The organism is Magnetospirillum sp. 15-1 (assembly GCF_900184795.1).
Taxonomy (GTDB): domain Bacteria; phylum Pseudomonadota; class Alphaproteobacteria; order Rhodospirillales; family Magnetospirillaceae; genus Phaeospirillum.
In genome coordinates this window covers 115,344-172,619 of record NZ_FXXN01000025.1, presented here as the reverse complement: position 1 = coordinate 172,619, position 57,276 = coordinate 115,344, and the positions used below count along the sequence as shown (strand labels likewise).

Here is a 57,276-nt window from a genome sequence, read left to right as displayed (position 1 = left end):
TTGCGTTGGGCCATTGAGCGCCACACGCCCTACTGGCTGACCACTCGCGACCGCTCGGGAATGCATGTCGGTATCATCAGGGCGTTCCGTGAATGCCGGAATTGGGATAATGCCCTGGATTCGCGGTTACTCCCGGTAACGCCGCTGCAGTGGGACGCTTCCAAGGCAGCGGCCATCGACATGGAAGCGGACTTCTACTGGATCGATGACAACCCCGATTCGTTCGACCTCATGCTGCTGGAACAGCATGGCCGTCGTGACCGCTGGATCGAGGCGAACACGGATGTGTTTCCCAATGCCCTGCCAGCGGTCATGACCATCATCGATACGCTCGCTGATATCTAGTCAGCACAAATTGACCATTGGATTGCTGCGTATGCGGCAACTTCTGACGAGCGCCATCATAAGTAGCAGCATACGCAGCGATTTGGAGACAGGCGTGATTTTCATCGAAGTTTATGACGCCCTTAAACACGCAAAAGGAGCGTCATGAGCGACCAACACAGTCTTGCAGTACTTCTTATGCAGGCGAATCACTATGACCGGCAGGCCGCCCTGCTGGCACGGGAGGGGCGCATGAACGAAGCTGAAGAAGCCCACCGGGAAGCTATTACCGCATGGCGGGATATCGCCAAAGTACCCCAAGCAGCGCAGCATTAAGCTTACTTGCCATAAGGCAGCCAATATCCCAGCACTGACACGCCACTCACCTTGGCGGCAAATCTCAGGCGGGGGCAATGCGGATACGGCAGAGCTATCAGCACGCTCACTCCAATATGCTGAATGATTTTAGCAAGAAGATGGGGGCGAATTGCTGGGACACTATGGCAGTAGTAATGCCGTTGTTTCGCCCTTAGCAAATGGGCCGTTGCTCGGAAATTTAGCCTCCAGTACGCTCGAGAGGCACCCAACTCTTAGGGGCAATATCTGAGCAGCTTGGGGGGGGATGCGTTATGCTGGACAGAGCGACGGAAGCGATTGTCATGGGCTTGACCACGGCAATTCGTAGAATGCCCAAAGGGTTCTACGACAGCTTCGACTTTACACGCACAGGCAATAACCTTTGCCACTCGGTGACGTTGGGCGCGCTGGCTAGTGTGGTCTCCTCCATCAAGGGGGTAGCCTATGTTGGCATAGATGTTCGTCTCAACCGTGATGGCTTGAAGTTCCAACCGGATATCGTTGGCTTCGGAGAAGACGGCGACCACGCCGTCTATGTAGATTTCGAGAGCCCCAACAGCAGCGATGCCCGTGTGCCGTGGAAGGACGTGGACGCTTATCTGAGTTGGTCGGGACCAAAGCTGGAAACCCCTTACATCGTGGTCACGTCACTCCCTGACCGGGAAACTTCCACGTGGGAACTCCGCTGGACGGCGGACGGATACTACAACGCGGATCACAAAGAACGACGATCCGAGATCAGAGCCAACCCATTCCGTTATTGGTCTGAGGCCTGGCGTACCGCAATGGCCGGTTGGGATCTGTCTACGGTCGCAATCATCAATATCAATGGCAAGAAGGTCGCACAGGCCAGCCTATAAGGTTGGCATGCCACCTACGGAGGTCGCCGTGTTCGTATTGTCAGGCGTTATTGGGATTGGGTTCTTGGTGCTCGGCACCGTATGGATGGTGCTGGATTTCATTGATAAAGAATTTTGGGGAGGAGCATCGTATTTTTTGGCCGGCCTGTCGGGTTTTGTATTGGTTGCGTTCTGGCGGGAGGTAGCCAAAGGCGAATTTATCGGCAGGTATGTCGTATCAAGGCTCTGCGCCCTTCTTGGTATTCTGGCCGTCTTTCGCGAACATCCTGGGTTCAATATGTGCCTCGTTGAGGCAAACGCCGAATTAGCTGGCGTTGCCACGTCGATGATGAGGATGCCTGTCCGCCACGCGGCAAGACCTGATGGAGATGAGCTTCGGATGCTCATCCGGTGTTCTACCCAACCGCAATTCAACCTCTCTGATGCTGCGTCGTCTCTGTTCAAGGCGCTTTACCTTGAACCTGAGTACTCCATCATCGAGAGGCTCGGTGGTAAGCCACAGCCACCACATGATGATTGCGCGGATGCATACAAGGAGTTGCGTGACAACATCCTCTCGATCCGCCCAGGCATAGAAGAGAAGTTTCCTTGCCTTAAGCGCATAACGGCTGAGCCGAGCCTGCCCCAAGAGCAATAGCACTCTACTTGCGGCTCACGAAACTGTCGTGCATAGGGCCATACATGGTCGATAAACCTGGATCAATGCCCTGCGCCAACCTCTCCAGTGTCCTCAGGAGGAGCAAAGGAAAACGGCAATGGCTGGATATCGGCAAGCTTCGTGGTCGACTCCGCACCATCAGCATACGTATGGATCAGCGCATTCGCTTCGGTATCGTATTCCGTGGTTTCAGGCAGGAAATCGCTCAGCTTATAGGGGTTCTCCGCCGCAAGTTTGCTCAACCGCTGTAGCTCGTAGTAAACCGCATCAACCAGTATCACGTAAGCACTGCGGTTCTTGATATTTCTAAAATTTCCGTATGGACCGATCCCGGCCAGCATGACACGCGACATGGCAGGAAACCAACCTTCCATGTTCTCCTTCAGCTTTGCCACAATCTTGAGTGCAACCCGCTGCTGAAGCGGGTCCATTCCTGCTGGCTCGTCCTCATAAAATGGAAACAGGGTGTGAAGTGTGCCGCTGACGTGCGACCAGAAGGGATCGTTTACGCCTTCGAATGAGTTCGCAATGGTCTCCAGCGATTTGGACGTCAGTTCCGCGACGGCTTCGATAATATTGCCACGACCGTAGCAGTCTGCGCCCCGCCTGTAGAGGTCGTAAATTCGATCAGCCGTGAGCGTTGCGAGATGGTTCCGCGTGATTTTAATGAGCGCATCAACCCCGGAATCGGCTTCAATACTGAGGCCGACCTCAAGGTTATTCGCACGCTTCATCTTGCTCAGTTCCCGAAAAACGTGTTCGTAAACATCCTGAAGGTGGGAAAAATTACGACCAGACCAGTAGCTACTTTCTTCCAATGCGGCCTTCAAGCTCAGTTCGGCGGCGGCGTTCAACCGCATCATCATGGCTCTTGTTGGAGTGCCGAGACTACCGAAGCGAATGCCTGCAAACGGCTCGTAGGTCTGCGCAATGAAATGGTCGCCAAACAGGCTTTCCGATAGGACGGGAGCTACGCTGAAGCCGCCATAGCCAACCTCACGGGACATCATACTCTGATCGAGCAGAATCGTTTGGAGCGCCAATTCCTGCACGAAGCGTTCAGCATGGCGAGAATTTAGACGCTCTCTGGCAAGAGAGTTCATAATATCCGCTGCCAGCCAAGGGGAAAATGTAACGAGTGAGGCGCAAAATTTATGGTCAGATATTATGCCGAGAAACGATGCTGCATATCGGCCATCTTTGATTTTCGCTCGGCAACGAAATTCCATAAAGGCACTGAACTCACGGCCATCCCCGATAAAATTCGCCACGCGAATGAGAGTGGGCAGGTTACGCGCAAGATCTCCCGCGAAATCCACGCAATCTCGTTCATTGCCTTCCGCCAGCAGCGCAGCACCAGCACGGACAAACCGTTCGACGGCCCCTTCTCGGATTGTGATCGGCGCCAAAGACCCAAATGCCAGGAAGGCATAGGCCGTGACAAACAATAGGGTGCCGAGAAATTCCCAGAAGAGCGGATGACCTATGATCGCAACGCGGGGGATTGGGAACTGAGGAAGAAGTGCGGCCATCGCGATTGGCAAGGTTCCGGCAAAAACCAAAGCGTAAATCGTGATCAAAGAGATACGGCGCACCTTTAATCGGAGCAGATAGATAGGCTTGAGAAATTGGGGGACGATCAACGTTACGCCAAGCGCAGCGACGACATCGCCGAGCGTGAAGTAGACATTAGCCGCGTTTGCGGGGTCGTAAGCGCAGCCTTCCAGCGACAACCCCAGACAGCTCAACATGGTGGCCCTATTCTCTATATCTCACCGCCGCAACTACGGAGGGTCGCAGAGCACGCAGAAAGGGTCTACCCAAATCTGATTTGTCATGGACCTGCCGTGCATGAGACACGCACGGCAGCGAAAGCCTACTTGTTGGCCTTCTTCCGTGAAGCCAGTGCCGCGTTCATCGCAGCATCCAGTTCACCTGCCTTCACGGCTTCGACCACCGTCTGGATCGTCGGAACGAGCTTGTCCTTGGTGCCGACCTCGATCGCGTTCTGATCCTTGGCGAGGCTCAGCACGGTGTTGGCGTAGCGAAGCTCAAGAAACCACTTGCCGCTAAGGTCGTGCCAGTACCAGGGGCGCAGGCGCTTGTCGCGCTCGACGGTCACGGCGCTGCCGTCGTCATTCTTCTTGGTCACGGTGCGAGTAGCCGTATAGGAGCGACATTCGATGAGGGCGGTGGCCATCGCCAACTGCTCGGTTAGGTGCGCAACCATGCGGTTGCGCATACGCTCCTCCGGGGTCTCCTCGACTGGCTTGCGGGAGGCATTGGCGAGCTTCAGCTTGGTCAGGGCAGACATCGGTCGTTCTCCGTGTGTTTCCACTGAACACACGCTAACAACCGATTCTCAGAAATTCTGCCGATTTATCTTTGAAAATCATCACCGTAGATTGTTGCGAAAACATACTGTAGGCTGCATATGCCTAGCCATGGGTGGGTTGTTGAGGGTGCTGCAATACAGACTTGGATGCTTAAGATTATCAGCGGAGAGCATGCGTGGCGCGAAGACCTGGGAATACATTGGAGAAGTGGGAAGTTGCCATCGTTAAGGCGATGCTGGCGAAGAAGTACGTACCACAGGATATTCAGGCCTATTTTTCAAGGCCCACGCGCTCTATCAATCATGCTCGCATCTCTGAAATACGCGACGAGGCAAAGCACAAGGGCGTTAAAGCCGCCTCTGAAGCTGAACTTGATAGTTTCTTAGATGCTTGGCCAAATATCGATCCGGTAACAGGCCTGCACCTCCAGGGGGATGAGCTCCTCGTCAAAGCACGAGAGGCGATGATCGCAGCGGTTCACACATTTAATAGTGCAGGACTATATTTTAGGGCAGAGTTATTCATCGTCACCAGCATTATCGCCTGGACATATTTGTTGCACGCACACTACAAACGAGAAGGCGTAGACTATCGGCACAAGAAGGGCGGTATTGTCGAAAAAACGCCAGCCGGTGCAGATAAATACTGGGAACTCGGCCAGTGCCTAGCCCATGGGAAGTGCCCCTTGGACAAGGGTGTCGTCAATAACCTGAAGTTCCTGACCGAGATTCGCCACGAAATCGAGCATCGGTCCACAAATAGGATCGATGACGCCCTGAGCGCCAAGCTCCAGGCCTGCTGCATCAATTTCAACGATACGATCAAGGCGCTATTCGGGAATGAATTCGCACTTGAGAAGAGACTGCCGATTGCATTGCAGTTTGTGACATTTAATGGTTCGCAGAGAGCCAGCCTGATAGGAGCAAATCTTCCTCAACACATTGCCACCGCGATGGACAATTTCCATAACGGGCTAACCGAGGACGAGCAGAAAGATACGCAATTCAGATACCGAGTAGCTTTCATTCCGAAGGTCTCAGGCAAAGCCTCGAAAGCCGACCTCGCCGTCGAATTTATCAAACCGGGGTCGCCAGAAGCTGAAGCCGTCGAGCGAGTCCTGCTTAAGGAAGTTGAGCGACCGAAGTATCTGCCCTCTGAGATTGTTAAGAAGGCAAATGCGGCTGGCTATCCAGCGTTCAGCATGTACGACCACACCCTGCTTGCGAGACAACTCGATGCGCGCGCGCCCGGCAAGGGCTTTGGCGTTATGGTTGCTAAGGCTTGGTATTGGTATGAGAATTGGTTCGAGAAGGTGATGGAGAAGCTAGCGGAGGGATGGGCGCGCCCCTAGCCGGCTGCTCTGTATTACCGGAGGTAACGCCTATCTACTCTTCGCCCTCTCCATCAGCCACACATCGGCGAACTCCGACGCCCGGCTCTTGGTGTTGTCGTGGCCGTAATGGCGGCAAACCATCTCGGGGCTGGTGCCGAGATTGAGCACCACCAGCCGCACATCCTGCGGGGCAGTTTGCTGGCGAGCTTAAATGATGTAAGTTCGCAGGAAGAAGCAGCGCCAATGCGCACAGCACACTTTGCAGCACATTGGCAGAAATTCATAATTTTATCGTTTTAAATCAATGCTATGCCCACACGCTGTTTACTCAAAATGCGGCGACCTCTGGTCATGCTGGTTCGACTCCGGCACGGGGCACCACTACTCGGGGTGTAGATTTGCCCAAACGTATCGAAGATCCTTGGCGCAAGATGCGCGACGGCAACGTCGTGCTCAAGATGCGTAAAGGCTCTTCGTATTGGCAAGCGTATCTGAAGATGCGCGGCGAATGGCTGCGCCTTTCCACCGGCAAAAGCGATATCCGCGAGGCCGCGCAATGGGCCTGCGAGCAATACGACGACATGATGTACCGGGTGCGGCATAACCAGGTGCCGCGCACGAAGCTGGTACGGGATGCGACGGCGCAATACATCAAGGATCTCGAAACCAGCTCCCTTGCCAGCGCAGCCGAATACCGTCGCACCATCAAAAAATGGATCGATCCCTTCCTCGGCGGGAAGAAGCTCGATGAGTTGAGCCCGCATGATATTACGGCCTGGAATGCCTGGAAGCGCGAGCAGCACGGCAAACCATTCACCAAATCCACCGTCACCAGCCATAATTTGTGCCTCAGCAACGTCTTTAAGAGCGCCGTCCGCTATGGCTGGATGAGTGACTGGCAAATTCCCAAACTGCCGAATGAGGGCGAGCTTGGCTGTCGCCGACCGCATTTCGACGAGGACGAAATCTCCGCCCTGCTGATCAGGATGTGGCAGTTGATTCCCGAAGGGCGCAAAGAGCGAACCCGTGAGATTCGGCAACTCATCTACTACTATGTCACCGTCCTTCTGCTAACCGGCGCACGTCCAGGCAAGGAATTGAACAACCTGCGTTGGCGGCAGGTGGATTTAGATTGGGAACATGGCGGTCAGAAGTTCGTCAAACTGACGATCACCGCCGGCAAGACCATCAAGTACAGCCGAGTCCGCCAACGGGTGATCACCGCCCCCGCCAGCGTGGCCGCTACGCCTTTCAAGGCGTTGATGGCATGGCAAGGCCCGGACAAGACGCTCGACGACTTCGTGTTCCGCCTGCCCGATGGCTCGACGCCAGGGAACATGGCGAACAGCTTTCAGGTCATTTTGACCAAGATCGGAATGCTGTGGGACCGGGGCGACCCGCCCGCACGCAGGAGCCTCTATTCCCTGCGCCACAGCTACGCCACGACACAGATCGTCCACGGCACGATGTCTCTCATTGAGTTGGCAACCCACATGGGCACCAGCGTCGCCATGCTGGAGCAGCACTACGCGCATCTGGGGCCGTTGGCGATTGCCCCAAAGGTGGCGGCCAACGCCATGCTGATCAGCCCGCATGTGACGGCTGGCGTCTTCAATGACGGCAAGCCCCACGATACGAGCAAGAAGCGGCAGAAACCCGACAGGCACAAGCCCTCACCCACGATTCCGAGAAGCTTGGCCGACGCCCTGGCCGAAACGGAAGACGAATAACCGGCGCCTCTACGCAGCCCTGCCGTGCTCGCACAGCGTCCGGAACGATGGCCTCAGCTGCCTGGACGTGGATGCGCCCGTGCTTGGGGAAATACGGGCGGGGGCATTTCTAGCCGTCTGTAGACGCTCCACGCGCTCCACTGCTATAGCAGCAGCACCGGGCGCATTGCCCAATCCCGGAAACGTGCCCGCGCAACAGCGAGGGCCGTATGGACCGGACGGAACGTATCGCCGCACTTAACGATCAGCTTCGTCGCGACCACAGCTACGGCAAGGTGGTCATGCACAGAAACATACACAGTTCTGTCAATCAGCGTAAAATTCCAGCAGAAACAATATTTTATATAGACGCAGTTTCCTTAAAATCGCTCGCCTTCGGGCGTGCCGGTTCGATTCCGGCAGGGGCCACCATCGCTTGGGATGACGTGCCAATTCGTCGCCGCGCCGCGACTGTAACGTGATCACATGAAGAACAAAAAGAGTTTTGTTGTGCGGCGTGCTATGGTATAAGCACTCCATCAACACCCGAATTGTGTCTTGCGGCTATCGGTCAGTTCCCGATTTGAGAGAGTTTGTCCTTGCCGCTTCACCGACAGGCGGGGCGGGTGGGCAGGTTTGTGGCGATATGGATTCGTCTCGCAATACCCGCCCCGTGGTAAGCCCACGGCAATACGCATCAGCAGCATGCTTGTCGCCCTGGCGTGATGCTGCCAGCAGCCACTGAGCGGCAAGGGCCGGATCGGCGGTAATTCCCTCACCATTCGCGAACATGGTGCCGAGATAGAACTGCGCCAGGACGTTTCCTTGGGTGGCGGCACGCTCGAACCAGCGGGCCGCTCTGGCGTTTTCCCCGCGTTGATTGCCGATAGAGTAGAACAACTCGCCGATGGAAAAGAAGGCAGTTGCCTCTGATTCGCCGACCTTGACCTGTATGTCCTGGTAGCGCCGCTCCGCCTGTTCGAAAAGCGCAGCCGCGAGTTCCGGGTCACGCGCAACGCCGTCTCCATTCCGGTACAGGGTGCCCAGATCGCGAAGAGCGCGATAGTCGCCCGCAGACGCCTTGGCTTTCAGGTCATTCAGCGTATCCGGGGTCGGTTTGTCTCGGGGAGCCGCCAATGAGGTCCCCGCAATCCCGAAGCAGGCAATAAGAACCGTCAGGAATGTGGCAATCCGCATGCGCCCCTCGCGTGCAACTTCAACCTATGACAGCAATGGAGACATGAAATGGATAATAAGCTCAACCCCGATTTTGGGTGGTTTGATCGTGGGATACTTGGCCCGCTGCCATCACCGGGTGACCGGGGCATCATTCCAAAGATCAATCGCGACCGAGAGGCGGTTGATGAGATTTACGCGCAAATCCGGCACCTGAGCGAAGTTCGGGATGAACTCCAGCAGCAGCTCCAGGACATGAAGGCCCAGGTTGACAAAATGTCTAACGGCGAAGACAGGCAGCAGATGATTGAAGATTATAATGCCCTGTCACAGCATCTGGAGGCACTTAAGGGCGAGATATTGGACCTAAAAATGGCAGCCCCGGACGAGCGCGCAGGCGACGACCAAAATGACGATACACATGATATTGCCGAACTGCCGGGAGGCAGCGGAGGAGATGAAAGTGATGACGGTGGCGGCGATGACGGCGGTGGTGAAGGTGGCTGGGACAACGGACTAGACGTTGAACACAAGGTCTTCCAATTCAGCCATAAGAATGTCGATCAAGTCGAACCTTTTGCGCCTGAAAGCGATCCTTACATTGCGGACATGATGCAGATGGCAGCCTCTCCGACAACCGACCCGGCCCGCTCGGCGCTGTTGAAGCCGGTGGATAAGTGGACCGAGGGCGAAATGAAGGACGTGCTGAACTCGGCGCAGGGCGACTTCAACGGCTGGACGTCGGGCGACCCGCTGAAGGACCATATGTATGAGCGCGTCCAGGACTGGCACAGCCACGTCTATGGCGATGGCGAGCAGCAATATGACGGTGGCAAACCCATTGAGCCGCAGCCCATCACCGCCATCCCCGACCAGCCTTCGCCCCACATCACTCCCGATGGTCAGGACTTGTGGCAGGCATCCGCCGACATGGGCAAGACGCTCGCCACTGCCGCCCAAACCGATGGCTACGGCAATGCGGTCAAGGGGCTGCAAAATGGCCTCAACATGCTGAACGACGCCAATCCGCCGCCCGAGCGCTCGCCCGCCTGGGGCTACTATACTCCCCAGGACAAGCTTGCCGAGGATGGCGATTACGGCCCCAACACCGACTTCGCCCTGAAATCAGCGTTATCGCAGCATGGCGCGGACAAGGTGGACAATGTCCTGTCGCTGGGCCGCTTCAACACTTTCGCCCGCGACGCGGCGGCCAGCGGCAATTCCGATGGACTGGACGACAAGACCACATCGCTGTTCGGCGACGATGCCGGCCGCAGCTTGCAGCGCAGCCTCAACAAGACCGGCGGCGATGTCGTCGATGGCTGGGAGCCGCTGAAGGAAGATAACTGGATCGGCCCCAAGACCACCGACGCCTTCAACTCCGTCATGGACACTGTGGGACCGGACGAGTTCAGTCGGGGCTTCGGCGAAGAGATGGGCTTGCTGTGACCCAAGAAGGCGTGAGCTTACATGACGTAAGTTCACGCCTTTCATGACGGGGAAAATGCGGGCCATGGCCGCGATTGTGCAAACACAGAAAAATACACAGTTTGCTGTAAGTGCAATTTAATCTTTTAATACAACGCACTATATAAGCGCGATTAACTTAAAATCGCTCGCCCTCGGGCGTGCCGGTTCGATTCCGGCAGGGGCCACCATCCGCCGTGAAGGGCTTGCCGGTCAGCGGCGGTCGGTCGCGATGTTCCGCGCCGCCCGCTCCAGCCAGGCGGCGAGGTCGTCGGTGATGTGGTGGACATGGGCGAGATCGCCCCGATCCTCGCCCAGCACCTCGGTGTCGGGGTGGCCGTCCTCGCGCACCCACAGGGTGGTCATGCCGATGGCGGCGGCGGGCCGCAGGTTGCGGTGCAGGTCCTCGACCATCAGGGCGGCATGGGGATCGACGGTGTGGCGGTCGATCAGCAACTGGTAGCATTCGGGTTGCGGCTTGGGGATGAAGCGGGCGGCCCGGATGTCGAAGATGCCTTCGAAGTGCCGGGCCAGCCCCAGGCGACCCAGCACGTTCTCGGCGTGGCGTTCCGATCCGTTGGTGAAGATCAGCTTGCGGCCCGGCAGGGCGTCCAGGGCGGCGTCCAGGCGGGGCGCCGCGTCCAGCACCGTGCAGTCGATATCGTGGACGAAGGACAGGAACGCCTCGGGCTCGATCTTGTGCACCAGCATCAGGCCGCGCAGCGTGGTGCCGAATTCGCGGTAATAGCGCTTTTGCAGGGCGAAGGCGTCGTCCAGCGACAGGTGCAGCCGCTCGGCGATGAAGCGGCGCATGCGCACGTCGATCTGGGGGAACAGGCTGGACGACGCCGGATACAGCGTGTTGTCCAGGTCGAAGACCCAGGTCTCGATACGCGACAGGTCGGGAAGGTGGTTGTCCATGCCCAAGACGTAGCGCGCCCCGGCATCCAAGGCAAGGTATAGCCCCTTTAGGAGATCGTTAAGCGCCCATACCTATGGTAAGGAGGGAGTGGGGACGTGACGGCCGGGATTCCAGAACGGATGAGCGCGACGGGCGAAAAACAGCGAGGCAAGCCGCCATCGGGCGGGCGACCCGCCATGGTCTTGGGTGCCGAGGGGCTGAACGCCTTTCCCGGGCCCGCCGTGCTGCTCGACCGCGACGGCACCATCCTCGCCGCCAATGGCCGGGCGGACCCTCTGGCCCAGGCGGTGGCCCAGGACCGGCTGGGGTGCCTCGGCGCCCTGGTGGCCCAGCCCGGTGCCACCTCGGTGGAAAGCCTGCCTTTGTCCACCGGCGGCTCCCTGATTCTCGATCTGGTGTCCATCCCGGCCGAAGGCGGCCAGATCATCTTGTTCGGCCGCGACGTCACCCTGGAACGCAACCTGCGGGCCGCCCTGGTGGAATCCCGCCAGCGCTACAAGGACCTGGTGGAGATTTCCAGCGATTTCGCCTGGGAAACCGGGGGCGACGGCCGCTTCGTCTTCGTCAGCCCCAAGGGGGCGTTGGGCTTTGCCGCCGACGAACTGGTGGGGCGCCGCCCCGCCGAGTTCGTGCTGCAGGAGGAGGATACCCACGGCCCCGGCCCGTTCGAGGCGGTGGCCCCGGTCGAGGACATCGAGGTGTGGATGCGTCAGAGCGACGGCCAGCCCATGTGCCTGCTGGCCTCCTCCACCCCCATCCGCGGCGATGGCGGCGAGTGGCGCGGCGCCCGTGGCGTCTGCCGCGACGTGACGCAGGAGCGGCTGCGCGACGCGGCGCTTTCCCGCGCCAACAACCGCGAGCGCCTGCTCAGCTACATCGTGCGCACCATCAGGGACGAGGTGGACCCCGCCGACATGCTGAAGGCGGCGGCCGAGGCCACGGCGCGGGCCTTGGGGGCTACCGGCTGCCAGATCTTCCGTATCCAGTCCGAGGATTCCGATTTCGTCCTGTCGGCCGATTACGGCCAGTTCGGCGAGTCGCGGTCGGTGCTCGACACCTTCGAATCCACCGACCATTACGATGCCGACCTGGGCGACTGGCGGGTGCTGGCCTCGGTATGCCGCTATCGCCACTCCATCAACGGCGCCGTATTGCTGTGGCGGCAGATGAGCCGCGCCGCCTGGAGCGACGACGACCGCCTGCTGATCGACGACGTGGCCAATCAGGTGGGGCTGGCCGCCGAGCAGATCACCAACCACGAGCGCATGGTCAAGCTGTCGCGCACCGATGGTCTGACCGGCCTGTTCAACCGCCGCGCCTTCTTCGAGGAGATCGCCCGGCGCTTCCACCGTCTGACGCGCGAGGGGCGGCCCGCCGCCCTGATCTACGTGGACCTGGACAATTTCAAGGCGGTCAACGACGTGCACGGTCACCAGACCGGCGACGAGGCATTGCTGGCGGTGCGCGACCTGCTGCTGCAGCACACACGGCCCATCGATCTGGTGGCGCGCCTGGGCGGCGACGAGTTCGCCATCTGGCTGGAGGCCGCCGAGGAACGCATCGCCGTCAAGCGTTGCCAGGACCTGCTGGAGGCGGCCAAGGACCTCGGGCACTATTCCGGCGGGGCGGACAAGCCGCTGGGTCTGTCGCTGGGCGTGGCGGTGCATGGCGGCGGCGAGAAGGAATCCATCGAGGATCTGATCGCCCGCGCCGACAAGGCCATGTATCAGGTCAAGCGCACCGGCAAGGGCGCCTTCCACATCGCGCCGCTGCCGGGCGGTGGGGGGGCGGCGTGACCGGATTCCTCAAGCGGCTGTTCGGCGGCGGGCGCAAGGGACCGCTGGACTACGAGCAGGCCAAGGAACTGGCCGCCCATCCCGATTCCAAAGTCCGCGCCGAACTGGCGGCCCGCGAGGACGTCAAGGCCGAGATTCTCTATTTCCTGGCCGAGGACACCGATGCCGAGGTGCGCCGCAAGGTGGCGGCCAACCCCCATGCGCCGGCCCAGGCCAATCTGCGCCTCGCCACCGACCAGAGCGACGCGGTGCGCGGCGATCTGGCCGCCAAGATCGCCCGGGTGGCTCCCGGCCTGTCGGCCCACGAGCAGGACCGTCTGCGCCGTATGACCTTCGAATCCCTGGAGATGCTGGCCCGCGACCAGATCCCCAAGGTCCGCCAGATTTTGTCCGAGGCCCTGCAGGACGTGGCCAACGCGCCGCCCGACGTGATCCGCCGGCTGGCCCGCGATGCCGAACTGGTGGTGGCCGGGCCGGTGCTGCAATTCTCGCCGGTGCTGACCGACGAGGATTTGCTGGAGATCATCGGTGCCGGTCCCATTCCCGGCGCCCTGGCCTGCATTTCGCGGCGCTCGGTGGTCAACGTCAAGGTGGCCGACGCCATTGCCGCCACCGACGACGTGGACGCCATCGCCGTGCTGCTGGGCAATCCCTCCGCCCAGATCCGGGAGGAGACCCTGGACCGTCTGGCCGATCGCGCCGCCGATATCGAGGCGTGGCACCGGCCGATGATCGAACGGCCGCAGCTTTCGGCCCGCACGGCGCAGAAGCTGGCCCGCTTCGTCGCCGCCAGCCTGCTGCAGACCCTGGCGGAGCGCCGCGATCTCGACGCCGACGCCATCGCCGCCGTCGCCGCCGTGGTGTCGCGGCGCATCGGCGAGATCGAGGGCGATGCCGGTGCCAAGGGCGAGGCCAAGCGCGACGCCGACGAGGCCGCCGCCCTGCAGCGGGCCCGTGCCCTGCACGCCGCCGGACAGTTGGACGAGACGGCCATGGACACCGCGCTGTCGTCGGGCGATCACGCCTTCGTCACCGCCGCCCTGGCGCTGCTGTCGGATTTGCCGCCCAAGGCGGTGCGCAAGGTGGTCTACACCAAGAGCGCCAAGGGCATGGTGGCCGTCACCTGGAAGGCTGGGCTGTCCGCCGGCTTCGGCACCCAGTTGCAGAGCAAGCTGTTGCGCCTGTCGCCCTCCAAGGTCCTGGCCGCCAGACAGGGCGACCATCCGCTGTCCGCCGCCGAGATGGAATGGCAGCTGGAGTTCTTCGGGGCGGGGGACTGAGGGGGCCTTCCCCCTTTTTCGCCATCACCGGGCTTGTCCCGGTGATCCACGCCCGTCCGCCCGACTCCTTGTGTCACAAGCCTTTTTGGGCGGAGCCGCGTGGATGCCCGGATCAAGTCCGGGCATGACGGGTGGACGTTAAGCCTTCGGCACGCCCGAGGTGGTCGAGTGCTCGAAGTGCAGGGCCTCGCCGGGATGAACCACGTCGTGGGCCGAATGGGCGACGCGGGCGGCTTCGGCGAAGCCCGATAGGATCAGCTTCAGCTTGCCGGGATACGAGCAGATGTCGCCGGCCGCATAGATGCCCGGCGCGTCGGTGGCGCCGGTTGCCGGGTCGACGGCGATCAGGTTGCGGTCCATGCCGAGATTCCACTGGGCGATGGGGCCGAGATCGCTGGACAGGCCGTAGAACGGCAGCAGCACGTCGGCTTCCAGACGTTTTGCCTCGCCCTCCAGGGTGGCGACCACCACCGCCGACAGCTTGCCGTTCTCGCCTTCCAGCCCGTGCAACTGGTAGGGCACCACCAGCTCGACGCCGCCCGATTCGGCCAGTTGCTTGAGGCGGGCCTCGGATTCCGGGGCGGCGCGGAATTTGGGCCGGCGATGCACCACCATCACCTTGGCCGCCACCTCGGCCAGCGAGATGGCCCAATCCACCGCCGAATCGCCGCCGCCGGCGATCACCACGTTCTTGCCGCGGAAATCCTCGCGCTTGCGCACCAGATAGAACACGCTGGTGCCTTCGTATTGCGCCAGTCCGTCCAGCGGCGGGCGGTTGGGGCCGAAGGCGCCGCCGCCGGCGCAGATGATCACCGCCCGCGCGGCGATGCTGTCGCCGTTGGACAGGCCGCACAGCCAGCGCCCGTCGTCCAGGCGGGCCAGCGTGCTGACCTGGGTATCGAAATGGAAGGTGGGGCCGAAGGGGGCGGCCTGCTCGGACAGGCGCTCCACCAGATCGGCGGCCAGGATGGAGGGGTGGCCGGGAATGTCGTAAATGGGCTTTTCCGGGTAGAGCGCGCTCAACTGGCCGCCCACGGCTTCCAGGGCGTCGACCACGTGGCAGCGGACCTTGACCATGCCGCACTGGAACACCGCGAACAGGCCCACCGGGCCGGCGCCGACGATCACCGCATCGGTTTCGTGCTGGGCCATTACAGTCTCCTTACCAGACAAACTTGGGAATGGCGGCGACGGGCGTCTCGCCGTGGTGACGGGCCAGTTCGGCCAGACGGGCCGGGTCGGCGGTCTCCCCCCACTTGATGCCCAACTCGTCGGCATGGATGCCGCCGGTCACCAGCACCGCGTCAATGCCGCCGGCTCGCGCCCCCCGGATATCGGTGTGCAGGGCGTCGCCCACCGCGCAGACGCGGCTCCGGTCGGCGATCCCCAAGGTCGCCAGCGCCACCGCGTAGATGGCCGGGTCGGGCTTGCCCCGTTGCACCACCTGCCCCCCCATGTCGGCATAGCGGTCGGCGATGGCCCCGGCGCAGGTGATGCGCTTGCCCTGGCGGATGACCACGTGATCGGGATTGGCCGAGACCATGGGCAGCCGGCGGGCCAGGGCGCGGTCGAGAATGGACTGGTAGTCGGCGACGCTCTCCGTCACCTCCACCGGTCCGGTGTTGAGCACGAAATCGGCTTGCTCAAGGTCGACCGACCGGTAAGGCAGGGATTCGTAGACGTTGCAATCGCGCTCCGGTCCCAGGTGGTAGAGATTGGCGCCCAAGGCGGCGAAGACCGGATCGGTGCGGCGCTCCATCTCCAGATGCACCGCCTCGCCCGACGACATCACCTCGTCGTAGAGGCCGCGCTCGATGCCCAGCCGGGTCAGCTGCTCGATCAGGGCGGTGGCGCGGCGCGGCGCATTGGACAGCATGATGGTGCGCTTGCCTGCCCGGCGCAGGGCGGCCAGGGTCTCGGCGACGCCGGGATAGGCGGTGACCCCGTCGTGGATCACCCCCCACAGGTCGAGCACGAAGCCGTCATAGCGGCCGGCGATCGCCGACAGCCCTGAAATCGGGGCAATCACAGCCCGTGGCCCCGATGGTCGGCGCCTACCGCCTGCGAGATGGACGTGAAGCCGTCGCGGGCCAGCAATTCGGCCATCTCGCGCTTGATGCGGGTGACCAGGGCGGGGCCTTCATAGACCATGGCGGAATAGAGCTGGATCAGCGAGGCGCCGGCCCGGACCTTGGCATAGGCCTCGGAGCCCGAGGCGATGCCGCCCACTCCGATGATCGGCAGCTTGCCCTGCGTCAGCTCGTAGACCCGGCGCAGCATGGCGGTGGAGGATTCGAACAGGGGCGCGCCCGACAGGCCGCCGGTCTGGCCCGCATTGGCCGAGCGCAGGGTCTCGGGCCGGGCCACCGTGGTGTTGGAGACGATCAACCCGTCCAGACCACCGTCCAGGGCGACGGCGGCGATGTCGCCCAGGTCCTCCCAGGCCAGATCGGGGGCGATCTTGAGCAGCAGGGGCGGGGCGCCGGACGGCATGGCCCCGGCCAGGGCGGTCCGCGTGCGGCCCACCAGGGATTCCAACTGGTCGCGGCCCTGCAGGGCGCGCAGGCCCGGCGTGTTGGGCGACGACACGTTGATCACCAGATAGTCGGACAGCGGCGCCAGCCGGGCGGCGCCCTTCTCGTAATCCGAGGCGGCATCCTCGGTATCCTTGTTCTTGCCCAGATTGGCGCCGACGATGCCCATGCGCGGCCGCGCCGCCAGATGGCCGGCGACCACGTCCAGGCCCTGGTTGTTGAAGCCCATGCGGTTGATCACCGCCCGGTCCTCGGGCAGCCGGAACATGCGGGGCTTGGGATTGCCGGGCTGCGGCCGGGGGGTCACCGAACCGATCTCCACGAAGCCGAAACCCTGGGCCAGCATGGCGTCGGGCACCTCGGCGTTCTTGTCGAAGCCGGCGGCCAGGCCGACCGGATTGGAGAATTCACGGCCCCACAGCCGGATCTTCAGCGCATCGGGGTTGTAGACCGGCTGCTTGGGAACCAGCCCGGCCTTGAGCAGGCCGATGGTCAGCCCGTGGGCGGTTTCGGCGTCGAGCAGGCGGACCAGCGGTCCGGCGAGGCGGAAATAGTCCAAGGTCAGTCCTCGATAGCTGGAAAGACGTGGGCGCCGTCGGGGCCCAGCGGCAGATCGGCCGTCCACTTTACCGCCGACAACGGCAGGGGGCCGTAGAGATGGGGGAACAACTGGCCGCCGCGCGACACTTCCCACTTCAGGGGCTCGCCCAAAAGCTGTGGGTCGACGGCGATGATCACCAGCCCGTCCTGGCCGGCCCGGTGCTTGGCGACACTGGCCTTGACCTGGGCCGGGCCGGAGAAATGGATGAACCCGTCGGCCTCGTCCTGGGACGACCCCCTATACCCCCCTGTCGTCTGGGCATATTGCCACTCGGTCCGACGGCATACATGATAGATGGTTGTGGGCGTGCTCATGGCGGCGGACCATACTGGAAGTTGGGATCGAACGCTAGGCACCGTCGTTGCGCGCCACTCTTTGACCTGCGGTGAAAGCCGTGGAGCGTTGCAGATTTTTTCATGGCGGCGGCGCCTTATTCTTGCGACCATGTCGCAGATGGGTGACGGCGGTCCATAGCCGGGAGATGCATGGTGGGGACGAGATGAAGATTCTTATCGCCGATGACCATGAACTGTTTCGTGACGGGCTTCGCCATGTCCTCGATCAGTTCGAAGGACCGCCCACGATCATCGAGGCGAGTGACTTTCCCCAAGCCATCGCAGCCGTTCAGGCCGAGAAGGACATCGACATCGTCCTCCTCGATCTCACCATGCCGGGCATGGCGTGGGCCGAGGGGCTGGCCAAGCTGAAGGAGTTGCTGCCGGCCGCGGTGCCGTTGATCGTGCTGTCGGCCTCCGACGACCGCCGCCACGTGCTGCAGGCGGTCAACATGGGGGCGGCCGGGTTCATTCCCAAGACCTCCTCGTCGCGCGTCATGCTCTCGGCCCTCAAGCTGGTGCTGTCGGGCGGCGTCTACCTGCCGCCGGCCCTGCTGGATCAGAGCGGACCCGGCGGTGACGACGGTACGCCCATGGCCGGCGAGACCGCCATCGCGGCCCTGACGCCCCGCCAGCGCGAGGTTCTGGCCCTGTTGGGCCAGGGCAAGTCCAACAAGGAAATCGCCCGTGTGCTGGAACTGGCCGAGGGAACGGTCAAGCTGCACGTGACGGCGATCTTGAAGGCACTCAACGTCAACAACCGCACCCGCGCGGTGGTCGCGGCCTCGCATCTGGGGTTGACGGCCCCCGATGCCGCTCCCTGATACCGGGGGCGACTGGCACAGGCTCGGCGCCGATCAGGTCCGCATCCGCCTCGGATGCGGAACCGGCGGTCTGAGTGCGGACGAAATCCGGACCCGTCGCCAGCGCTTCGGCTTCAACCGGCTTGCGGAAAAACCGCCCAGGCCCGCCTGGGCGGTTTTTCTCGACCAGTTCCGCAACCTGCTGACCCTGATGCTGCTGGCCGCCGGTCTGCTGGCCGGGCTGGTGGGGGATACGTCCGACATGGTGGTGGTGCTGGCCGTCACCCTGTTCAACGCCATTCTCGGTTATGCCCAGGAACGCCGGGCCGGGCGCATGCTCGGCGCGCTGAAGGCCATGCTGGCCCAGAAGGCCCGGGTGCGCCGCGCGGCGGGCGAGGCGGTGATCGCCGCCGAAGACCTGGTGCCCGGCGATCTGGTGCTGCTCAAGGCCGGTGACCGGGTGCCCGCCGACGGGCGGCTGGTGGACGGCCAGGACGTGGAGGCCGACGAGGCGGCGCTGACCGGTGAATCCGAGCCGGTGGCCAAGACCGCCGAGGCGCTCGACCGTGACGGCGTGCCCCTGGCCGAACGGATCAACATGCTGTTCATGAACGCGGTGGTGACCCGTGGCCGGGCCGAGATGGTGGTGACCGGGACCGGACCGGCCACGGAGATGGGCAAGGTCGCCGCCCTGCTCGATGCCGCCGGGGAGGGGCCGACCCCGCTGCAGGAGCGTCTCGACCAGTTGGGCCGCCGGCTGGCGCTGATCGCCGCCGTGGTGGTGGGCTTCGTCCTGATCCAGGGGCTGCTGGCCGGCGAGCCGCTGGGCCGGATGGTGCTGACGGCGGTCGCCCTGGCGGTGGCCGCCATTCCCGAGGGCCTGCCCGCCGTGGTCACCGTCACCCTGGCTCTCGGCATGGTGCGCATGGCGGGCAAGGGCGCGGTGGTCCGTCGGCTGGCGGCGGTCGAGACCCTGGGCTCGACCAGCGTCATCTGCTCGGACAAGACCGGCACCCTGACGCTGGGGCGGATGACCGCCCTGGAAGCCTGGGCGGTGGGGCGCTCCCACGTCTTTTCCGGCGATGACCGACCGGTCGGTCTTGAATTGGTGCTGGCCCCGGCCGGGCTGTGCACCGAGGCCCGCCTCAACCCCGCCACCGGCGAGGCGGTAGGTGATCCCACCGAGGTGGCCCTGCTGCGTCTGGCCGAGCGTTCCGGCGCCTTGCCGGTACCGGGGCGCTGGCGGCGGCTGGCGGAGTTGCCGTTCAGTTCCGACCGGAAGCTGATGGCGACCCTGGACAGCGACGGCGAGGCCTGCCGGCTGTCGGTCAAGGGGGCGCCCGACCGGGTGCTGGACCTTTGTGATTCGGTGCTGGCCGGGGATGGAACCCGTCCGCTGGACGCGGATCTGCGCCGCGTCATCGCGGCGGAGATGGACGCCATGGGTGGCCGCGCCCTGCGGGTCATCGCCCTGGCCGCCCGTTCCGCCGAAGACCTGGACGCCCGGCCGGACGAGGATCTGGCCTCCGGGTTGGGCGGGCTGACCCTGCATGCCCTGGTCGGGCTGGCCGACCCGCCGCGCCCCGGTGCCGCCGATGCCATCGCCACCTGCCGCGCCGCCGGGATCATGGTGAAGATGATCACCGGTGACCACCGGGTGACGGCGGGCGCGGTGGCGCGTCAGTTGGGCCTGGACGGCGAGGTGGTCAGCGGCACCGACCTTGATGCCATGGACGACACAGAACTGGCCGACCGCGCCCCGGCCATCACCGTGTTCGCCCGTGTGACACCCGAGCATAAGGTGCGCATCGTGCGGGCGCTGAAAGCGCGCGGCCACGTCGCCGCCATGACCGGCGACGGCGTCAACGACGCGGCGGCGCTCGGGACCGCCGACATCGGCGTCGCCATGGGCCGCACCGGCTCGGACGTGACGCGCGAGGCCGCCGCCATGGTGCTGACCGGTGACGATTTTTCCACGGTGGTGGGCGCGGTGCGCGAGGGGCGCATCATCACCGACAACATCGTCAAGTTCGTGCGCTTCCAACTGTCCACCAACATAGGCGCCCTGCTGGCGGTATTGCTGGCGCCGCTGGCCGGGCTGCCGGTGCCGTTCAGCCCCATCCAGATCCTGTGGGTCAACATCATCATGGACGGACCGCCGGCCATGGCCCTGGCCTTCGACCCGGCCCGGCGCGGCCTGATGGATCAGCCGCCCCGGCGGCGCGATGCGCCCATCCTGCCGCTGTCTCGCCTGCTTCGCCTGTTCGGCTTCGGCCTGCTGATGGCGTTGGGCACCCTGGCCGTGCTGTGGTGGGAAGGCGGGAGCGGCCAGGACATGGTGCGGGCCCGCACCATGGCCTTCACCACCTTCGTGATGTTCCAGGTGTTCAACGTGTTCAATGCGCGGGTGGGCGGCGAGAGCGCCCTTGGCCGCGCCGCCCTGGCTAACGGCAAGCTGTGGGCGGCGCTGGCCGGCATCGTCGTGCTGCAGGCGGTGGCGGTGCATTGGGGCCCGGCCCAGGCCCTGTTCCACACCACCGATCTCGAACCGGCAGAATGGGGTGTGGCCGTGGCGCTGGGCGCCTCGGTCCTGGTGCTGGAGGAAACGCGGAAGCTGTTTTTCCGTCAGCCCAGCGAGCGGGACAGGATGTCCTGCAACTGACGGCCGTTGACCGGCTTGTGCAGGATGGGGGTGCCCTCGGCCTCGGCCTCCTTGAGGCCCTCGCCGGTGACGGTGGTATCGCCGGTGACCACGGCGCCGGGAATATGGCCGCCGAAAGTGCGCCGCAGCATACCGATGGCCTCGGTCCCGGTCTGGCCGTCGCGCAGGCGGAAATCCGACAGGATGAAGCCGGGGGCCTCGCCCTCCTCCTCGATCAGCGAGACGGCCTCGTCCGCCGACTGGGCGGCGATGACGCGATAGCCCCAACTTTCGAACAGCATCTGGTAGCCGGCGAGCACGATGGCCTCGTCCTCGATGACCACCACCAGGGGCGGCAAGAGAGGGGCGTCGGGCGCCTGCGGAGTCCGTCCTTCTGACGTCATCATGCTGAATTCCAATCCGTCATCCCACATCCATGATGCTCGCGAACCCTGTTCAAGTGAAGCGCACGGTGGTCATAACCCCCTATACACAACGCTGGTGGGGCACGAACTGCCTGTCGGGGTAGGTGAAGGGTTGCTTTGGCGGTGCGATTCGTCCTTTACTTCCCCCTTAGTGAAGCGGGGGAATCCGTCCCCCGCGAGAGAGCCCAGACCGATGACCGACACCATTGTTTTGCCCGCCGCCGGCGCCATGACCGAAGCCGACATCGACCCGACCCTCGATCTGGTCGCCGAGATCGACCGTCTGCGCAAGGAACGCAACGCGGTGATCCTCGCCCATTACTATCAGGAGGGCGAGATTCAGGACCTGGCGGACTTCGTCGGCGACTCGCTCGATCTGTCGCGCAAGGCGGCGGCGACGGACGCCGATGTCATCGTGTTCTGCGGCGTGCGCTTCATGGGCGAGGTGGCCAAGATCCTGTCGCCGTCCAAGCTGGTGGTGATCCCCGACGCCGAGGCCGGCTGCTCGCTGGAGGAATCCTGCCGCGCCGAACCGTTCCGCGCCTTCCGGGAAAAGCACCCCGATCACATCGCGGTGACCTACATCAACTGTTCCGCCGAGGTGAAGGCGTTGTCCGACGTGATCGTCACCTCGTCCAATGCCGAGGCGATCATCCGCCAATTGCCCGCCGACCGGCCGATCCTGTTCGCGCCCGACCGCCATCTGGGCGCCTATATGCAGAAGAAGACCGGGCGCGAGATGACGCTGTGGCCGGGCTCCTGCATCATCCACGAGCAGTTCTCCGAGAAGGAGCTGGTCAAGCTGAAGGTCCGCCATCCCAAGGCGCTGGTGGCGGCGCACCCGGAATGCCCGGACGGCATCTTGAACCATGCCGACCATGTGGGCTCGACCCGCAACATCCTGGATTTCGTGCTGAACAGCCCGGCCAAGGAATTCATCATCGCCACCGAGCAGCACATCATCCACCAGATGAGCAAGGCGGCGCCGGAAAAGACCTTCATCCCGGCGCCCGGCGCCGATGGCGGCTGTTCGTGCTCCAACTGTCCGTTCATGGCAAGGAACACGCTGGAGAAGATCTATCTCTGCCTGAAGAACGACGCCCCCGCCATCACCGTGCCGGAGGAGTTGCGTGTCGCGGCCCTCAAGCCGCTGGAGCGCATGCTGGAGATGAGCAAGTCGGTTCCCATGTCGGGCGAGAAGACCAATGCGGCCTGAGGTTGACTGGGACGATGCCCGCCGGGTGATCCTGGCGGCGCTGGCCGAGGATACGGGGGCGGACAAGGGCGGCGAGGGCGAGGACATCACCTCGGCCTCGGTGATTCCCGCCGATCTGCGCTTCAAGGGTGTCATGGCGGCGCGCCACACCATGGTGATCGCCGGCATGCCGGTGGCGGAGGAGGTGTTCCGCCTGGTGGTGCCGGAGGCCCGCTTTACCGCTCTTGTCGCCGACGGCGACAAGGTGGAGGCCGGCACGGTGCTGGCCGAGATGGAGGGGCCGGCCCGCGGCCTGCTCACCGCCGAGCGCACCGCGCTGAATCTGCTGCAACTGCTGTCGGGCATCGCCACCCTGACCCGCCAGTACGTGGAGCGCATCGACGGCACCGGCTGCACCCTGCTGGACACCAGGAAGACCATTCCCGGCCTGCGGCGCCTCTCCAAGTACGCCACCCGCTGCGGTGGGGCCGCCAATCACCGCATGGGCCTTTATGACGGCGTGCTGATCAAGGACAACCACATCGCCGTCTGCGGCTCCGTCGCCGAGGCGGTGCGCCGCGCCAAGGCGCAAGGCAGGCCCAATATCGAGGCCGAGTGCGATACCCTGGATCAGGTGGCCGAGGCGGTCGCCGCCGGGGCCGACATCGTGCTGCTGGACAACATGGCGCCCGATATCCTGCGCCGGGCGGTGGCCATCGTGGCCGGCCGGGCCAAGACCGAGGCGTCGGGCGGCGTGACGCTCGACACCATCCGGGCCATCGCCGAGACCGGCGTGGATTTCGTCTCGGTGGGACGCATCACCCAATCGGCCCCGGCGGTCGATATCGGGCTGGACTGGAGCTGACATGACGCGTACCGCCGATCCCTACGATTTGCTGGTCGTCGGCTCGGGTGCCGCCGGCCTTTCGGTGGCCCTGGGCGTACTGGCCAACAATCCCAAGGCCCGCGTCGCGGTACTGGCCAAGAACGACCTGTCCGAGGGCAGCACCAAGTATGCCCAGGGCGGCATCGCCGCCGTGCTGGACGCCGCCGATTCCACAGAATCCCACATCGCCGACACGCTCAACGCCGGAGCGGGCATCTGCGTCGAGCCGGCGGTCCGTGCCGTGGTGGAGGGCGCGCCCGAGGCCATCCGCTGGCTGATCGAGTGCGGCGTGCTGTTCGACCATGAAGGCGGCGACCTGCACCTGACCCGCGAGGGCGGACATTCCCACCGCCGCATCGTCCATTCCGCCGACGCCACCGGCAAGGCGGTGGAACTGGCGCTGGAGGCCCGCATCCGCGCCAGCGGCGCCGATCTGTTCGAGCACCACAACGCCGTCGACCTGATCCGCGAGAAGCTGCCCCAGGGTCGCCAGGGCCGCTGTATCGGCGCCTACGCCCTGGACCGCCGCGACGGCCGCGTCCATCGCTTCGCCGCCCGCAACGTGGTGCTGGCCACCGGCGGCGCCGCGCGCGTCTATCTCTATTCCACCAATCCCGACGGCTCGACCGGCGACGGCATCGCCGTGGCATGGCGGGCCGGATGCCGGGTGGGCAACATGGAATTCTGCCAGTTCCACCCCACCAGCCTCTACCATCCCAAGGCCAAGTCCTTCCTCATTTCCGAGGCGGTACGGGGCGAGGGCGGGCTGCTGCTGCGGCCCGACGGCACCCGCTTCATGGACGAGTACGACCCGCGCGGCGAACTGGCGCCCCGCGATATCGTGGCGCGTGCCATCGACGACGTGATGAAGCGCGAGGGCTGTGATCATGTCTATCTGGATATCAGCCACAAGCCCGCCGAATTCATCACGGCTCATTTCCCCACCATTCACGCCGAATGTCTGAAATTCGGCATCGACATGACCCGGGAACCGCTGCCGGTGGTGCCCGCCGCCCATTACACCTGCGGCGGCGTGCTGACCGATCTGGCGGGCCGCACCGACGTGGAGAATCTCTACGCGGTGGGCGAGGTTTCCTTTACCGGCCTGCACGGCGCCAACCGCCTGGCATCCAACTCCCTGCTGGAGGCCCTGGTGGTGGGGGCGGCGGCGGCCCGCGACATCGCCGCCCATATGGGGACGGTCCCGGCCATTCCCGAGATCGCGCCGTGGGACGAGACCTGGGTCACCGATTCCGACGAGGAGGTGGTGGTGGCCCATAACTGGGACGAACTGCGCCGCTTCATGTGGGATTACGTGGGTATCGTGCGCTCCACCAAGCGTCTGGAACGGGCGCGCCACCGGGTCAAGCTGCTGAAGGACGAGATCGACGAGTATTACGGCAGCTTCCGCGTCACCTCCGACCTGCTGGAACTGCGCAATCTCAGCACCGTGGCCGACCTGATCATCCGCTCGGCCCTGGGGCGCCGGGAAAGCCGGGGACTGCACTTCACCATCGACTTCCCCACCCTGGACAGCATAGCGCCGCCCCAGAACACCATCCTGGTGCCCAAGAACTTCTCCATCCGCCGCGTCGACTGAAGCGAGGCCGTCCATGAACAACTCCGCCCGCCGCGTCGTCTTCCCCAAGGGAGCCACCGTGTTCGCCGAGGGCGAGCCGGGCACCACCGCCTATGTGGTGGAATCGGGACGGGTTTCGGTGTTCAAGACGGTCAAGGGCAAGCGGGTGGATATCGGCGACGTCACCCAGGGCGGCATCTTCGGCGAGATGGCGCTGATCGACGATCACCCGCGCATGGCCTCGGCGGTGGCCGAGGAGGAGACCGCCTGCGTGATCATCGGCAAGGAGCGCCTGTCCGAGCAGTTGGACAAGGCCCCCAGGGGCGTGCGGGTCATCGTCAACGCCCTGTTGGGCAACATCCGGGCCATGGGCGCCGAACTGGCCGAGGCCACGGTGATCCTCGCCCATGACGCGGAGTAGCCCGATCATGATGCGTCGCGCCTTTCTGGCCGGGCTGGTCCTCTTTCCCCTGGCCGCCGCCGCCGAGGAAAAGAAGAAAGAGGACAAGAAGAAGGACAGCAAGGGCGGGCCGCTGCCCATTCCGGCCAAGGGCCAGCGCTATGCGCGCCTGCCCACCATCGCCCTGGAACTGTGGGACGGCTACGGCAACTTCCACCTGTCCACCGTGGACCTGCTGCTGCTGGTGCCGGAAGAGGCCAAGATTTCCGAGAAGGTCGTCTCGGATAAGATGCGCAAGGTCCTGAACGGCATTCCCTACGAGGAATACATGAGCGGCAATCCAGCGCCGATGATCAAGGCCACCATGCTGGAACTGGTGCGCAAGGAGCCCGGCGGCGAGCAGACCATCGAGGTGCTGATCTCCAAAATGCTGTTCCGCTGAAATCCGAGTGACGGTCTGGGATTTAAGCGTCCCTTAACCGCGAAATGCTAGCGTGGCAGGGTTCGAAGGATTCCAGGCCCATGTCGCCCATGTCACTCCTGTTGCCCGATTTCATCGCCGAGGGCCTGGCCGATCCCAAGCGGCGGCGGCGGCTGGGCGATATCCTGGTGACGGTGATCTGCTGTCTTTGGCTGGCGCTGTCCACCTGGACGCTGTTCATCAACGACACACCCGACGAAATCTTCGACAACCATACCGGCAAGGCCATGCAGGAGCGCATGAAGGCCTGCGAGGGCAGCTTCCAGAAGCGCTACCAGTGCAAGCAGGCCCTGCTGCTGAACGGCGAGCGCTGGGGCTTCGCGGTGGCGCTGGACCGGGTTCTGCTGATCTGCGCCCCGGCCATTACCCTCTGGCTGGTGTGGGGCGCCATCAAGCGTCGCTGAAATTTCTTATCCCTTATTCCGACGACCGGTTGCCTGACGGCCGCGCCTGGGGCAAAGTCGAAACCTTCAAAAAACAAAATCAGAGGTTCCGCCATGGCTGCCATCACCCTCAAGGGCAATCCCATCAACACCAACGGCACCCTGCCGGCGGTGGGTTCGGCCGCCCCGGCCTTCTCGCTGACCAGCGTCGATCTGGCCGATGTCGGCCTGGATGCGGTGGCGGGCAAGACCGTGGTGCTGAACATCTTCCCGAGCATCGATACCCCGGTGTGCGCCGCCTCGGTGCGCCGCTTCAACGCCGAGCTGGACAAGCTGGGCAGCGTGGCGGTGCTGTGCGTCTCCGCCGACCTGCCCTTCGCCCACAAGCGCTTCTGCGGCGCCGAGGGCCTCGAGCGGGTGCAGTCGCTGTCCGACATGCGCGACAAGGGCTTCGGCGAGCGCTACGGCGTCAAGATCGTCGACGGCCCGCTGGCCGGTCTGCTGGCCCGCGCCGTGGTGGTGATCAAGGGCGGCAAGGTGACCTATTCCGAACTGGTCCCCGAGATCGCCCAGGAGCCCAATTACGACGCCGCCATCGCCGCCGCGAAGTAGGCAATCGACGCCATGACGGCCGCTCCTGGCGGAGGCAAGCGCAAGGCGCGCCGCGGCTTATGCCGCGAGAGTCAAGCAAAGCGTCCGGCGATTGAGGGACTTGCGGCAGATCAGTTTATTGATCTGCCGGTATAGAATCGAGAGCGGGCCGCTTCCGCCGGGAAGCGGCCCGTTTTCTATGTCAGGAGCCTGGTGGCGATCATCTGGATCAGGGCGCCCAGCGACAGGTCGAGCAGGACGAGCATGCCGGCGGCGCCGGGTTTGACCTCCAGGGCCTGGTGGGCGACATAGGCCTGATAGACCAGCACCACGATGGTCATGGCCATGTTGAGCAGCGCCATGCCGTGGCCCGGCGCCAGATGGATCAGCAGGCCGGTGGGCAGCAGCACCGCCATCTGGACCACCTGCGACCAGTTGTAGGCGACGATATAGCGCATGTAGAGGTGGGAGCGCTCGAGGCCTTCCGAGATGTGGCTCATGACCAGGGGAAAGGCGACGCAGCCGATGACGTAGGCGATCAGCTCCACCACCAGCGGCCGCAGCAGGTCCTCCTCGAAGGCTCCGTCCAGGGTCTGCAGCACCAGGAAACCGGGCAGGATCAGCGCCGGCCCCCAAAAGGAATTCCAGAAACCGCGCGGGCTGGCGTCGAACCAGATCAGCCCGGAGGGATCGCGCCGCGCCAGCCGCCAGGCGCCGTAAACTCCGGCGAAGATTTCGCCGGCCGTGCTCATGACGCCGCCGCCAGACAGATCAGGACGCGGCGGTATATTTCGGTCAGGGCTTCCATGTCGGCGACGGCCACGTGCTCGTCCGACTTGTGCATGGTCTGGCCGACCAGTCCGAACTCCACCACCGGGCAGTGGTTCTTGATGAAGCGGGCATCCGACGTGCCGCCCGAGGTGGAGAGCTCGGGCACGAGCCCCGTCACCTCGAAGGCGGCCTGGGCCAGGGCCTCGGACAGCGGGCCGGGCGGCGTCAGGAAGGATTCGCCCGAGACCTCGACCTTGACCTCCACCTCGCCGCCGGCCTGGGCCACGGTGTCCCTGATCCACTTTTCCAGCGAGGCGCCGGAATGCAGGTCGTTGAAGCGGATGTTGAATCCGGCGCGGGCCTCGGCGGGAATGACGTTGGTGGCCGGGTTGCCCACGTCCACCGTGGTCAGCGCCAGGGTCGAGGCCTGGAAGTGGGGCGTACCCTCGTCCAGCGGTGCCTCGGTCAGCCGGCGCAGGATGTCCAGCAGGCGGGGAATGGGATTGTCGGCCAGATGGGGATAGGCCGAATGCCCTTGCGTCCCGAATACGGTGAGGCGGCAATTGAGGCTGCCGCGCCGGCCGATCTTCATCATGTCGCCCAGCTTGCGGGGATTGGTGGGCTCGCCGACGATGCAGCAATCCACGCGCTCGCCGCGTGCCACCAGCCAGTCCAGCACCTTGACCGTGCCGTCCACCGCCGGGCCTTCCTCGTCGCCGGTGATCAGCAGCGACAGCGAGCCCCGGAGGCCACCCTCCGCCTTCAGCCGCGCCACGGCGGCAACGAAACAGGCGATGGCGCCCTTCATGTCGGCGGCGCCGCGCCCGAACAGCCGGCCCTGGTCCACCGCGCCGCCGAACGGCTCGGCCGTCCAGCCCTTGCCGGGCGGCACCACGTCGGTGTGGCCGGCGAAGCAGATATTGGGGCTCTCGCTCCCTAAGCGGGCATAGAGGTTCCTGATTTCCGGCCCGCCGGTCGCCGAACGGAGGTGATGGCAGGTGAAGCCCAGGCCTTCCAGGGCTTCGGCCAGCACGTCCAGCGCCCCGGCATCTTCCGGCGTGACGCTGGGGCAGCGGATCAGGGCCTGGGCCAGTTGGACGGGCTCGGACAGGTCCATCAGTCGCGCAGCAGCTCGTTGATGCCGACCTTGGAGCGGGTGCGCTCGTCCACGCGCTTGACGATGACGGCGCAGTAGAGGCCGGGGCCGGGGGTGCCGTCAGGGAAGGGCTTGCCCGGCATGGTGCCCGACACCACCACGGAATAGGCCGGCACGCGGCCCATGAACACCTCGCCGGTGGCGCGGTCGACGATCTTGGTGGAGGCGCCGATATAGACACCCATGGACAGCACCGCGCCGGTTTCGACGATGACACCCTCGGCCACCTCGGCGCGGGCGCCGATGAAGCAGTTGTCCTCGATGATCACCGGGCCGGCCTGCAGCGGCTCGAGCACGCCGCCGATGCCGGCGCCACCCGAGATGTGCACGTTCTTGCCGATCTGGGCGCAGGAGCCGACGGTGGCCCAGGTGTCGACCATGGTGCCGGAATCCACATAGGCGCCGAGATTGACGAAGCTGGGCATCAGCACCACGCCCGGCGCGATGAAGGCCGAGCGGCGCACCACGGCGTTGGGCACGGCGCGGAAGCCGGCATCGCGGAAGCGGGCATCGTCCCAGCCGGCGAACTTGGACGGCACCTTGTCGAACCACACGGAATCGCCGGGGCCGTTGCCGATGATCTGGTTGTCGGTGAGGCGGAAGGACAGCAGCACCGCCTTCTTCAGCCACTGGTTCACGGCCCACTTGCCGTCGGCGCCCTTGGTCGCGACGCGCAGCTTGCCGCAATCCAGGGCTTCCAGCACCGCCTCGACGGCGTCGCGCACTTCGCCCTTGGTCTGGAGGTTGATGCCGTCACGGGCCTCCCAGGCGGCGTCGATGGTCTTTTCAAGGGCGGCGAAGCTCATGGCGAAATCCTGCTGATGCGGTCGAAAAACGGGGTCCCGAACATACTCCGGGCGTGGCCCAAGTCAATGATACCCGGACTCAGTGGTGGTGATGGCCGGGGGTGTGCGGGTGGCCGTGCTCCATCTCCTCGGCCGAGGCGGCGCGGATGTCGGCCACCGTGCAGTCGAACACCAGCGCCATGCCGGCCAGGGGATGGTTGCCGTCCACCACCACCTTGCCGTCGGCGATGTCGGTGACCGAGAACAGCATGGTCTCGTCCTGGTTGCCGTCCATGACGCGCTCGAACTGCATGCCGACCTGGACGTTCTCGGGGAACAGCGAGGCCTCCTCGATGCTGACCAGTTCGGCGTCGTATTCGCCGAAGGCATCCTCGGGCTGCAGCTTGATGCACAGCTCGTGGCCGGCTTCCTTGCCCTCCAGGGATTCCTCCAGCCGGGGGAACAGGCCGCCGTAGCCGCCGTGCAGGTAGATGATGGGCTCGGACCCCTCGTCGACGATGTTGCCGTCGGCGTCGCTGACGCGGTAGCTGAGCGTGACGACGGTGTCCTTGGCGATGCGCATGTCAGTGTCTTTCGTCGATGAGAGAGGCGAGTGCGGCGGCCATGGCGGCCACCGGGGTCTTGAAGTCCGACGGGTCCGGCTGCCGGAACAGCCGCATGGTCGGGTACCAGGGTGACGTTAGCGGTTCGTCCTGCCAACGCCAATCGGAAACATAGCGCAGCAGCACCCAGACCGGGCGGCCCAGGGCTCCGGCAAGATGGGCCACCGAGGTATCGATGGTGATCACCAGGTCCAGATGGCTGATCACATGGGCGGTGTCGGCGAAGGATTTAAGCACCGGGCCGGCATCGCGCACCAGCCGTTCGAGTCCGGTGCGCTTCAGGTCCTCGGCGCGCGGCCCCAGTTGCAGCGAGTAGACGGTGACGTGGGGATCGCCCAGCAGCGGCAGCAGTTCCTCCAGCGGCCAAGAGCGATCGCGCGGCGTGGTCTTGCCCGCCCAGACCAGCCCCACCGCCAGCTTCTCGCCCGGTGTCGGCACGATGCGCAGATTGGGCCGCGGCGGCGCGGTCAGGTAGGGGATTGCGGCCGGGATGGCGTCGAAGCGGGTGCCCATCAGGTGGGGCAGGCTGGCCAGGGGCGCCCAGCAGTCATGGGCGGGCAGGGCGGCCCCCTTGGGCACCAGCGCCACCAGCCCGCCGAGGCCGGCGAACAGGTCGCTCTGCTCGGGCAGGCACTCCAGCACCACCTTGGCGCCGCGCCCGGCCAGCAGCGGGACGTAACGGACGAATTGCAGTGCGTCGCCGAAGCCCTGCTCCGACAGCAGCAGCACGGTGCGGCCGGCCGGGTCGTCGCCGGTCCAGCGCGGCCCCGGCAGTTCGCGGGCCGGATTGCGGGCCAGTTTGGTTCGCCACTCGTAGCCGGCGAAGCCCTTCTGGTAATCGCCGAGATAGAGATCGGCCAGGGCGAGGTCCCACTGGTACTCGGCATTGTCGGGCTCGGCCGCCGCCAGTTCGGCCAGCATGGCGCGGGCTTCGTCGTGCCGGCGCCGGTCGCGCAGCAGCAGGGCCAGATTGTAACGGTAGCCCCGGTTGTCGGGGACCAGGGCGACGGCCCGGCGCTGGGCGGCCTCGGCCTCTTCCAATTGCCCCAGGTCGCGCAGCGCGTTGCCCATGTTGGACAGGGTGGCGGCGTCCTCCGCCCCCACCGCCAGGGCGCGGCGATAGCTGACCACCGCCGCCTCGGGCTTGCCCAGGCGGCGCAGCACGGCGCCCAGGTTGGCGTGAGCCGAGGCCCAGCCGGGCTCCAGCAGGGCGGCGGCGGCGAAGCCCTGTTCGGCCGCCTCCATCTTTCCGTCGCGCCACGCCTGGGCGGCGGCGGCAAAGGCCTGTTGCGCCTGTGGCAAGGGTGTATCCACCGCCATGTCCTGCTCCCCTCCGATGCCCCATCTTTCCCGAGGATGGCGGCGGCGGCAAGAGGGGGGCTTGAACGGCATGCGGCCATCACAACATCAGCATAATAGAATATAGGAGGTGTGGATGCTGATCGATGGATTCCCGTCCGACGGGGTGGTGACGGTCAACCGGGTGGTGCTGCGCCCCGGCTATACGGTGGACGACCTGGAGGAGCGGGTGGCGTTGCTGTGCGAGAACGTCAAGACCTGGCACTCGGAAACCGGTTTCGTCGGCGGCTTCGTCTGCCTGAATTCGGGCATGATCTCCAACGAGGGCTCGACGGTGGGCCAGGCGGTGTCGTCGCCGCTGGCCGGGCGGGAAGCCCTGATCATCACCTTCTGGAAAAGCTTCGCCGAGCACGAGCAATCCCACCGCTCCTCCACCTTCCAGCCGCTGTTCCGGGACGTGCTGGACCTGTGCGAGAACGGCAACGAGGAAATCGCCTACACCATGCTGTGGCAGGGCAAGGCCTATGGGCCGGAACAGGCCGGGCTGGCCCGGGCGGCCAAGGGCGGGTGACTAAACCCAGCCCTTGCGGCGGAAGAAGATGTAGGGGACCACCGCCGACGCCACCGCCAGGATGATGGCGTAGGCATAGCCCCATTCCCATTGCAGCTCGGGGATGATCTTGAAGTTCATGCCGTACCAGCTCGCCACCAGGGTGGGCGGCAGGAACAGCACCGACATGATGGTGAACAGCTTGATCACCTGATTCTGCTGGATGCCGATCAGGCCCAGGGTGGCATCCAGCAGGAAGTTGATCTTGTTGCCCAGGAAGTCGGTGTATTCGGCCAGGGAGTGCAGGTCCTGATCGATGGCCCGCATCCGCTCGGTGGCGTTTTCCAGGCCCAGGGCGCCGTCGCCGTGGGGCAGGAAGGCGGTGGTGCGCTTCAGGCCCAGCAGGGTTTCCCGCGCCTTGCCCGAAAGGTCTCCGGTGCGGCCGATGGTGCGCAGCAACGCCTCCATCTCGCGCGAGCCGGCGCGGTGGCGGCGGTGATGGGCACCGCTGGGCTGGTGGAAGATACGGTGCGAGATGTTGTCCAGCCCGGCTCCCAAATCCTGCAGCACGTCGGCGATGCGGTCGACGATGGCTTCCAGCAGGCCCAGCAGCACGTCGCCGCCGTTGGCCGGGGGGGCCGAGGCCAAGGTCGCCGCGAAGGCGGCGATGGCGTGGGGCGTGGCCTGGCGCAGCGTCACCAGCAGGCCGGCGCTCAGGATGAAGGTCACGGCGCTGTTGCGCGGATCGAGGCCCGAAGCGCCGGTCAGCACCGGTACGGTCATTATCAGGGCGTCGCCGTGGCGCGACAGGCGCGACGACACCTCGATTTCCTGCTGGCGGTCGCGGGTGGGCAGGGTGAGGCCGGTGCGGGCCTCGACCAGGGCGGCTTCCTCGGCCGAGGGGTCGAGGAGATCGATCCACAGGGCATCGCGGGCCACGCCGTCGGCGCCACCCGTGACCACGCCACTGGCCGTGGCATGATAGGTGGTGATCATGCCGTTCCGGCGGCTTCCTGGTTGAGATCGGCCTTGGCCGGCGGGGCGACCTGGGCCGGCTCCGCGGCGCCGTTGCCCTTGGCGTGCTCCAGCGCCTTGACGGCACCGGACTTGCGCACCAGACGGCCTTCCATGGAGGCGCCGGCCTCGATCTCCAGGCTGTCCTGGATCACGTCGCCGGTGACCTTGGCCGACTTGGCGATCATCACCGATCCGGCATTGATCTTGCCGTTCAGCTCGCCGTGCACCTGCACCGTCTCGGCGGTAACCTCGCCGGTGATGCGGGCGCCCTCGCCCACCAGCAGGCGGTGGCAGGTGATGTCGCCTTCCACCTGACCGTCGATCTGCATCTCGCCCTGGGTGAAGATATTGCCGACGATGCGCACGTCGGCGCCGATCACCGACAGGGGCAGGCCGTTGCTGCCGTTGCGGGCCGCGTGACTGGCACCGGACACCGCCCCGAGGGCCCTACCAAGCTTTGGGAGCATTTTCACCTGCCGCGATGAATTTAAGGGGATCCTTGGCCACGTCGGCGACGCGAACCTCGTAATGCAGATGGGGGCCGGTGGAGCGTCCGGTGTTGCCCAACAGGCCGACCACCGTCGAGCGGCTCACCTTCTGGCCTTCCTTGACCTTGATGCGCGACATGTGGGCGTAGCGGGTGGTGACGCCGTTGCCGTGGTTGATCTCCACGATCAGGCCGTAGCCTTCCCACGGGCCGGCGAAATCCACCACGCCGTCGCCGGTGGCGTAGATGGGGGTGCCGAACGGCGCGCCCATATCGACGCCCTCGTGCACGCCGGTACGGCGGTTGAGCGGGTCGTTGCGGGTGCCGAAGCTGGAATTGATGTCGTATCCCTCGTGCAGCGGCTCGCCCAGCGGCATCTTCTGCATCACCGCCTTGATGCCGCTCCAGCGGTCCAGACGGTCCACCAGACCCGACAGGCCGGTATCGCTCGCCACCGTGTTGAGCGGAATGAACGGACCGCCGCGTCCGCCGGCATCGCGCTCGCGGCGCTCGAACAGGCGGGACGCGTCCAGGCCCAGGCGGGCCAGCAGCCGCTCGGTATCCGAGATGCGCGACTGGGCGGCGGCGTCGGTATTCTGCACCGCCTGGGAATAGGCGACGCGCAGGCGTTCCAGCGAGCCCTCCAGGCGGCGGACCTGCTCGCGCACCGCGCGGGCTTCCTCTCCGGCGGGCTGGCCGTCCTCGTTCCAGGCGGGCTCGGCGCCGCTCTTGGTCCGCTTGGCCGGCGCGGCCACCTTCTTGGGCGGCTGGTCCTTGGCCAGGGCGGCGTTGGTCTCGGCCAGCACCACGATGTTGGAGTGGACCATATCCACCTCGCGGGCGATATCGGCCACCATCTTCTGAGACGACGCCAGACGGTACTGGGCGGCGCGGGTGGCGGCCATCATCTCGTCCAGCTGACGTTCCTTGGCGGCGATCTCGTCGGGCTGGCGGGTCAGCAGGGCCGAGACGATGCCGGCCCATACGGTGACGCCGGCCACGATGCCCAACAGGACCATCTGCCGCTTGCGGGTGAAGGTGAAGTGCTCGGCGGTGCCGTTGGGGCGGCGGACGAAGACCTGCCACTCGGGAATCGCCCAGGACGCGGCCCGACGCAACGCCTTGAGCCGCTTTCCGGCTGTCGGTTTCAGTCGCTGCTCGGTCACTGTCCTGACGTCCCCCACGTTTCGGATGGCCTGCCTGCTCGCCAAGCGCGGCCAGTCTACCCAGCCCACCTGACATTAACCTATAGGTAAGAACTCCTTACATCGGTCCGGCCGATATTCCAAATCGAATCTGCCGATGACCGGCAAAAAACGCGTCACCTCGTTTCATTTCGCCACGCCGCCAGCAAGCCGCCCAGGCAGAGCAAAGCCAGGGCCAGAGCGGGCAGCAGGGCGATTTCTCGAATGCCGTCAACCGTGTAGTCGCCCTTCTCGGCGAAGCCCATCCAGCCCTGTCCGGCGGTGATGGAGCCGGGGGTCACCCGGCGGGGCTCGGGGACGCCGCCCTCGGCCAGCCAGGCCAGTCCGCCGCCGGTGGCCTTGGCGACGGGGGCCAGACGCTCGGGCGTGGCGGTCAGCTCGGCCAGCTCCACCGGGGCGGCATTGCCGGCGGCGGCCAGGGCGACACGGCCATCGGGAGTGGCGACCCGCCACAGGCCGGTCTGTCCGGCTTCGACGGCACCATGCGCCACGCCGTCGGCGTCGGGCTCCAGGGTCAGCGGCGCCTGGGCGCCGTCGGGGGCGGTGACGGTGGCCTCCAGCGGTCCGGTGGCGCCGCGCGCCGCCACGGACAGGCGCCCGCCTTCCGCCGAGGCGGTCAGGGCGTCCTCCTCCAGGTCCGGCTCCTTCATCAGCCAGTGGGCGAGGCGCCGGGTCATCTCGGCATGGGGACCGCCGCCCTCCCAGCCGCGCGCCCACAGCCACAGCGTGTCGGACAGCACCATGGCGACGCGGCCGTCGCCCACGCGGTCCAGAACCACCAGCGGCCGGTCGTCGATGCCGGTCAGCAAGGTGGTGCCCCTAGCGTTGCCCACTTCGATCTGGCGCATCCAACTGCCCCACGGCGCCTCGCCCGGCCTTGTGCCCGGCAGGCCGGCCATGACGGGATGGCGCCGGCCCGCCTCGGTGAGACGCGGGCGGAACTCCCTGTCCAGCCGCTTCCCGTTGGGAAGGGCGGGCAGCACCTCGGCCAGGGCGGATTCGGCGATGCTGTCCGCCTCGGCGAATTCCGGCCCCACGGCGGCCAGCAGGGCGCCGCCGTCCCGCACATAGCGGGCGAGGTTGCGGTAATAGGCCGCCGCCAGCACGCCGCGCCGGCGGTAGCGGTCGAAGATGATCAGGTCGAACTCGGAAAGCTCCTCCTCGAACAGCTCGCGCACCGGAAAGCTGATCAGGCTCATTTCGCGGATGGGAGTCTGGTCGTCCTTTTCCGGCGGCCGCAGGATGGTGAAGTGGACCAGGTCCACCGCCGGGTCGGACTTCAGAAGGTTGCGCCAGGTGCGCTCGCCGGCATGGGGCTCGCCCGACACCAGCAGCACCTTGAGCCGGTTGCGCACTCCCGAGATGGAGAGCGCCGTGCGGTTGTTGACCAGGGACAGCTCGCCCGGCCCCGGCTCCACCTCCAGCTCCACCACGTTGGCGCCGGCATGGCGGATGGGCACCTCCAGGGTGGCGTCGCGGTTGAGCGGCACGGTCAGCGCCGCCAGGGGCTTGCCGTCGACCCGCACGGCGACGACGGCTTCCCCCCTGCCGCCCTGGTCCTCGACCTTGAAGGACAGGGTGGCGCTCTCCCCCACCAGGGCGAAGGCGGGCGAGGCGCCGGGGACCAGCCGGCGGTCGCGCTCGGCCGGGTGGCCGGTCAGCAGGGTGTGGACCGGGGCGCCCAGCGAGCGCCCCAGATCGGCGGGCACGTCGTGGACGCGGCCGTCGGTGATCAGCGTCACCCCGGCCAACCGGCGGCGCGGCACATCGGCCAGGGCGCGCCCGGCCGCCTCGAACAGCCGTGTGCCGCGATCGGCGCCCGGTTCATTGCCCACCCGCTCGACCCGCACCTCCAACCCCGGCAGTTGGCCGAGGCGGCGGGTCAGGTCGTCCAGGGCGGTCTGGGTCTGGGCACGGCGTTCGCCGATGCCCTGAGACAGGGTCTCGTCCACCACCACCAGCGCCACGTCGGGCAGCAGGCTGCGGTTCTCAGCCAGCAGGCGGGGATTGGCCAGCGTCGCCAGCAGCACCGCCAGCACCAGGGCGCGGAGCCATGTGCCCGAGGCGTGCCGCCACAGGCCCACTCCCACCAGCAGCAAAGCGGCGGCTCCCAGCCCGGCGATCACCGGCCAGGGGAACAGCGGAGCGAAGGCGAGCGACGTATAGCTCATCGCTCATGCCCCTCAAGCGCCGGGCGGGGCCTTGCGGCCCCTTGGCTTCCGCGCTTCGGCTTCACCTTGCTCATCGCTTCAGCCTGTCCATGATGGCCGGCAGGTGGACCTGATCGGCCTTGTAATTGCCGGTCAGCGCATACATCACCAGATTGACGCCGAAGCGGTAGGCCATCTCGCGCTGGCGCTCGCCCCCCGGCACCACGGCGTGGAGGGGGCGTCCGCGCTCGTCCACCGCCCAGGCGGCCATCCAGTCGTTGCCGCCCAGCACCACCGGCGAGACGCCGTCATTGCCGGCTTCGGCCCCCTGGCTGACCCACAGGGTGGCGCCGTCCCAGCGCCCCGGCACGCTTTTCAGCAGGTAGAACGAGCGGGTCAGCACGTGGTCCGGTCCCATGGGGGCCAGGGGCGGCAGGGTCAGCCCGGCCACCAGGCGGCGCAGACGCTCCAGCTCGGCGGTATCGGGACCGGCGCCGGCCTGTCCCTCGTCGCCGGTGTCGAACAGGATCACGCCGCCCTTGGCCATGTAGGCGTTGAGCTTTTCCACCGCCTGCTCGGAGGGTTGCGGCTGGGTTGCGGTGATCCGCCAATAGAGCAGGGGAAAGAACAGCACCGGGTCGCGCTCGGGGTCCACCAGCATGGGCTCGGCCAGTTCGGCGGTGGAGCGCTCGGCCAGTCGCGCCGACAGCCCGCGCAGGCCGGCGAGGCACAGGCGGTCCATGGCGGCGTCGCGGGTGGTGACGCAGGCCAGACGGGTGCCGAGACCGGCCTCCAGGGCGAAGGACGCCGCCCGCGCCTCGGTTCCCGCGCACAATAGGGCGGCCAGGGCGGCGATCCGCCACAGCAGACCGCGCAGTGCCAGGGTGGCGGCCAGATCGGCCAGGGCCAGCACCAGGGCGGCCAGCAGCAGGGGGGGGCGGAAATCCCGGCCGGGCGGGCTCTRCYSTGGCGGATCTGGCGGCGGCGCCGGGCGGCGGCACCAGACGGCTGGCGGGGGGGAGGGCGGGGCCGAGATTGAAGGCGGCCCGCGCCTCGGCCGGGCCATAGAAGCCGGGTGGATGACGGGGCTGGGGAAGGGTGGCGGCCAGGGCGTCCCGCTCCATGGGGGCGGCGATGCCGGCGGCGGGGGCGAGGCGCCCCAGCCCGTCCAGCAGGTCGGCGGGTGCCAGCTTGCCCGTCTGGGCCGCCGTGCCGCTTCCCCCCTGGGACAGGGCGGTGAGGCGGCGCAGCATGTCGACGAACAGACCCGACAGGGCGAGGTTGCCCCATTCCGCATTGGCGCTGGTGTGGATCAGCACCACCCAGCCCCTGCCGCGCCGCAGGGCGGTGACCAGGGGGGTACCGTCGGTCAGCGACGCCCAGGTACGCTGCGCCAGCTCCAGTCCGGGCTCGGCCAGCACCTGCGACCGGATTTCCACGTCGTCGGGGATGGCGAGGCCATGGAAGGGCGACGTTTCGGGGAAGGGGGCGAGGCGCATGGGCGTCGTCCACGACAGCACGCCGCCCAGGGCGCGCCCGCCCGAGAGCAGGGGGACGGGAAGCAGCGGGTCGCCGACGGCGCCTTGGGCGACCAGCGGCCCGGCGAAACGCACCAGCACGCCGCCCTGCTCGACCCTTGCGGCCAGCTTGAAGGCGGTGGGGCCGGTGGGCAGGGGCAGATCGGCCAGGATGATCACGTCGAGCGCCGGATCGGCGGCCAACTCCGCCGCCTCGCCCCGCTTCAGCTCGGCATGGGGCGCCAGGGCCCGCTCCACGTAATAGAGGCGGTCGAGCAGCGGCGCCGACGAGGGATCGCCGCCGGCCATCCCCACCGAGCGCCGCCGGCTGCTTTCATCCAGCAGCAGGGTGGCGCCGGCCGAATGCTCGCCCTCGATCTCCAGGCGGGTCAGCCGGTTGCGCAGCGCGGTAGGCAGGTCGACGGTGATCTGGGCGGTGGCGCGGCCGGGCTCGAAGCGGCCTTCGCCCCGGGCCAGCACCACGCCCTTGGCATCCAGCGCCCGCACCGCCACCGGCTCGGCCTCCGGTGCCGGCAGGCGGCGGGCGATGGGGGCCAAACGCTCGGCGGAGGCGCCGGCCTCGGGCGGCAGCAGCAGACGGCCGCTCCTGCCCGTCACCACATCCAGTTCCCCTCCCAGGCCCTGCAGCCGGCGGGCCAGGGCGGCATCAGCCGGGTCGGCCAGTCCGTCGCTCAGCCATACCACCCGCCCGGCGCGGTCAAAGGACAGGGAGTCCAGCGCCTTGACGGCGGCAGCGCGGTCGGTGGGCCACGGCCGGGGCTCCATGCCCGCCGCCAGGGTGCGGGCCTCGGCGGCCGGCATCAGCCTGCCCAGGGTGATGGGGCCGCCATCGGCGGGCGGCGCGGTGTTCAGCAGCAGGACCGGGCGGCCGGTGCGCTCGGCGGCGGCCAGCAATCCGTCCAGATGGTCGTGGCGCCGGTCCCAGTCCCGCGCCGAGGCCCAGCCGTCGTCGATCACCACCAGTAGCGGCCCTTCACCCTCGCCGACGGGGCGGGAGTCCAGGCTGGGGCCGGCGGCGGCCAGGATCAGCAGGGCGGCGAGGATCAGGCGCAGCAGCAATAGCCAGAACGGCGTGGTCTCCGTCTGTCGCCGGGCGGTGTCAAGGCCCAGCAGCAAGGGCAAGGCGGGAAACGCCACCTTGCGGGGGCGGGGCGGCGTCACCCGCAGCAACCGCCACAGCAGCGGCAGGCCGGCCAGCAGCGCCAGCGCCCAGGGGGCGGCGAAGGCGAAGCCGGGCAGCAGGGTCATGGGGCCTGCCCCCCCACTTTCTGGGCCAAGGCCAGCAGACAGGCGGCGGCCGGGCGATCGGTGCGGTGGGTGGCGAAACTCCATCCCAGCCCCCGCGCCATGGCGGCCAGCCCGTCGCGCTGGGCGGTCAGCCGCCGCCGGTAGTCGTCGCGCAGGTCCTCGGCCCGGCCGGTCTCCAGCTCCCCTTCGCCCTCCAGGCCCTGGAAGCGCAGGCGGCCGGCATAGGGCAGGGTTTCCTCGGCGGGGTCCAGCACCTGCAGAAGATGGCCGCCGGCCCCCAGTCCGGCCAGTGCTTCCATGCGGGCCTGAATCTGGGGCAGGGGATCGAGGAAGTCGCCGGCCAGGACCAGGGTGGCGTGGCGGGGCAGGCGATCCGGCGGGGCGGGCGGCGCGTCGGCGGCGCGTTCCAGGGCGTCGGCCAGCCGGGACAGCGCCCCGTTGCCCCAGCAGGGCGGCGCGGTGCCGGCCAGCGGCGCCACCCGTTCGCCGCCCTTGAGAGCCAAGGCGGCCAGGGCGAGGATCAGCAGACGGGCGCGGGAGTGCTTGGTGGGCAGGCCGGTGTCGGAGCGCCAGTGCATGGAGGGCGAGCCGTCCAGCCACAGCCAGACGGTCTGCGACGCCGCCCATTCGGTCTCGCGCACATAAAGATGGTCGGAGCGGGCCGAGCGGCGCCAGTCGATGGCTCCGGCCCCGTCGCCCGGCTGGGCCCGGCGGTACTGCCAGAAGGCATCGCCCGAGCCGGCCCGGCGGCGGCCGTGGGTTCCCTGGGCGACCGATTGCGCCACGCGCTCGGCCTCGACCAGCAACGGCGGAAAGCGCGAGGCCAGCTCCTCGGCCCGCAGCTCGGCCTGTCCGCCACTCCCCTGTCGTCCTGAACCCGTCGCGCCGATCATCCGGTCCTGCCTTGGGATTGAAGGAAGGCAAGTCTAGTGGCATTGCCACGGCGCGTCACCCCGAACGACAGGACGGCGGCAGGGGCGTGTCTTTCACCACGAAGGCGCGAAGGCGCGAAGGCGCGAAGGCACGAAGGAGAGGGAAGGAAAAAGAAGGAGATTTCTTCCTTCCTCGTGTCCTTCCCTTTTCTTCGTGCCTTCGTGGTGACGCGATCTGGCCGCTCGAAATGCTGCCGACAGCGTGGATCTACGAATCACCCATCTTGAGGGCGGCCAGGAAGGCGGATTGCGGAATCTCCACCTTGCCGAACTGGCGCATGCGCTTTTTGCCTTCCTTCTGCTTCTCCAGCAGCTTGCGCTTGCGGGTGGCGTCGCCGCCATAGCATTTGGCGGTCACGTCCTTGCGCAAGGCGCTGATGCTTTCGCGCGCCACGATGCGCCCGCCGATGGCGGCCTGGATGGCGATCTGGAACATCTGGCGCGGAATCAGTTCCTTGAGGCGGGTGCAGATGCCCCGGCCCCGGCTCTCGGCGTTGGCGCGGTGGACCACGAAGGAGAGCGCATCCACCGGCTCGGCATTGACCAGGATGGAGACCTTGACCAGATCGGACTGGGCGTAGCTGTCCACTTCGTAGTCGAAGCTGGCATAGCCCCGGCTGATGGATTTCAGGCGGTCGTAGAAGTCGAACACCACCTCGTTGAGCGGCAGCTTGTAGACCGCCATGGCGCGCGAACCCGCATAGGTCAGGTCGATCTGCTGGCCGCGCCGCTCGGTGCAGAGCGTCAGCACGGGCCCCAGGTATTCGTCGGGGACCATGATGGTGGCCTTGATCCACGGCTCTTCCATGTGGTCGATGCGGGCCGGATCGGGCATGTCGGCGGGATTGTGCAGTTCTTCCATCTCGCCGTTGGTCTTGTGGACGCGATAGACCACGGACGGCGCGGTGGTGATCAGGTCGAGGTTGAACTCGCGCTCGAGCCGCTCCTGGATGATCTCCAGGTGCAAAAGGCCGAGGAAGCCGCAGCGGAAGCCGAAGCCGAGCGCCGCCGAGGTCTCGGGCTCGTACTGGAAGCTGGCGTCGTTGAGGCGCAGCTTGGCGAGGCTGTCGCGCAAATCCTCGTAATCGGCGGCGTCGATGGGGAACAGGCCGCACCACACCACCGGCACACTGGGCTTGAAACCGGGCAGCGGGGTCTCGGCGGGCTTCCTGTCGTCGGTGACGGTGTCGCCCACCTTGGTGTCGGCCACCGCCTTGATGGCGGCGGTGAAGAAGCCCATCTCGCCGGGGCGCAACTCGGTGGTCTGCACCAGCTTGGGCGTGAAATAGCCGCAGGAATCCACCTGATAGGCGGCTTCGGTGGCCATCATGCGGATCTTCTGGCCCTTCTTCAGGACGCCGTTCTTGATGCGCACCAGGATGATGACGCCGAGATAGGGGTCGTACCAGGAATCCACCAGCAAAGCCTGCAGCGGCGCGTCGGCATCGCCTTCGGGGCAGGGCAGGCGGTTGACCAGGGCTTCCAGCACGTCGCCGATGCCGATGCCGGTCTTGGCCGAGATCATCACCGCGTCCGAGGTATCCAGGCCGATGACGTCCTCGATCTGCTGCTTGACGCGCTCGGGCTCGGCCGCCGGCAGGTCGATCTTGTTGAGGACCGGCACCACTTCATGGCCGGCATCCAGGGCGTGATAGACGTTGGCCAGGGTCTGGGCCTCGACTCCTTGCGAGGCGTCGACCACCAGCAGCGAGCCCTCGCAGGCGGCCAGCGAGCGGGAGACCTCGTAGGCGAAGTCCACGTGGCCGGGGGTGTCCATCAGGTTCAACTGGTAGGTCTTGCCGTCCTTGGCCTTGTATTCCAGCCGCACGGTCTGGGCCTTGATGGTGATGCCGCGCTCGCGCTCGATATCCATGGAATCGAGCATCTGCTCCTTCATCTCGCGCGCCTCGATGGCGCCGCAGGCCTGGATCAGGCGATCGGCCAGGGTGGATTTGCCGTGGTCGATATGGGCGACGATGGAGAAATTGCGGATATGGGTGAGCTTGGTCATGGAAGGCAATCAACTTGAGTCGGGGCTGCCGGACCATAGTGCGCGGCGCCCGTTTTGGGAAGCTACTTGCTGTCGGGATCGTCCAGCCAATGGGGTTCGATCACCTGGCGGGTCTTGCGGGTTTCGGCCAGTTTGCGCACATGGCCGAGATTCTTGGCCGCCACCTTGGCCGGTCCCTTGGCGCCGTGGTTCTGGAACACCTCCAGCGCGGCGGCCAGCGCCTGTTCCGCCTCGGTCAGATGGCCGGCGCCTGTGGAATGACGGTCCAGCAGGAACAGGGCCGAGCCGAGCGTGTTCTGGGTCGCCGCCCAGGCCAGCGGCCCGCGCTCGCGCGTTCTGATCTCCAGCACCGAATGGCAGGCGTCGATGGAGCGCTTCAGGACCTCGGTGCTCTTCAACTGGTCGCCATAGACTTCCAGAACCTGGGCGATGTTGTGCATGACCTCGGCCCAGCGCTGAGGCGTCTCGGTGCGGGAATAGACCTGCAGCGTGGCCTGCAGCGCCTGCACCGATTCGCGCAGCAACTCGGTCTGGCCGGTCTTGAGGTCGAGACGATAGAGCGCCACCCCCAGCCGCACCTGGGCCGAGGCCCATTCCTGCGGCATCAGGGCGCGGGGCAGGCATTCCACCGCCTGACGCCATTCCTTGATGGCTTCCTCCAGCAAGGGCGCGGGGTCCTTGGACCGTTCCGCCTTGGCCGACAGCACCGCGCCGATATGCTTGTGGATCAGCCCGGTCTCCCAGGTGGGGTCGGTGCGGGCCAGACGCCGCTGGGCCTGACGGTAGGCGTTGATGGCCTTGTCGAACCACAGGTTGGTTTCCTCCGCCGGCACCACCATGGCGTTGATGGTGGCGACATGGCCGAACACCAGCTGGCACGAGCGCTGCTGTCCCATGGACATCTGCACCGGCGGCTTGGCGGCCAGACTCTCCACCTGAGCGGCGGCGGCGGGCATCAGGCGGCGGATGGAGTTGCGGTGCGCCTCGGTGGGGACCTCCACGGCGGCGAGGCAGGCGGCATAGAGCAGGTTGGACGGTCCCTCGCCCAGCTCGGCGGGCAGCTCGATGCGGGTGGTGGTGCCGAACGAGGCGGCGCGCTCGTCGTCATTGCTGGCGGTGGCGAGGCGCAGACGATAGCCGTCCTTGCCGAACTCGCCCCATACCAGCAGATCGGCGTCCTCCTCGGCCACCGCGTGCCTTGTGTTGAGCGACACGCCGGCCACCAGGGCCGGGTCGTCCAGGCGGTCCAGCTGGTAGACGCGCGGCACCGCCTTGACCTTGAAGGCCGGGCGGGCGTTGAGGACCTGATTGAGCTGGGTGGCCGCCTGCCCATCGGCATCGCCGGACAGCGCCGCCACCAAGATGGTGAAGGACGGCCCCTCGGCGGCGACGGGAACCGGAACCGGCTGGGGCGGCTGGGCGGACTTGGGCTTGAACAGGCTGACCAGCAGTTCCAGCAGGCCGCCGCTCCTGGCGCCGTCGGCGGCGGGGGCGGCAGCGGGGACGGCCGCCGGGGCCTCGGACTCGGCGGCGGGAGCTTCCGGTTCGGCCTGGGCGGGCTTGGACGCAGCGCCCCGCATGGCCGCGAGGTCGCGCGCCCGGCGCTGCAGTTCCGCCCTTCTGTCGTTGGGATCGTCCGCCATGCTTCACCGTATACGGGAGTGCGGCGGGAACGGCAACTGGTCTGGCTGCTTTCGGCGCCTCGGGCCGGGGGGCGGAGGGCTTGTCGCCGGCTTTCGGTGCCGAAGTGTCACGGGACTGGGTCTTGTTGTGTCAGATTAAAGGCTGGATTCAGAATATAAATAGAATCATTGCGCATATTGTTGCGCCGCACAAGAGGTCTATGGCGAATGTCGCTGTATGTGGCCGTAAAATGATGGTGTGGAAGCCATTGTCGTTGATTTGGCTGGTTATTTCTCTGTGGTGCAGTAATTATCCGAATTAATATGACTGGAATGTAAATGAAGATGTAGCGTTAGTGACTGAAGAATGGGGGAATCTCCCAATTGCATGCTTCGAAGAGTCTGGGCTAATGAGTCGGCATGGCGGTTTGGTTTGCCGAAGTGGTTGGTTCTGGTCGCGGGAACACTTACGGCATAGATCGATTATTCGCTATATATACAGTATGTCATACTGAGGTCTCGACCAAAGCCTTGAAAGGCCGTGATATCCTCTCCGAGGGACTGAGTGATCACGGTATTGGTGGCGGTGATGAATGGTGATCGGGCGGCTGTTCGGACTGTGCTGGTTGACGATCACGGGATTGTGCGGACGGCGATCCGGCGCGCCTTGGAGGGCATGGCGTGGATCGACGTGGTCGGCGAGGCCGATGACGGCGTGGCGGCAATTCGCCTGATCGCCGACGCCAAGCCCGATCTGATCATCCTGGATCTTTCCATGCCGGGGCTTGATGGGATGGACATCATTCCCCTGGTGAAGCGGCGCAGCCCGACCAGTCGGATCGTCGTGCTGACCGGGACGCAGGACGGGGCGACCATGAAGCGGGCCTTCGCCCTGGGAGCCGACGCCTACACCTTGAAGGCGGGCGGCTGGCAGGACCTGGAGATGGCCATCGCCGAGGTGGTGGCCGGCCGGCGTTACGTGTCGCCTTCGGCCCGTCTGGTGCTGGACATGGGCGAGGAGGGGCCGGCATCGGCCGTCGGCGCGGTGGCGCCGCTTTCGGGGCGCGAGCGTCAGGTGCTGAAACTGCTGGCCGAGGGCTACACCAACCAGAAGGTGGCGGGAATTCTGGGGATCAGCGTCAAGACGGTGGACCGGCACCGCGAGAACATCATGAACAAGTTGGGGGTGAGGACACCGGTGGCCCTGGCGGCCATCGCCCTGCGGGAGGGGCTGGTGGTGTGATTTCAGCGTAATTACGGGGAATAGGGGCTGCGTTGGACATGAGTGACGATCAGGAGTTGCTGAAGGCCATCGCCCAGGTGCGCCGCTCGCCCTACGGCAAGCGGGTGGTCCATGTCTTCACGTCGTGGGCCAAGGGCGATCCCAAGCATGCCGAGAAGCTGGCCAAGGGCCGCGATCTGGTTTCCCGCAATCTGTTCAACATTCCCGATTCCGGCTGCTTCGTCCTGTCGTCGGGCGACATGGTGTTCATCTGCGCCCAGGTTTCGGCGGCGGTGATCCAGACCGTGTGCTCGCGCCTCGAGACCCTGTTCTTCGGCGAGGAGAGCCCCCGGGTCAACAGCTATGGCGAGGCCAAGTATTTCAAGGTCTTCGACGCCGGCCGCGATCTGGCGAAGCTGATCACCTCGGTCAAGGCGCTGGTCTCGGTGGCTCCGGTGGCCTCCCGGCCGGCCATCGGGCTGAAGGAGTTCGAGGCCGTCGTCCGGGTCATCCGCGACAGCGACATCCGCGCCATGATCTTCAATCAGCCGGTCTATCGCTGGGCCGGGAAGAAGCCGGGGATCGAGTACCTGGAATTCTTCGCCTCCCTGGACCAGATGCGCAAGGCCGCCTGCCCCGAGCACGACATCGCCGGCAATCCGGCGCTGTTCCACCTGATCAAGGCCGAGCTGGACCTGCGTCTGATGCGGATCATCAGCCGCGAGATCGGCGAGTACCGCCACAAGGCCTTCTCCATCAACCTGCTGGGCACCAGCCTGCTGTCCAAGGAATTCGAGACCTTCATGGACGGCATTCCCGCCCGGCTGTCGGGCAAGATTTTCGCCGAGATCGACCGGGGGGATTTCCTGCAGCATTCGGCCGATCTGGACGCCCTGACGCGCCGGGCGTCCGAACTGAACGTGCCGCTGTGCGTCGACGGCCTGTCCCTGAGCGATCTGCGGGTGTTCCGCCTGCCGGCCGGGGCCGAGTTCGCCAAGATCAAGTGGTCCGAGCAGATCACCACCCTGCCGCACCGGGATCTGGAGGTGGCCATCCGCGCCATCAAGGAATACGGCCCGGAGAAGGTGGTGCTGACCCGCTGCGACAGCGAGCGGGCGCTGGACTTCGCCCAGGCCATGGGCATCCCCTTCGTGCAGGGCTATCTGGCGGACAAGATGTTCCGCGCCGGCATCAACTTCAACGAGGGGCGCAGCCAGGAGGAGCTTCCCGCCGCGGCGGTCACCCCGCCGCGCCGATCAGCTCCAGCCATTCCTGCTCAGAGAGCGTCGGTATGCCCAGCTTGACCGCCTCGGCGGCCTTGGAACCGGCATCGGCACCCACCACCACGTAATCGGTTTTCTTCGACACGCTGCCCACCACCTTGGCGCCCAACGCCTCGGCGCGGGCCTTGGCCTCGGGCCGGGTCATGGTGACCAGGGTGCCGGTGAACACCACCGCCTTGCCGGCGACGGGCGAGGCGGTGGCCTCGATGACCTTGGCGTCCTCGACGGCACCGCCCAGGTCCCGCATGGCGGCGACCAGTTCGTCCACCGCGGCGACGTTGTGCGCTTCCTTGAAGAAATCCAGCAGGTCCTGGGCCACCGAGGGGCCGATATCCTCGATGCTGGTCAGTTCCGCCGCCGCCTCGTCCGTGCCGGCCAGCATGGCGGCGCGCCAGGTGTCCAGGCTGCCGTAATGCCGCGCCAGGCGCTTGGCGGTGGCCTCGCCGATCTGGCGGATGCCCAGGGCGAAGATGAAGCGTTCAAGGCCCATGCGGGCGCGGGTGCGGATGGACTCGAACAGCTTCTCGGTGGAGCGCTTGCCCCAACCCTCGAAGTTCTCGAGCTTTTGCAGAGGCTCGCCGTCGTTGCGGTCCCTGAGCTTGAAGATGTCGGCGGGGGCGCGCACCCAGCCGCGCTCCCACAGGAACTCGATGTTCTTCTCGCCCAGTCCCTCGATGTCGAAGGCGTTGCGCGACACGAAATGCTTCAGCCGCTCCTTGGCCTGGGCCTCGCAGGTCAGGCCGCCGGTGCAGCGGCGGATCACCTCGCCCTCGGGCCGCACCGCATGGGCGCCGCACACCGGGCACACTTCGGGATAGACATAGGCGGCGGGACCACGCGGCTTGCCCGGCACCACGCCGACGATCTGCGGAATGACGTCGCCGGCCCGCTGCACGATCACCGTGTCGCCGATGCGCACGTCCTTGCGGGCGATCTCGTCCTCGTTGTGGAGCGTGGCGTTGGACACCACCACGCCGCCCACGTTGACCGGGGTCAGGCGTGCCACCGGAGTCAGCGCTCCGGTGCGGCCCACCTGGATGTCGATGGCCTCCAGCACTGTGGTGGCCTGCTCGGCGGGGAATTTGTGGGCGATGGCCCAGCGGGGGCTGCGCGACACGAAGCCCAGGCGCTTTTGCAGTTCCAGATCGTCCACCTTGTAGACGATGCCGTCGATGTCGTAGGGAAGCGAGGCGCGAGCCTCGCCCAAGGACTCATAGGCGGCCAGCAGTCCCGCCACGCCATCGCAGCGGCGAATCAGCGGATTGACCATGAAACCCCAGGCCCGCAGGCGCTCGAGATACCCCCAATGGCTGGAGGCGGGCGGGCTGGACGCCTCGCCCATGGCATAGGCGAACAGCGACAGCGGCCGTGACGCCGTGACCTTGGGGTCCAACTGGCGCAAGCTGCCGGCGGCGGCGTTCCTGGGATTGGCGAAGACCTTCTCTCCCGCCGCTTCCTGCCGCTGGTTGAGCGCCAGGAAATCGGCCTTGGTCATGAAGACCTCGCCCCTGATTTCGATCACCGCCGGCGCGTCGGGGGCCAGCGTGCGGGGCAACTGGCCTGCGGGGAAGGTTTCCAGGTTGCGGGTGACGTCCTCGCCTTCCGTCCCGTCGCCCCGCGTGGCGGCCGAGACGAACTCGCCCTTCTCGTAACGCAGGTTGATGGACAGGCCGTCGATCTTGGGCTCGGCCACGTAGGCCAGTTCCGCGTCGTCCGCAAGGCCCAGGAAGCGTCTGACCTTGGCGTCGAACTCGACCACGTCCTCGGGCGCGAAGGCGTTGTCCAGGCTCAGCATGGGCACGGCGTGCACCAGCTTGCCGAAGCCTTCGGCCGGGGCGGCACCCACCTTGTCCCTGATCGGGCTCCTGGCGGTCAGTTCGGGGAAACGCTCCCCGATCTCGCCCAGGCGGCGGCGGGCGGCATCATAGATATCGTCGGTGACCTCGGGGGCGTCCTGGCCGTGATAGGCCTGGTCCCAGCGGGCGATCTTCTCGGCCAGCTCGGCATGCTCGATGCGGGCTTCGAACGGAGTCAGGGCGGCGACGGGAATGGGGGCTCGGCTCATGGGCCGGTTATACGGCCGGTGCCCCAGGAAATAAAGGGGGTGGCCGAAGCCACCCCCTTTCCCGGACAGGTTCAGAAAGCGTAACGGACGGTGGCGTCCAGGCTGTAACTTTCCAGGTTTTCGCGGAACTGGGAGGTGCTGGCTCCGACGTTCACCTTGAAGTCGCTGACAAGGAAGTCGAGGCCGACGCCGAACACCACGCCGTCGGGATCGTTGCTGCTGCGGTAGCTATTGGCCAGATCGACCTTTTGGGCATGGGGCAGATCGTATTCATAGCGGGCGAACACGTTGGGGGTGAACACGCCGTAGCTGGTCTTCAAGTCGTGGCCGGCGGCCAGGGTGGCGCGGACCTGACCGAAATTGGCCAGGGAATCGCGGTTGAAGGTGTTGGCGTTGGTGGTGTAGTTCCCCTGGAACTCGGCGATGCGCAAATAGCCGAGGGTGGCCTTGAGCAGGGTGTCGTCATACCGCGTGTAGGCGGTGAGGTTGCCGGCACCGAAGATGCGGTTGGCGGTGGCGTCGCCGATCTCGGTGGCGTTGGACTTGAAGCGGTAGGTGATGCGGGCATAGCCGGCGACGCCGTCGGCGACCAGCCAGTCGTTGATGCTGTAGCCCAGATAGGGGGAGAACGAGACCGTATCGCCCTCCACCGAGCCGCCGTTGGCGACGTACTTGGTGTTGATCAGCACCTTCTCGTAGCCGACGGCGAGGCCGCCGATCAGGCTTTCGGTCAGGCGGCGGTCATAGCCGACGATGCCGTTGGTGATGGTGCCGCCGAAATCGCCGTTGCGGTCGGTCTTCTTCAGCCAGGTAACCGAACTGGCGACCCACACGGAATTGATCTTTCCCGACTTGTTGGCGGCGGCGCTGGAGCCCTGCCTGGAGGTGGCCTCATCCTCAGTGAGGTTGTCCGGGGGCGGAGTGGTCGTTGCTCCGCAGGACGAGGACGTGGGGGTCGGCGCGGTGTTCAGGGTCGGGCCGCCGCTGCCGGTCGAGGTGCCTCCGGGAGTGGTTCCTCCGCCGGTGGCTCCTCCGCCGGAGGATGCGGTGAATCCGCCTCCGCCGGTGACCACCGAGGTGACGCGGCTGGCGATCAGGCCGGCGGTATTGGTGCTGGCGGCGGTGGAGGCCTGCTGCGTCACCGGCGTGACGTCGCAACCGGCGAAGGCGGGATTGATCGCGGCCAAGGTCCCCGCCGCGGCAAGAACCGGAAGCAATTTACTGGTGATCATGAGAGGCCCCTGGTCCTGGCGGTTGTGTGTATACGTAGACATACGAGGGTGTATATCGTGGCTGGCATCGGCCCACCGACGTCTGCGTGCATCTTTTTCGGGGATACACAGGTTTCAGGCTGGGGGAAAGCTTTTGTAATGCCGTTGCTACATATCGATTGGATGTGTCAGGGCGCGACACATTTACGTCGCGCCATTCACACCATCAGCGCATCGGCGGCGGCGCGGGCGTGGTCGGTGATGACCTCGCCCGACAGCATGCGGGCGACTTCCTCGCGCCGCGCTTCGGGCGACAGGCGTTCGACGCCGGTGGCGACCTTGCCGGCCGCTTCGGCCTTGGCGACGCGGTAGTGGTGGCCGCCCCTGGCCGCCACTTGGGGGGAATGGGTGACCACCAGGATTTGCAAGGACTCGGCCAGACGGCCCAGGCGCTCGCCGACGGCGGCGGCCACGGCGCCGCCGATGCCGGAATCCACCTCGTCGAAGACGATGGTCGGCGTCGAGGAAATGCGGGCCAGCACTACTTTCAGGGCCAGCATGAAGCGTGACAGCTCACCGCCCGAGGCGATCTTGCCCAACGGACCGGGAGCCGAGCCGGGATTGGTGGCGACCTCGAAGCCGACCTGATCCAGGCCGGAAGGCCCCCATTGGGCCTCGTCCACCTGGGTGACGCGGGTCTGGAAGCGGGCCTTGTCCAGCTTCAGGGGCGGCAGTTCGGCGGCCACCGCCTTGTCCAGCCGGGCGGCGGCGCCAAGGCGGGCCTTGGACAGGGCGCGGGCCTGTTCCAGATAGGCGGTGCGGGCCGCCTGTTCGGCGCGGGCCAGCCGGGCGAGGCCGTCGCCGCCGCCTTCCAGCTGGGCCAGTTGGCGACCCAGGCGGTCGAGCAGCAGCGGCAGTTCGTCGACGGCCAACTGATGCTTGCGGGCGGCGGCGCGCAGGGCGAACAGCCGCTCCTCGACCTTTTCCAGATGGCGGGGATCGAGGTCGATCTCGGCGGAGGCGCGCTCCAGCAGGTTGGTGGCCTCCGAGGCTTCCTGGGCGGCGCGGTCCAGGGCGGCGATCACCGGGTCCAGCTTGCCCTCGGCCTTCTCGGCGACGCGCTCCAGGGCACGGGCGGCGGAGCGCAAGGACGCCTCCACCTCACCCTTGTGGGTCAGGGCGCCCTGGGCGGCGTTCATGGCCTCGAGCAGCTTCTCGCCATGCATCATCACGGCGCGGCTGGCGGCCAGTTCCGCCTCCTCCCCCGGCTTGGGGGCCAAGGCGGCGAGGTCCTCGTGCACCTGCCGCAGGTGCTCCTCCTCCGCCTTGGCACGGGCCAGATCGGCCTCGGCCTCGGCGCGGGCGCGGGCGGCGTCGCGCCAGGTGGTCCAGGCGCCGGCGAGGGCGGTGCGGATTTCGGCCTGCCCGGCGAAGGAATCCAGCACGCCCAGATGGGTGGCGGAATCCAGCAGGCCGTGGCTTTCGAACTGGCCGTGAATCTCCACCAGCTCGTCGCCGACCTTGCGCAGCAGCCCGACGCTGACCGGCTGGTCGTTGACATAGGCGCGCGACCGGCCGTCGGCGGTCAGCACCCGGCGGAGCAGCAGCGGCCCTTCGGCGGCCTCCATGTCCTGTTCGGCCAGCAAGGTGCGGGCGGGGTGGTTGGCGGGGGGATCGAACTCGGCGGTCACCACCGCCTGGGCGGTGCCATGGCGGACCAGACCGGATTCGGCGCGGGCTCCCAAGGCCAGCCCCAGGGAGTCCAGCAAGATGGATTTGCCGGCGCCGGTCTCGCCGGTGAACACCGACAATCCCCCGTCGAAGGAGAGATCAAGCCGCTCGATCAGGACGACGTCGCGGATCGACAGCGCGGTCAGCATCTACCAGAACTTGGCCCAGTTGAACCAGCCGCCGCTGGTCTTGGCGGGATCGTCGGCCTTGGGCTTGGGCTTGGCTTTGTCGTCGGACCAGAAGGACAGCGAGTCGGTCCAACCCTTCTTCGAGGCGCCCGACGGGTTGATGTTGCCGTGCTCGACCATGGTGTAGGCGTCTTCGTACCACTCGCTGCCGGGGAAATTGTGGCCCAGCACCGCCGCGGCGCGCGCCGCCTCCTGGTCCAGGCCCAGGGCGGTGTAGATTTCCACCATGCGATACAGCGCCTCGGGCACGTGGGTAGTGGTCTGGTACTGCTCGGCCACCAGCTTGAACCGGTTGAGCGCCGCCAGATGGTGTTCGAGGTGCTGGTAGTAGCGGCCGACATTCATTTCCTTGCCGGCGATATGGTCGCGGGCGAGGTCGATCTTCAGCATGGCGTCGCGGGCATAGGGCGTGGTGGGGAAGCGGTCGACCACTTCCTGCAGGATCTTCAGCGCCTGCTCGGTGAGCTTCTGGTCGCGGCCCACATCGGCGATCTGCTCGTAATAGCACAGGCCCTTGAGGTAGTAGCCGTAGGCGATGCTCTTGTTGCCCGGATGCAACTGGATGAAGCGGTCCAGGGCGACGATGGCGTCGTCGTACTTGTTGCGTTCGTACAGCGCATAGGCGCTCATCAACTGCGCCTTGGTCGCCCACACCGAATAGGGATGCTGGCGGTCCACCTCGTCGAACAGTTGGGCGGCCTTGTAGTATTCGTTGGCGTCGACCAGATCCATGGCCTCGTTGTAGAGCTCCTCCACCGGGCGCTCGACATATTCGGGCTTCTTCTCGCTGCATGCCCCCAATCCGGTGGCCAGGGCCGCCGACAGGGCGAGGGCCGGCAGGAAACGGGAGGTGGCTGAGCGATGGCGCATGGAGGCTCTTTGCGTGGACAGGACAGGAACGGCCCGCACTATAGCAGCTTCCAGCCGCAAAAAAACCCTCTCCACCACGAAGCGGAGAGGGCCATTGGGGGTCGTAAACTCTTCAGCCGTTGGCGGCGAGGGCCAGCGGCGCGGCGGCGAACGGCGCGGCGGCCGAGCCGGGGGCGATGGAGGTCAGTTCCCAGGCGCTGCTGTCGGCGAACAGGGCGCGCAGCAACTGATTGGTGACGGCATGACCGGCGCGCACGCCGTGATAATGGCCCAGCAGGGGGGCGCCGGCCAGATAGAGGTCGCCCACCGCGTCCAGCACCTTGTGACGGACGAATTCATCCTGATAGCGCAGGCCGTCGTCATTGAGCACCTTGGTGCCGGTGCTGTCGATCACCACCGCGTTGTCCAGCGAACCGCCGCGGGCCAGACCGTGGGAGCGCAGCATGGCCACTTCCTGCTCGAACCCGAAGGTCCGCGCGCGGGAGATTTCCGCCTTGAAGGTGCCGCGCGACAGGTTGACGAAGAATTCCTGGCGCGAGATGGCCGAGGCGCCGAAATCGATCTCGAAGCGCACCGAGAAGCCCGAGGACGGGGTCAGCGAGGCGACGCGCTCGCCGTCCTTGATCGTCACGCGCTTGAGGATCCTGATGGCCTGACGGGGAGCGTTCTGCTCGACCACGCCGGCGCATTCGATGAGGAACAGGAAGGGGGCGGCCGAACCGTCCATCACCGGCACTTCCGGGCCGTTGATCTCGATCAGGCAATTGTCGATCTGCATGCCGGCCAGGGCGCTCATCAGGTGTTCGACGGTGCCGACCACCACGCCGGCCTCGTTCTTCAGGCAGGTGTTCATGCGGGTGTCGCCCACCGACGACCACAGGGCCGGGACGATGGCGCCGCCGCCGGCGATGTCGACGCGGCGGAAGCGGATGCCGGTGCCGGCCTCGGCGGGATGCAGGACCATGGTCACCTTGGCGCCGGAATGCAGGCCGATGCCGGTGCAGCCGATGGCGCTCTTCAAGGTCCGCTGACGCATGGATTCGGAGGAGGGCTTGGCTTCGGGACGCAGATTGGTGACGATCTGACTCACGCTAAATCCCCTGTCTCCTGGCTCGCCGCGCCGCTTGTGTCGTATGGCGTTTGGCGATCCTTCATCTTGATGGTGAAAGGTGTAGCAGCACGGAGTCCAGGGCTCAAATCAATCATTATTGCCAAATGTTACACTCACTCCAGGATCGTGAAACAATCGCTGGCGGCCTTGAGCCGTTTGGCGTGAAACAAAAAAGAGGGCCCGTCCGGTGAACCGGTCGGGCCCAAGTCTTACAGCGCGGGCGGAAAAGGGGGAAGCCCCTCTTCCGCGATCAGTAGGTCAGTTGGCCTGGCGGCGCAGGAAGGCCGGAATGTCCAGGTCCTCGCCCGCCCGGCTGGCGGTGGGCTCGCGCCGGGCCTCCATGCGCGGCTGGGGCTGCGGCTGGGGCTGGGGCGCCGGCTGGGCCGGGGCGCGGTGACGGTTGACCAGACGGTCGAGCAGACCGCCCATGCGCCGGGTCTCCTGGGGCGGCTGCGGCGCCAGGGTCGGGGCGGAGGCGGCTTCGCTGATCTCGGACAGCGCCTTGTGCAGGTCCTTCATCTCGGGCTGCGGACGGCCGAGGACCGGCTCGTGGCGGGCCTCCATCTCGGGCTGCTCGGCCCGCATGTCCGACTCGAGCCGCAGTTCGGGCTCGTGGCGGGCTTCGCCGCGCACCATGGGCTCGGCCCTCATCATCTGCTCGGGACGCCCGATATCCAGTTCGGGCTGGAGCTGGGCGGCCACCGCGGGACGGTGAGCCGGCTGATGCGCATGGGCGGTGGCGGCCGGCGCCGACATGGCCGGAGCCGACATGGCCGGAGCCGACATGACCGGAGCCGACATGGCTGCGGCGGACTGGGCGGCGGCCGGCTGGGCCTGCGGCCGGAAGAACGGCGCCTGGGCCTGGGCGGCGGCGGGACGCGCCACTTCGGGACGGGGAGCCGGGGCGGCGGGAGTGACCAGCGAAATGACGGTGGGCTTTGCTTGGGCGGCGGCTTCCGAGGCGATGCCGGTGGCGACCACCGAGACCCGCATCTTGCCGTTCAGCTTCTCGTCGAAGGTCGAGCCGAAGATGATGTTGGCGTCGGGATCGACCTCGTCGCGGATGCGGTTGGCGGCCTCGTCGACCTCGAACAGGGTCATGTCCATGCCGCCGGTGATGTTGATCAGCACGCCGCGCGCCCCCTTCATGGAGGTGTCGTCGAGCAGCGGGTTGGAGATGGCGGCCTCGGCGGCGTCGATGGCGCGCTTGTCGCCCTCGGCCTCGCCGGTGCCCATCATGGCCTTGCCCATCTCGCTCATCACGGTGCGGATGTCGGCGAAGTCCAGGTTGATCAGGCCGGGCATGATCATCAGGTCGGTAACGCCGCGCACGCCGGAATACAGCACGTCGTCGGCCATCTTGAAGGCATCGGCGAAGGTGGTGCGCTCGGTGGCGACGCGGAACAGGTTCTGGTTCGGGATGATGATCAGGGTGTCGACGAACTGCTGCAGTTCCTCGATGGCGCCCTCTGCTGTGCGCATGCGGTGCGCGCCTTCGAAGTGGAAGGGCTTGGTCACCACGCCGACCGTCAGGATGCCCTGCTCACGCGCGGCCCGCGCGATGACCGGAGCGGCGCCCGAGCCGGTGCCGCCGCCCATGCCGGCGGTGATGAACACCATGTTGGCCCCGCCGATCTGGCCGAGGATTTCCTCGAGGCTTTCCTCGGCGGCGGCGCGGCCGATGTCGGGACGCGAACCGGCGCCCAACCCCTGCGTCACCTGATTGCCCAGCTGGATGCGCCGTTCGGTGCGGCTTTGGCCGAGCGACTGGGAATCGGTGTTGGCGACGATGAACTCGACGCCTTCAAGCCGCGACAGAATCATGTTGTTGACGGCGTTGCCGCCGGCACCACCCACGCCCACCACGGTGATTCGAGGCTTGAGCTCTTGGTGAGCTCCGGGAAGGAAAGTCAGCATGTCCAGGTCCTCCGCGCTGTGTGGCCGATTCGTTGCCGGCCCGTTGAACTCGTAAAATCCGCTAAAACTCAGAAATTCCGCTTGAGCCAGGAGCCGACGCGGCCCCAGCCCGACGCACCCTCGCCGCGCGTCCCGGCCCTTTTTCCGCGCGACGGCGCGGGCGCATGGACCAGGGCGTAGCGGATCAATCCGGCACAGGTTGAAAAGGCGGGGCCGCCGGTGGCCTCGGGCAGGCCGTGCAGCCCCATGGGCTTGCCGAGCCGCACCTGCTTGTCCAGCACCATGCCGGCCAGATCGCGGGCGCCCTGCATCTGGCTGGCGCCGCCGGTCAGCACCACGCGGCGCCCGGCCAGCTTGTCGAAGCCGCCCTGCTCCAGATGCGAGCGCACCAGTTCGAAGGTCTCCTCCAGCCGGGGCTGGATGATCTGGATCAGCATGGAGCGCGGCACCTGATTGGAGGCGCCGTCCTCGTCCTCGCCGACCAGGGGCACCTTCAGGATTTCGCGGTCGTCCGAGGCCGAGGGAATCACCGAGCCGTACAGGGTCTTCAGCCGCTCGGCATGCACCACCGGGGTGGACAGGCCGCGGGCGATGTCGCTGGTGACGTGGGCGCCACCCACCGCGATGACGTCGGTATGAACGAGCTGGCCGCCCAGGAACACGGCGATGGAGGTGGTGCCGCCGCCCATGTCGATGCAGGTGACGCCCAGTTCCTTTTCGTCCTCCACCAGGCAGGCCAGGCCCGAGGCGTAGGGGCTGACCACGCGGGCCTCGATGTCGAGGTGGCAGCGGTTGACCACGGTGGACAGGTTGCGCACCGGGCCGATACCGGCGGCGATGACGTGGATGGCCACCCCTAAGCGGTCGCCGAACATGCCGCGCGGGTCCCTGATGCCTTCGTTGCCGTCGATGGTGTAGTCCACCGGAATGGCATGGATCAGTTCGCGGTCGGGGCTTTCGTGATGGGCGCGGCCGTGCTCGAGCATGCGGCGGATATCGGTCTCGTTGACGGCGTGGCCGTTCATGGCCACCTCGACCTTGACGTTGGCCGAGCCGGGATGGCCGCCCGAGATGTTGATGGCGACGGCGCGGACCTGATCGTTGGCCATTTCCTCGGCGGCCTCGACGGCGGCGCGGATCGAGGTTTCCAGCTCCTCCATGTCCACCACGGCGCCGTTGCGCATGCCACGCGCCACCTGATGGCCGATGCCC

Annotated in this window: 52 protein-coding genes and 1 pseudogene (2 of these 53 running past the window's edge); 22 read left to right on the top strand and 31 right to left on the bottom strand. The window is 66.2% G+C overall.

The window, feature by feature from the left end; genetic code table 11:
* The 4 genes from CP958_RS13725 to CP958_RS13715 form a co-directional block, all read left to right on the top strand.
* A protein-coding gene (locus tag CP958_RS13725) for a hypothetical protein (RefSeq protein ID WP_096702512.1) crosses the window boundary here: on the top strand, positions 1–345 show its 3' portion. 105 nt of this gene lie to the left of the window's left edge; 345 of the gene's 450 nt are visible here — the last part of the coding sequence; the start codon falls outside the window, past its left edge; it ends in the stop codon at positions 343–345.
* Between the two features lie 144 nt (positions 346–489).
* The gene (locus CP958_RS26435; RefSeq protein WP_170958975.1) at positions 490–660 is read left to right on the top strand and encodes a hypothetical protein; all 171 of its coding nucleotides are present in this window, start codon (positions 490–492) and stop codon (positions 658–660) included.
* Positions 661–953: 293 nt separating this feature from the next.
* Entirely contained in the window at positions 954–1,541 is a 588-nt protein-coding gene (locus CP958_RS13720) for a hypothetical protein (protein WP_141400521.1), read from the top strand.
* Between the two features lie 64 nt (positions 1,542–1,605).
* Positions 1,606–2,178, top strand: a complete 573-nt coding sequence (locus CP958_RS13715) for a hypothetical protein (protein ID WP_170958974.1) — start codon at positions 1,606–1,608, stop codon at positions 2,176–2,178.
* A gap of 62 nt (positions 2,179–2,240) precedes the next feature.
* On the opposite strand, the gene CP958_RS13710 is transcribed toward CP958_RS13715, so the two are convergent.
* Together CP958_RS13710 and CP958_RS13705 are read right to left on the bottom strand one after the other, a co-directional pair.
* Positions 2,241–3,950, bottom strand: a complete 1,710-nt coding sequence (locus CP958_RS13710) for a hypothetical protein (RefSeq protein ID WP_141400519.1) — start codon at positions 3,948–3,950, stop codon at positions 2,241–2,243.
* A gap of 125 nt (positions 3,951–4,075) precedes the next feature.
* Entirely contained in the window at positions 4,076–4,513 is a 438-nt protein-coding gene (locus CP958_RS13705; RefSeq protein ID WP_096702508.1) for a DUF6641 family protein, read from the bottom strand.
* A gap of 197 nt (positions 4,514–4,710) precedes the next feature.
* On the opposite strand from CP958_RS13705, the gene CP958_RS13700 reads away from it, so the two are divergent.
* Positions 4,711–5,886, top strand: coding sequence for a DUF3644 domain-containing protein (locus CP958_RS13700; RefSeq protein WP_096702507.1), 1,176 nt, complete (start codon positions 4,711–4,713; stop codon positions 5,884–5,886).
* Between the two features lie 30 nt (positions 5,887–5,916).
* On the opposite strand, the gene CP958_RS27345 is transcribed toward CP958_RS13700, so the two are convergent.
* Complete coding sequence (locus tag CP958_RS27345; protein WP_277948881.1) at positions 5,917–6,039, bottom strand: hypothetical protein; 123 nt, start codon at positions 6,037–6,039, stop codon at positions 5,917–5,919.
* A gap of 227 nt (positions 6,040–6,266) precedes the next feature.
* On the opposite strand from CP958_RS27345, the gene CP958_RS13695 reads away from it, so the two are divergent.
* Entirely contained in the window at positions 6,267–7,598 is a 1,332-nt protein-coding gene (locus CP958_RS13695; RefSeq protein ID WP_141400518.1) for a hypothetical protein, read from the top strand.
* A 209-nt stretch (positions 7,599–7,807) separates the two neighbouring features.
* Positions 7,808–8,059 carry a hypothetical protein gene (locus CP958_RS25935; protein WP_141400517.1) on the top strand — a complete coding sequence of 84 codons (252 nt, stop codon included), beginning with the start codon at positions 7,808–7,810 and terminating at the stop codon, positions 8,057–8,059.
* Positions 8,060–8,141: 82 nt separating this feature from the next.
* Here the strand turns inward: CP958_RS25935 and CP958_RS13690 are convergent, their stop codons facing one another.
* On the bottom strand, positions 8,142–8,774 hold the full coding sequence (locus CP958_RS13690; RefSeq protein ID WP_096702505.1) for a tetratricopeptide repeat protein: 633 nt from the start codon (positions 8,772–8,774) through the stop codon (positions 8,142–8,144).
* A 48-nt stretch (positions 8,775–8,822) separates the two neighbouring features.
* On the opposite strand from CP958_RS13690, the gene CP958_RS26430 reads away from it, so the two are divergent.
* Complete coding sequence (locus tag CP958_RS26430) at positions 8,823–10,202, top strand: hypothetical protein (RefSeq protein ID WP_170958973.1); 1,380 nt, start codon at positions 8,823–8,825, stop codon at positions 10,200–10,202.
* 231 nt (positions 10,203–10,433) lie between these two features.
* Here the strand turns inward: CP958_RS26430 and CP958_RS13680 are convergent, their stop codons facing one another.
* Complete coding sequence (locus CP958_RS13680; protein ID WP_242442892.1) at positions 10,434–11,171, bottom strand: pyrimidine 5'-nucleotidase; 738 nt, start codon at positions 11,169–11,171, stop codon at positions 10,434–10,436.
* A 90-nt stretch (positions 11,172–11,261) separates the two neighbouring features.
* Here CP958_RS13680 and CP958_RS13675 point away from each other — a divergent pair, with 90 nt between their 5' ends.
* Both CP958_RS13675 and CP958_RS13670 read left to right on the top strand, forming a co-directional pair.
* Positions 11,262–12,938, top strand: coding sequence for a diguanylate cyclase (locus tag CP958_RS13675; protein WP_096702503.1), 1,677 nt, complete (start codon positions 11,262–11,264; stop codon positions 12,936–12,938).
* On the top strand, positions 12,935–14,218 hold the full coding sequence (locus CP958_RS13670) for a DUF2336 domain-containing protein (RefSeq protein WP_096702502.1): 1,284 nt from the start codon (positions 12,935–12,937) through the stop codon (positions 14,216–14,218). The genes CP958_RS13675 and CP958_RS13670 overlap by 4 nt, the downstream gene beginning before the upstream one ends.
* 138 nt (positions 14,219–14,356) lie before the next feature.
* On the opposite strand, the gene CP958_RS13665 is transcribed toward CP958_RS13670, so the two are convergent.
* From CP958_RS13665 to CP958_RS13650, 4 genes are read right to left on the bottom strand one after another with little or no spacing between them, the layout of a single operon-like run.
* Positions 14,357–15,370, bottom strand: coding sequence for an NAD(P)/FAD-dependent oxidoreductase (locus CP958_RS13665; protein WP_096702501.1), 1,014 nt, complete (start codon positions 15,368–15,370; stop codon positions 14,357–14,359).
* A gap of 10 nt (positions 15,371–15,380) precedes the next feature.
* Entirely contained in the window at positions 15,381–16,247 is an 867-nt protein-coding gene (locus CP958_RS13660) for a TIGR01459 family HAD-type hydrolase (protein ID WP_096702500.1), read from the bottom strand.
* Positions 16,244–17,311 (bottom strand): quinone-dependent dihydroorotate dehydrogenase, encoded by a 1,068-nt coding sequence (locus tag CP958_RS13655; protein WP_096702499.1) that lies wholly within the window; start codon positions 17,309–17,311, stop codon positions 16,244–16,246. Before CP958_RS13655 ends, CP958_RS13660 begins: the two co-directional genes overlap by 4 nt.
* 2 nt (positions 17,312–17,313) lie before the next feature.
* The gene (locus CP958_RS13650; protein WP_096702498.1) at positions 17,314–17,667 is read right to left on the bottom strand and encodes a DUF952 domain-containing protein; all 354 of its coding nucleotides are present in this window, start codon (positions 17,665–17,667) and stop codon (positions 17,314–17,316) included.
* A 185-nt stretch (positions 17,668–17,852) separates the two neighbouring features.
* Between CP958_RS13650 and CP958_RS13645 the strand changes: the two genes are divergently transcribed.
* Positions 17,853–18,512 (top strand): response regulator transcription factor, encoded by a 660-nt coding sequence (locus CP958_RS13645; protein ID WP_096703026.1) that lies wholly within the window; start codon positions 17,853–17,855, stop codon positions 18,510–18,512.
* On the top strand, positions 18,499–21,153 hold the full coding sequence (locus tag CP958_RS13640) for a cation-transporting P-type ATPase (RefSeq protein ID WP_096702497.1): 2,655 nt from the start codon (positions 18,499–18,501) through the stop codon (positions 21,151–21,153). The genes CP958_RS13645 and CP958_RS13640 overlap by 14 nt, the downstream gene beginning before the upstream one ends.
* Here CP958_RS13640 and CP958_RS13635 read toward each other — a convergent pair.
* Entirely contained in the window at positions 21,117–21,539 is a 423-nt protein-coding gene (locus CP958_RS13635) for a response regulator (protein ID WP_242442891.1), read from the bottom strand. The two genes, CP958_RS13640 and CP958_RS13635, sit on opposite strands and share 37 nt — an antisense overlap.
* 211 nt (positions 21,540–21,750) lie before the next feature.
* Here CP958_RS13635 and nadA point away from each other — a divergent pair, with 211 nt between their 5' ends.
* From nadA to tpx, 7 genes are all read left to right on the top strand, one after another.
* Positions 21,751–22,773 carry a quinolinate synthase NadA gene (nadA, locus tag CP958_RS13630; RefSeq protein ID WP_197706405.1) on the top strand — a complete coding sequence of 341 codons (1,023 nt, stop codon included), beginning with the start codon at positions 21,751–21,753 and terminating at the stop codon, positions 22,771–22,773.
* Positions 22,763–23,617, top strand: coding sequence for a carboxylating nicotinate-nucleotide diphosphorylase (gene nadC, locus CP958_RS13625; RefSeq protein WP_096702496.1), 855 nt, complete (start codon positions 22,763–22,765; stop codon positions 23,615–23,617). The genes nadA and nadC overlap by 11 nt, the downstream gene beginning before the upstream one ends.
* Position 23,618: 1 nt before the next feature.
* Positions 23,619–25,238, top strand: a complete 1,620-nt coding sequence (nadB, locus tag CP958_RS13620; protein WP_096702495.1) for an L-aspartate oxidase — start codon at positions 23,619–23,621, stop codon at positions 25,236–25,238.
* Positions 25,239–25,251: 13 nt separating this feature from the next.
* Positions 25,252–25,638: a cyclic nucleotide-binding domain-containing protein gene (locus tag CP958_RS13615; RefSeq protein ID WP_096702494.1), complete on the top strand. Its 387-nt coding sequence runs from the start codon at positions 25,252–25,254 to the stop codon at positions 25,636–25,638.
* A gap of 7 nt (positions 25,639–25,645) precedes the next feature.
* On the top strand, positions 25,646–26,059 hold the full coding sequence (locus CP958_RS13610; protein WP_096702493.1) for a hypothetical protein: 414 nt from the start codon (positions 25,646–25,648) through the stop codon (positions 26,057–26,059).
* Between the two features lie 80 nt (positions 26,060–26,139).
* The gene (locus CP958_RS13605; protein WP_096702492.1) at positions 26,140–26,502 is read left to right on the top strand and encodes a hypothetical protein; all 363 of its coding nucleotides are present in this window, start codon (positions 26,140–26,142) and stop codon (positions 26,500–26,502) included.
* 93 nt (positions 26,503–26,595) lie between these two features.
* The gene (gene tpx / locus CP958_RS13600) at positions 26,596–27,093 is read left to right on the top strand and encodes a thiol peroxidase (RefSeq protein WP_096702491.1); all 498 of its coding nucleotides are present in this window, start codon (positions 26,596–26,598) and stop codon (positions 27,091–27,093) included.
* Between the two features lie 176 nt (positions 27,094–27,269).
* Here tpx and CP958_RS13595 read toward each other — a convergent pair whose 3' ends face one another.
* The 5 genes from CP958_RS13595 to CP958_RS13575 all read right to left on the bottom strand — a co-directional run bounded on the left by CP958_RS13595 (position 27,270) and on the right by CP958_RS13575 (position 31,727).
* On the bottom strand, positions 27,270–27,824 hold the full coding sequence (locus CP958_RS13595) for a hypothetical protein (RefSeq protein ID WP_096702490.1): 555 nt from the start codon (positions 27,822–27,824) through the stop codon (positions 27,270–27,272).
* The gene (dapE, locus tag CP958_RS13590; protein WP_096702489.1) at positions 27,821–28,960 is read right to left on the bottom strand and encodes a succinyl-diaminopimelate desuccinylase; all 1,140 of its coding nucleotides are present in this window, start codon (positions 28,958–28,960) and stop codon (positions 27,821–27,823) included. Before dapE ends, CP958_RS13595 begins: the two co-directional genes overlap by 4 nt.
* On the bottom strand, positions 28,960–29,805 hold the full coding sequence (gene dapD / locus CP958_RS13585; RefSeq protein WP_096702488.1) for a 2,3,4,5-tetrahydropyridine-2,6-dicarboxylate N-succinyltransferase: 846 nt from the start codon (positions 29,803–29,805) through the stop codon (positions 28,960–28,962). The genes dapE and dapD overlap by 1 nt, the downstream gene beginning before the upstream one ends.
* Before the next feature lie 79 nt (positions 29,806–29,884).
* A complete protein-coding gene (locus tag CP958_RS13580; protein ID WP_096702487.1) occupies positions 29,885–30,367 on the bottom strand; it encodes a peptidylprolyl isomerase in 483 nt (160 codons plus the stop codon).
* 1 nt (position 30,368) lies between these two features.
* Entirely contained in the window at positions 30,369–31,727 is a 1,359-nt protein-coding gene (locus tag CP958_RS13575; protein ID WP_096702486.1) for a tetratricopeptide repeat protein, read from the bottom strand.
* Positions 31,728–31,842: 115 nt separating this feature from the next.
* Between CP958_RS13575 and CP958_RS13570 the strand changes: the two genes are divergently transcribed.
* Entirely contained in the window at positions 31,843–32,277 is a 435-nt protein-coding gene (locus CP958_RS13570; RefSeq protein ID WP_096702485.1) for a ligand-binding protein SH3, read from the top strand.
* Here the strand turns inward: CP958_RS13570 and CP958_RS13565 are convergent, their stop codons facing one another.
* From CP958_RS13565 to CP958_RS13530, 9 genes and pseudogenes are all read right to left on the bottom strand, one after another.
* Positions 32,278–33,252 (bottom strand): magnesium transporter CorA family protein, encoded by a 975-nt coding sequence (locus CP958_RS13565; RefSeq protein ID WP_096702484.1) that lies wholly within the window; start codon positions 33,250–33,252, stop codon positions 32,278–32,280.
* Positions 33,249–33,707, bottom strand: a complete 459-nt coding sequence (locus tag CP958_RS13560) for a polymer-forming cytoskeletal protein (RefSeq protein ID WP_096702483.1) — start codon at positions 33,705–33,707, stop codon at positions 33,249–33,251. Before CP958_RS13560 ends, CP958_RS13565 begins: the two co-directional genes overlap by 4 nt.
* Positions 33,708–33,720: 13 nt before the next feature.
* Entirely contained in the window at positions 33,721–34,926 is a 1,206-nt protein-coding gene (locus CP958_RS13555) for a M23 family metallopeptidase (protein ID WP_242442890.1), read from the bottom strand.
* A 155-nt stretch (positions 34,927–35,081) separates the two neighbouring features.
* Entirely contained in the window at positions 35,082–37,136 is a 2,055-nt protein-coding gene (locus CP958_RS13550; RefSeq protein WP_096702482.1) for a hypothetical protein, read from the bottom strand.
* 70 nt (positions 37,137–37,206) lie between these two features.
* Positions 37,207–37,857: a DUF4159 domain-containing protein gene (locus CP958_RS27005; RefSeq protein WP_242442920.1), complete on the bottom strand. Its 651-nt coding sequence runs from the start codon at positions 37,855–37,857 to the stop codon at positions 37,207–37,209.
* A 1,846-nt stretch (positions 37,858–39,703) separates the two neighbouring features.
* Positions 39,704–39,901: pseudogene (locus CP958_RS26995) on the bottom strand (BatA domain-containing protein); the annotation flags it as partial.
* On the bottom strand, positions 39,898–40,794 hold the full coding sequence (locus CP958_RS13540; protein WP_096702481.1) for a DUF58 domain-containing protein: 897 nt from the start codon (positions 40,792–40,794) through the stop codon (positions 39,898–39,900). The gene CP958_RS13540 and the pseudogene CP958_RS26995, both read right to left, overlap by 4 nt.
* 247 nt (positions 40,795–41,041) lie before the next feature.
* A complete protein-coding gene (gene lepA, locus CP958_RS13535; protein ID WP_096702480.1) occupies positions 41,042–42,844 on the bottom strand; it encodes a translation elongation factor 4 in 1,803 nt (600 codons plus the stop codon).
* Positions 42,845–42,906: 62 nt separating this feature from the next.
* Positions 42,907–44,487 (bottom strand): hypothetical protein, encoded by a 1,581-nt coding sequence (locus CP958_RS13530; protein WP_096702479.1) that lies wholly within the window; start codon positions 44,485–44,487, stop codon positions 42,907–42,909.
* 544 nt (positions 44,488–45,031) lie between these two features.
* Here CP958_RS13530 and CP958_RS13525 point away from each other — a divergent pair.
* Positions 45,032–45,709: a response regulator transcription factor gene (locus tag CP958_RS13525; RefSeq protein ID WP_096702478.1), complete on the top strand. Its 678-nt coding sequence runs from the start codon at positions 45,032–45,034 to the stop codon at positions 45,707–45,709.
* 38 nt (positions 45,710–45,747) lie between these two features.
* Entirely contained in the window at positions 45,748–46,992 is a 1,245-nt protein-coding gene (locus CP958_RS13520) for an EAL domain-containing protein (protein ID WP_096702477.1), read from the top strand.
* Here the strand turns inward: CP958_RS13520 and ligA are convergent.
* From ligA to ftsA, 7 genes are all read right to left on the bottom strand, one after another.
* Entirely contained in the window at positions 46,928–49,036 is a 2,109-nt protein-coding gene (ligA, locus tag CP958_RS13515; protein WP_096702476.1) for an NAD-dependent DNA ligase LigA, read from the bottom strand. The two genes, CP958_RS13520 and ligA, sit on opposite strands and share 65 nt — an antisense overlap.
* Positions 49,037–49,107: 71 nt before the next feature.
* Positions 49,108–50,268: an autotransporter outer membrane beta-barrel domain-containing protein gene (locus tag CP958_RS13510; RefSeq protein WP_141400515.1), complete on the bottom strand. Its 1,161-nt coding sequence runs from the start codon at positions 50,266–50,268 to the stop codon at positions 49,108–49,110.
* Between the two features lie 197 nt (positions 50,269–50,465).
* On the bottom strand, positions 50,466–52,127 hold the full coding sequence (gene recN / locus CP958_RS13505) for a DNA repair protein RecN (protein WP_096702474.1): 1,662 nt from the start codon (positions 52,125–52,127) through the stop codon (positions 50,466–50,468).
* Positions 52,128–53,036: an outer membrane protein assembly factor BamD gene (locus CP958_RS13500; RefSeq protein WP_096702473.1), complete on the bottom strand. Its 909-nt coding sequence runs from the start codon at positions 53,034–53,036 to the stop codon at positions 52,128–52,130. It abuts the gene before it with no gap.
* Positions 53,037–53,148: 112 nt separating this feature from the next.
* The gene (gene lpxC / locus CP958_RS13495; protein WP_347337841.1) at positions 53,149–54,126 is read right to left on the bottom strand and encodes a UDP-3-O-acyl-N-acetylglucosamine deacetylase; all 978 of its coding nucleotides are present in this window, start codon (positions 54,124–54,126) and stop codon (positions 53,149–53,151) included.
* A 279-nt stretch (positions 54,127–54,405) separates the two neighbouring features.
* Positions 54,406–56,064, bottom strand: a complete 1,659-nt coding sequence (gene ftsZ / locus CP958_RS13490; protein ID WP_096702472.1) for a cell division protein FtsZ — start codon at positions 56,062–56,064, stop codon at positions 54,406–54,408.
* 68 nt (positions 56,065–56,132) lie between these two features.
* A protein-coding gene (gene ftsA, locus CP958_RS13485) for a cell division protein FtsA (protein ID WP_096702471.1) crosses the window boundary here: on the bottom strand, positions 56,133–57,276 show its 3' portion. It continues 101 nt past the right edge of the window; only the last 1,144 of its 1,245 coding nucleotides appear in the window; its start codon lies off the right edge, out of view; it ends in the stop codon at positions 56,133–56,135.

Coding starts and splice junctions, on each gene's coding strand:
- ftsZ (WP_096702472.1), bottom strand. CDS start 56,064: ATGCTGACTTTCCTTCCCGGAGCTCACCAAGAGCTCAAGCCTCGAATC.
- CP958_RS13650 (WP_096702498.1), bottom strand. CDS start 17,667: ATGAGCACGCCCACAACCATCTATCATGTATGCCGTCGGACCGAGTGG.
- CP958_RS13575 (WP_096702486.1), bottom strand. CDS start 31,727: ATGGCGGTGGATACACCCTTGCCACAGGCGCAACAGGCCTTTGCCGCC.
- CP958_RS13610 (WP_096702493.1), top strand. CDS start 25,646: ATGATGCGTCGCGCCTTTCTGGCCGGGCTGGTCCTCTTTCCCCTGGCC.
- CP958_RS27005 (WP_242442920.1), bottom strand. CDS start 37,857: ATGGACCGCCTGTGCCTCGCCGGCCTGCGCGGGCTGTCGGCGCGACTG.
- recN (WP_096702474.1), bottom strand. CDS start 52,127: ATGCTGACCGCGCTGTCGATCCGCGACGTCGTCCTGATCGAGCGGCTT.
- nadB (WP_096702495.1), top strand. CDS start 23,619: ATGACGCGTACCGCCGATCCCTACGATTTGCTGGTCGTCGGCTCGGGT.
- CP958_RS26430 (WP_170958973.1), top strand. CDS start 8,823: ATGGATAATAAGCTCAACCCCGATTTTGGGTGGTTTGATCGTGGGATA.
- CP958_RS13520 (WP_096702477.1), top strand. CDS start 45,748: ATGAGTGACGATCAGGAGTTGCTGAAGGCCATCGCCCAGGTGCGCCGC.
- CP958_RS13645 (WP_096703026.1), top strand. CDS start 17,853: ATGAAGATTCTTATCGCCGATGACCATGAACTGTTTCGTGACGGGCTT.
- CP958_RS13615 (WP_096702494.1), top strand. CDS start 25,252: ATGAACAACTCCGCCCGCCGCGTCGTCTTCCCCAAGGGAGCCACCGTG.
- CP958_RS13500 (WP_096702473.1), bottom strand. CDS start 53,036: ATGCGCCATCGCTCAGCCACCTCCCGTTTCCTGCCGGCCCTCGCCCTG.
- CP958_RS13635 (WP_242442891.1), bottom strand. CDS start 21,539: ATGATGACGTCAGAAGGACGGACTCCGCAGGCGCCCGACGCCCCTCTC.
- dapD (WP_096702488.1), bottom strand. CDS start 29,805: ATGAGCTTCGCCGCCCTTGAAAAGACCATCGACGCCGCCTGGGAGGCC.
- nadC (WP_096702496.1), top strand. CDS start 22,763: ATGCGGCCTGAGGTTGACTGGGACGATGCCCGCCGGGTGATCCTGGCG.
- CP958_RS13640 (WP_096702497.1), top strand. CDS start 18,499: ATGCCGCTCCCTGATACCGGGGGCGACTGGCACAGGCTCGGCGCCGAT.
- CP958_RS13720 (WP_141400521.1), top strand. CDS start 954: ATGCTGGACAGAGCGACGGAAGCGATTGTCATGGGCTTGACCACGGCA.
- CP958_RS13570 (WP_096702485.1), top strand. CDS start 31,843: ATGCTGATCGATGGATTCCCGTCCGACGGGGTGGTGACGGTCAACCGG.
- CP958_RS13540 (WP_096702481.1), bottom strand. CDS start 40,794: ATGATCGGCGCGACGGGTTCAGGACGACAGGGGAGTGGCGGACAGGCC.
- CP958_RS13530 (WP_096702479.1), bottom strand. CDS start 44,487: ATGGCGGACGATCCCAACGACAGAAGGGCGGAACTGCAGCGCCGGGCG.
- lepA (WP_096702480.1), bottom strand. CDS start 42,844: ATGACCAAGCTCACCCATATCCGCAATTTCTCCATCGTCGCCCATATC.
- CP958_RS13510 (WP_141400515.1), bottom strand. CDS start 50,268: ATGATCACCAGTAAATTGCTTCCGGTTCTTGCCGCGGCGGGGACCTTG.
- CP958_RS13705 (WP_096702508.1), bottom strand. CDS start 4,513: ATGTCTGCCCTGACCAAGCTGAAGCTCGCCAATGCCTCCCGCAAGCCA.
- dapE (WP_096702489.1), bottom strand. CDS start 28,960: ATGGACCTGTCCGAGCCCGTCCAACTGGCCCAGGCCCTGATCCGCTGC.
- CP958_RS13595 (WP_096702490.1), bottom strand. CDS start 27,824: ATGAGCACGGCCGGCGAAATCTTCGCCGGAGTTTACGGCGCCTGGCGG.
- CP958_RS13665 (WP_096702501.1), bottom strand. CDS start 15,370: ATGGCCCAGCACGAAACCGATGCGGTGATCGTCGGCGCCGGCCCGGTG.
- CP958_RS13550 (WP_096702482.1), bottom strand. CDS start 37,136: ATGAGCTATACGTCGCTCGCCTTCGCTCCGCTGTTCCCCTGGCCGGTG.
- CP958_RS13565 (WP_096702484.1), bottom strand. CDS start 33,252: ATGATCACCACCTATCATGCCACGGCCAGTGGCGTGGTCACGGGTGGC.
- CP958_RS13580 (WP_096702487.1), bottom strand. CDS start 30,367: ATGCGCATCGCCAAGGACACCGTCGTCACGCTCAGCTACCGCGTCAGC.
- ligA (WP_096702476.1), bottom strand. CDS start 49,036: ATGAGCCGAGCCCCCATTCCCGTCGCCGCCCTGACTCCGTTCGAAGCC.
- CP958_RS25935 (WP_141400517.1), top strand. CDS start 7,808: ATGGACCGGACGGAACGTATCGCCGCACTTAACGATCAGCTTCGTCGC.
- CP958_RS13605 (WP_096702492.1), top strand. CDS start 26,140: ATGTCGCCCATGTCACTCCTGTTGCCCGATTTCATCGCCGAGGGCCTG.
- CP958_RS26435 (WP_170958975.1), top strand. CDS start 490: ATGAGCGACCAACACAGTCTTGCAGTACTTCTTATGCAGGCGAATCAC.
- CP958_RS13710 (WP_141400519.1), bottom strand. CDS start 3,950: ATGTTGAGCTGTCTGGGGTTGTCGCTGGAAGGCTGCGCTTACGACCCC.
- nadA (WP_197706405.1), top strand. CDS start 21,751: ATGACCGACACCATTGTTTTGCCCGCCGCCGGCGCCATGACCGAAGCC.
- CP958_RS13690 (WP_096702505.1), bottom strand. CDS start 8,774: ATGCGGATTGCCACATTCCTGACGGTTCTTATTGCCTGCTTCGGGATT.
- tpx (WP_096702491.1), top strand. CDS start 26,596: ATGGCTGCCATCACCCTCAAGGGCAATCCCATCAACACCAACGGCACC.
- CP958_RS13675 (WP_096702503.1), top strand. CDS start 11,262: ATGAGCGCGACGGGCGAAAAACAGCGAGGCAAGCCGCCATCGGGCGGG.